We start from the raw sequence: 52,838 nt of genomic DNA on the forward strand, positions 1-52,838 counted from the left end.
GGCCTGGACGATCGCCAGGTCGGCGAATTCAAGCGTCGCCACGGCCTCGACGGTAACCACCAGCGGCACCTTGGCCGCTGCGCGCAGGCAGGCCAATGCGGAGCCGCCATAGGCGCGGACCAGCCCGCCGGTGCCGAGGAGCACGCCGCCGAACCAGCGCGTGACGACCACCGCGACATTGTCGAGCGCCTGGCCGTCGAGCGCCTGCAGGATCGGCTTGCCCGCCGTGCCACTCGGCTCGCCGTCATCGCTGAAGCGGTATGCCTGCCCGACGCGCCAGGCCCAGCAATTGTGGTTCGCGCCTGCATCCGAATGGGCCGAGATGAACGCCTTGGCCGTGGCCTCGTCGGCCACGGGACCGGCGACGGCCAGGAAGCGGCTCTTCTTGACGTCCTGGGCGAAACTTTCGATCTGCGCGAGGGTGAACATGTCAGCCGCGTTAGACAATGCGCGGCGATGATCGTCAATTGCGCCGGCATCGGCATCACGGTGGCGCCAGCCCGCCCGGCACTGCGTGCCGCAGTTGCATTTGCCGGCGTCCGTGCTTGTCGCGCGATTTGCCACTTCCCCCGTTGAAGCCAGCCGCCGCATCGGTTATGAACGCGCGTCGTCCGGTGCGCCGGATGGTGGTCCGCGGTCAGCCTGCGGACGAGCACCCGTAGCTCAGCTGGATAGAGCGCTGCCCTCCGAAGGCAGAGGTCACAGGTTCGAATCCTGTCGGGTGCGCCAATCTTTTCAACAACTTAGGTCAGATTTGGGAAGCGCTGAAAATCTCAGTGTCACCAAATAGTCACCATGAGGCTGTTGAAGGATGACCGCGAACACACCTCGCCTGCGAATGACCGACAAGCGCCGGCAGCACATCTTCTCGGAGAACTGCACCGGCCACAACGTCGCGCCCTGCTGCATCTGCGGGAAGCCCATCCACCGCCATAACGACCGCTGGATCGTCGAGCATAAGCGCGCCTTGGCATTGCTCGGACCAGACACCAATACCAACTGCGGCCCGGCGCACTACGACTGCGCCCAGGTGAAGACCCACACCGAAGACTTGCCCCGTATCAGGAAAGCGAAGCGCCAGCAGGCGCGGCACGAAGGGACGCATAAACCATCCCGAGGCTTCAAGCGGCCGGACGGGCTAGTCTACGATTGGCAGAAGCGCCGGTACGTGCGAGAAAATGCCCCCAGCGAATGAGGGCGCGCGATGCCAATAAAAGCCGAAGACGGGGAAACCCGTGAGTTCTTGGTGATACCGCCAGCGGGCGCATGGTTTGACACAAGACGACGCGAGATCGCCATAGAGCTCGAACGCCGGTTCCCAGACATGAAATTCACGGTGACCGTGGAGTCAAGCGAACAGGACGAAAGGGCCTTCAAGCTCATCCCCATACTGGGCGCGGCGGACGGCAACACGCCAATGCTGAAATGGCCGTCCATGGACGTCATCGAGGACGTGTTGAATTGCCTGGCGGGGTTCATTGTGCAGTCGGAGACGAAGCCTCTCCTTCATTGAACAGGAAGAGATGCGACTATGTCGAGCACCGGACACGTCCTACCCGAACGGAAAATGCCGAAGCTGATCGTCGTCGCCGCCTTCAACCGCGACGAGGAAGGCGACTTGAAGCCAGCGTTTGATCCACGCCAGATGCAGAGCGAGGATGCTGCCATCCGCCTGGCCAAGATGATCGAAAGCGAACATGCCGGCGTGATCGCGTGGAGCCGAGAGGCAAACCCGGCCATTGGCGAATATGGCGAGCCGACGATCCTCTACCAGGCTGGCGAAGTCCCCGACATGGAATGATGGGACGACGTCATTGTGGGTCCCATTTCACCCGTGGGTTCTTCCGATCCTCTAGGATCGTCTGGTCTATCCAAGACCGACCCTTGTCTATGGTGGGGAAGAGGCCCCTGTAGTTGCAACCGTTGGGGTTGGTGACAAACGCTATGTAGGGACCAACCGGCATATCGGTTTTGTAGCAGGACCAAGCATAGCCATCCGTTTCTTGGCCGCGCACTTCCTCGGACTGTGCCATGCTGATTTCCTTGCTCTCCGCCTGCCCACATTCAAGCACCTGCTAGACCCCAAGAAAAGCCCCGTGATCCGAAACGAATAAGCCCGCCGTATTGCTACGACGGGCTCAAGCCTCTGGGGGCGTGCTGAGGGAAGCTCAAGGGGGATCTGTCATTTCCCTCACCACCCGATCAGACTGATGCACCAGCCATTAACAAGAAGTTAACGCCTAGGGCGGCGTTCGGCTCTGCTTGTCGTTGACGATTGATTGCAGCGTGGCGGTCAAGGCGGCCACGGTGTTCGACAGGCCGACGATACTGTCCTGCACCCGGTCAAGGCGCGTCAGCGTGGCGCTCTGGAACTTCTCGCTCGATGCCGCATCCTGCACCTGCTTCGTCTCGACGGCGATCAGCCGATCCGAGAGCTTCAGCGCAAGTTGCGAAGCCTCTTGCGCCGAATGCTGCGTCTGGTTGATCTGCGTTTGCAGCATCTCTAGCTGCGCGTCCTGCCAACTCGAATAGAGCCACAGGAGCAGCCCGAGGGTCGGCAGCGCCAAGGCCATGGAGAGTCTTGCCACTGCCAGCAGCAGCACGTTGCTTGCGATCCGTTCCGATGTCGTCATGCTTTCCATCCGCACCAAAGTTGGCCCTTGAAGTTATGGCCGTTGATCTCGTCCAGTTCGGCGCGCGGCGTCTCTGGCGTTGCGTCACGGCGCGGCGAGTTATGGTCGCACCAGACTTCTCGGGGATCTGCGACGGGCTGCACGGAGGCGCAGCCGGTCAGCAGCAGGATCAGGATTAGCGCTTTGCCCACCGCATCGCCTCCTTGGTGGCCTCGGCGTCCGAGAGGTCGCGCGCTCGTCGGTCGGCGTCGGTCGCCTCACGGTCCATCTCAAGACGATCCTCGGCAGCGACCAGTTTTTCAGCCGCCTGCTTTCGCTCTTGAAGGCGGGCGCCGCGGCTGTTGCCAGTGATGAACGCAATCAGCGCGGCCACCACGCCGCCCATGATCGCCAGCAGCGTCGGGTTGCCGATGAGGAAGCCGAGGACGCTCATAGGTCTGGCTCCCGGCGACGGCGCAGGTACTCGGTCATCAGCCCATTGGCCACCAGCAGCCAAGGGAACCACTCGGACGGGATGACCGGCTGGAGGACCGACGGATCAACGAAGGTGACGGTCACAGCGACCGCGCCGGCCACCGCCTGAAGGCGAGCCCAGAAGATGGTTTCGCTGTCCTTGAAGAAGCGTTTAATACGGCACCACATGGTCAGTGTTCCTTTCGGGAGAAGAGCGCGGCGAGCGCCTTGGCGATGAGTTGGAGGACGAAGCGGAAGCCTTTGGCGGGTTCGCCAGGGGCGGTGCCCGGAGGCGGTGCAATCGGCTCGGAAGGCTTGGGGTTGCTGGGTTTAGGGGCGGTGCTCGGTTCGGGTGGGATCACCAGGGGCGGCGCCTTGACGCCGATGTACGCGGCCGCGCGGAGGGCATTGGCGAAGGCCACGGCATAGCCGGCCACCGTGTCGCCGTTTGCTTCGACGTCACCATTGATGATCGCGCGGGCGCCGCGGTAATTCGGCTGGTCGCCGTTGAGAAAGTCGGCCAGCTTCTTTCCGGTGAACAGGCCACCCTTCATGCCGAGGATCAGGATACGGGCCGAGATGCCGGGCTGAAGGGCAAGGTCAGGGTTGCCGAGCAGATCGAGCCCAAGCAGCTTGCCGAAGCGCTCGTAGTTCTCCCGGCCTGTCGTCTGTGGGTAGCCGCGCCCCCTATAGGTCCAGCCGTCGTTCGGGCCGACATTGCCCATGCGACCGCCATAGACCTTGTTGGCGAGCCCTTGCGGGTTGCGGACGTAGGGCAGCGCATCGCCGAGCCGAGGGAAGCGCTGCGGCCAGACAGCCTTGATGCGCTCGGCCGACGAATAGGTCAGGTTCTCGACCTTCGGCGCCATGGCCGACCCCACCTCATGATAGGGCGTGGCCAGCACATAGGCCGCATGCCGAAGCGGCAGGCCGGCTGACTGGATCTCGTCAAGGATCGCTTCGAGGTTGGCGACCTGGCTTGTGGTGAGCGACGTTCCGAACACGCCAGACGAGCGCGCGCGCAAGGCCGCGTAGAACTTGCTACGGTCCATGGGACTTCCTCAGATTGTGGTCGGGATTTTCGTCCGGCGAGTTGCCGGCTTCACTTATGAGGCGGCGAGGATTTCGCGCGCGCGCGCCGCCCCGAAGAGGCCAGTCGCAACATTTTCCAGAAGCGGCCAAAGCTCGTGGTCGTTCCGGTACGACGACGCTGACCTGAAAATGTTCTGGACCCGCACCGGCTGCGTTGCCATGGCGGCTTCCACTTGGTCAGCTTCGGCATTCGTCAGGCGCGACCAGAGGTCAACCGGGTACAGGACGATTACAGGCGCGGGCGCCGGCCCCCATCGGTCGCCTAGCCAAGGCTGCGTAGCGCTCTCCGGGGCGGTGGGCACTTCTATCGACCCAGAGGGCGGGGCTGCTCCTTCGAAGCCGCCGATGTAAACGCCCTGCGCATTGACGTAGTACTTTGTCATAGTCCTGCCCTCACTCCAAAGTTCCAGCTCGCCGCAACAAGATTGCCGAAAGCTCCGGTGGTCTTGCTGTAGTAGCCGTATGATGCGGTGGTGTTTTCGAACCGGATATTGAGGTTCGTTGCATCCGGTACGATGACGAACCGGGCTGGGTTCATCGGAATGATGTCGCCAACCGCGTAGCCTTGGGACGCCGTCACGCAGATGAAGTACGGGAAGATGAAAGTCGGGATATCGCCCAGGCCATGCGCTAGGGTGAGCGTTCCGCCGGCGGTGATTACGCTAAGCCCGCTCTCGTACATAGGCTTGGCAAAGGTCGGCGTTGCCCATTGGGGGGCGGTGGCGCCAGGGTTCATAATCAGCGATTGGAGCCCCGTACCCTTCGCCAACCTGGCCAACGTCCGAGCAGCGGTGGCGTAGAAGATATCGCCTGCGGCCACCGATGCAGGGAGCCTAGGGAACACACTCGGGGCGGCACCGTCGCCGATCACGAGGGCTTCCGTGGTGGTATCAAGCTGGATGTCGCCGGACGCAGTTGGCGCGGCCGCCGCGCTCTGCTTAAGCGTGAGTGTCGGGGTGGTGACCGTCGGACTGGTCAGCGTCTTGTTGGTGAGCGTCATCGCGGCAGATGCAATGCCCGCCTTAATGCTGGCCCAAGACACCTTCGACAGAGCCCATGACCACTCACTGTCCGCTATGCCGAACTCGTCAGCATCCACCAGGGTGGTCTTAGTGCCGGATCCGTGTATCCACCCAGCCACGGTGTTGGTCAGGTTCGTCCAGATAGCCAGAGACTTGCGATACCAGTGGAAGGCCGAGAAGAGCCCGGGAGTGACCTCGACGTCCTCCGGGTTCGTCGCCCATTTCTGAGCGTTCGTCTCGGCCAATTGCGCTGCGGTCACATTTGCAGGGATGCCGGGGATGTCAGGGGCGAGCCCGGCAACCGTCGCTATTTCATCAGCGATCCCCGCGACCGCAACGAAGTTCGGGTCTGCAAGCACAGCCTGCGCCGCATCTGCTGCCGCCTGAGCTGCCGCCGCATTGCTGCCGCTGTCACTGGAAAGCGTCTCGCTGATCGTGATCGCGTCCGTGCCGACGATGATGGGATTGACCCCGATCACCCGATAGTCACGACCGCCGTTGGCCGTACCGTCTGTGACAGTGACCCGCGTGCCGTTCGCAATATCACGCTTGCTGTCGAAGTCTCGCGCTCGCTGCCAGGCGCCAGAATTCGCGATCCAGATGCCGTTCTCCGAAGGAGCGGTCTGGTTCTTCACAAGCACCCGGTCGTCGGCGACAAGCACAACGCTATCGACTGTCAGTAACCCTGACAGAGCGATGTTGGCGGTGGTGGCTACACGGCACGGCGCCTTGTATGCTACCGTTTCGCCTGAACCAGTAATCTGGTCGGTAAAGACTGTTGCCACGGGTGGGGCCTCCATGGGGAAAAGTGCGGGGAAAGTTGAATTGGCCTGGCTGCATCTCAAGGATGCCGCGCCGTGGGGCTGGATTTTCTTTGGCGCGTTTATGTGTGTTCTGGTCTTGGTGCTGCTTGCGGGCGCAACAGGCGTGATCCCGACAAAGTTTGGGCCTGGCGGAGACTGTGGTCCGCGCGGGATGACCCTGGCGGATACCTGCGACTAGTCCACCATCTCCTTCAAGGTAGGCTCTACGCCCTTGAAACCGCTCCAGTCTTCGACGAAGCCGCCTCCTTCTATGATCCACCGCCAATAGGGCAGTGTCGCAAACGGCAACATCTGCGACATGCGGTTGATATCGGCCGATGCGAGGTCGAGATCCCCAGAAATCCCACGTGCGGGAATGCCGAGCAGTTGTGCGGCATCGGTTCCGAGTTGGAACGAAGGTCCGAGCACCGACCCGAAGGCATCCCTGTTCGCATACCGCGAGGCGGGTTGCCGCGCATCCGCGTCGGGATTGACCAGGCGACCGCCTGATGAGGCAAGGGCGAAGAAACCCGGCCCGCCCAGCTTCTCCCAGATATTGTTGATCTCCATGCCGACCGAGAGAATGCCCGAGCGTTCAAAGCCTTCAGCGATCCACGTTCCGGGGTTGTTGGAGACCGGGCGATTGGACTCCATCTGCTTGAACCAGTAGGCGGCCATGCCGAGGGCCGACATGCCAATCGTGCCCGTGACGAACGAGCCGGGACCTTCCTGCAATCCGCGCATCAGCACGCGCTGGTTGGACGCGATGGCGAAGCTCTTGAACTGCAGCAGTGCGCGCCCGGGCGGCGTGTGGGCGAACAGGGGCACGTCAGCCACGCTCTTGGTGACGATGACGCTGTCGACGTCCTTGTTGAGCCCGCCGGCAAAGGCTCGGCGCGCGCCCTCATCATCCCAGCGCTCGATACCCGGAATATGGACGTTGCCTTCCACCTGGCCGAACTGGTCGAACTGCCTGGCGATCCGCTCGGCCATGAACTCGTCGATGCCGAGGAAGCCCATGTAGCGGCGCTCATCATCCGCCATCTTGGCATAGTCACCGGCCTTCACGTTCTTCAGGATGCGATTTTGCACCAGCACAGAGGCAACCGCCTTGTGCATGTCGTTCCAGAACGGCAGCAGCGTCATGCGCGAGAACGTGGCGCCCATGTTGTCGATCAGCCGCTCGAAAGGCGAGTTCATCGCATAGGGGTCTGCAAGCTCGGCCATGGTGGCGATGCGCGACTGAAGGGTGCGCTCCGTCACGGCGCCCATCAATTTGGCATCGGCGACCGACAGCTTGATTGCATCGAGATTGGTGATCAGCGGGGCGATGCCTTCGCCCATGTATCGGCCCAGGCCGTGAACCATTGCCGGGCGCACAGCATCCGTCAGCGACGAAATCAGAACGCCGCCGAGCTGCCGCATGAAGTTGAAGGTGCCGGCCGTGCGGAGGACACGGGCAAAGTTCGTGTGCTGGCTGTCGAGCTTGTATTGACCGCGGAGCAGATCGCGGACGCCAGCCAGGTCTTCAACGTCGCTTCGTTCCTGCTTGGTGAGCCGGTCGAGCGCCTTGGTCTTGCCGGCCTCGTCCAGATCGGACGCATGCACCTGTTCGCGCAGGAGGCGGTAATCCTCTTCCAGCCGGCTCAACTGGCCTTGCAGAGTGGGCTTGCCCGGCCCGCCGAGGCGCTTGTCCATGCGCGTCAGTTCTACATCGGCCGCCATGACGCGGGCATAGCGCCGGCCGATCAGTTCGATGTCGTGTTCGAGGAAGTCTTCCACGAGATGGTCGGGAATGTTGAAGGTGCGTTCCTTCAGCGGCCCACGCGCCGACATGGTCATGTCATAGGACGGCATGCCCTGATTGGCGCGGCCTGTCAGCTGCGAGAAGATGTCATCGACAATCCCCTTCACATAGTCGGCCCGATCCTCAGGCGACAGGAATTCAGGTATCTCCTGCTTGACCGTCGGCACCATCGGTTCGAGCTTGTCGGCTTTCACCTTCAGCCCGGCGATGCTGGCCTGCATGCGGTCGAGATCCACCGACTTGGCAGCGAGTTCGGCACGGATGCTGTCATTCGCCTTGCCTTCTGCCTCCATGCGTTTCAGCGCATCGACACGCTTGCGCAGGGAGCGTTCGGAGAGCTTCGCCTTGAATAGGTCGCGCTTGGTACTGGCATAGTCGACGACCAGGCTGACACGAGGTGAGGCGTTGGCGAGGTCGCGAACGCCGTCGAGTTCAAGCTCCAGTTTGGTCAGGCCCTCGCTGAGCGTGCGGGCGTCCATAGCCGAGATGTCGCGCTCGTTGATGATCTTGTCGCTGGCCGTGTCAAATTCGCCCAACTCACGTTCGAGCCGCGAAATCCGACTGTCCAGCCCTTCGAGGTTGCCCTCGGCGCCCATGACACGGTCGATGAAGTCGCGAACCTCCTTGACCGATACATTCGGCGACAGGCCCACGTCTTCCAGCCACTTCGCTGCCGTCTTGTCGAGATTGTCGAGCAGTTCGGCCGCAGCCTCTTCGTCCGCCGTGCGCAGCGGTGCGCCGCCGAGTTCATCGCGGATCGCCTCGATGATCGCGCGCGGGTCCACGTAGTCGGAGCCATCGCCAGGCAGGCGGGCAAACATGGCGTCTTCGGCCTGAACGAAGTTGTCGACATCACCGATACCGCCGTCCTTCTTGAATAGGCCGGGATGCGTCTTCGGCGTGATGTCCATGGCGCGCAATTCGCCGTCGAGCTTCGAACCAACGCGAACGCCGCCCTTGCTACGGATCAGTGCCAGTACCGGGAAGCGCTCGGCATAAGACAGCTTGCGGCCCGCAGAGCGTTCGGCCTTGCGGACCTCTTTCACGGCGTCGACCATGACGGCGTTTTCGTCCATGTTCCGAAGGCGCTTCACCAGATCGGCCGGCGCGCGGGTCTTCATCACATCGAGGCGCGTCTTGCGCAGCCCTTCCAGGGAAGCGTTCTTGCGGTCGCGGATACCCCGGCGCTCATTCAGTCGATCTTCGAAGCCGTCGAGCCTGTCGGTTGCCTTGGTCAGGGCCTCGCGCTGCTTATCGGCATCGACAATCTTGTTGCCGATCCTGATCTCGTCGGCCTTGAATTCGAGGTGCGCAAGCTGCTCGTCGATCCACGGCTTCACTATGGCCTTGAACCGGGCTTCGCCGGCATTCAGCCGCGGCGCGTTCCAAAGGCGTGTCAGGTATGACGTTGCCGTCTTGACGTTCACGTCGGGCGGCAGGAGCCCGGCCGCGATAGCCTGCTCCTTCAGTGGATCAAACAGCGATGAGCGCCAGGAAACCGCGGCCTTCGACACGGCGTCGTTTTCGCCCACGTCGCCCCGACGCATGGCCTTGCTGACAGCGGTCCTGAATTCCTCGGCGGTCATGTTGAAATCAGGCGTCTTGCGCGCTTCCTCGTAGATGCCGCGCATTTCGGTCAGGCCCTTGGTGAGGGCGCCACGGTCCCAATATTTGACGGCGCTTTCGACGGCGAGATTGCCTTCGCCGCGCACGTTCTTTTCGAGATAGAAGCCGGTTTCCGCCATGTCGGCCATGATCGATCGATGCACGGCAGACGGGCTATGAGCGGCACGCAGCAGCGGGTTGAGCCGAGCCGTAGCCAGGCCGACACCCTTGGCGCCACTGGCAATGTCGTAATCTTCCAGCACAGGGCGTTCCACGGCAGCGGCACCCGCGCTCTGACCTTCAGCCAGGCCAGATCGGAACTCGGCCATTGCCTCGCCGCTGTCGTCACTGCCGGCCATGGCACGGTCGACGGTAGCGAACGCGGCCTTGCGCTCAACAGCCGAGAACAGCACGCCGGCACCAGAACCGAGTAATGCACCGAGCACTGCGCCTGCACCCAACGACAGAGCGCTTTCCGCCAGCGGGCGGGTTTCCTGCGTGGCCTGCAATGCTATCTCGGACACGCCCGCGCCGAGCGCGCCGGCAATGCCCGTCGAGACCGCAGAACGTGCGATGGTCGCGCCGGTCGTGGCACCACGCACCAGCGCACCGCCAGGCAAGAACGATGGAAGGTCGATTGCCTGTGCGCCGAACTGCGCAAATACCGAAGTGAGGCCGCCCGCGTCGAGAATGCGGCGGTCCTCCTGCTCCATGTCGATCTGGCTTTTCAGGGCATTAAAGGCCTTGCGATTGAAGACGTCCGCGAAACGCTGCCAATGCGGCTCGTAGCGCGTCCCCTGAATTTCACCCCAGAGCACATCGCCGGAGAAGCCATCCTCTCGCGTTGCCCGGTCTACGCCCGCCATCTTGTTGTTGAGCGCCGAGCCGATGGTGTTGTCCTGGCGAAAAGCCGCTCCGATCACCGACATGGTGTCCGGGTCGAGTTCGGGCTCATCCGTCTGCGAATAGTCGAGCGGACGAAAGGCGCCCAGCGCAGGGCGTTCACCGGGATACTCAATTTGCGGCATCATCACCCCACACGGCATTGTTGATCGTGCGCTTGCGCGCCATGCCCGGGCTGTCGGGCAGTGTCATCGGATCGATGGTCGCTTCCGGTTCGGCTGGCTTCTCGTCGGACTGGCGGCGGATCGTGGCCGCCTCAGAGCGGCCAAGCTCGCGGGCTCCTTCAGCCGCACGCGCTTTCATCCAGTCAGGGCCGACGGTCTCTTCGAGCGCACGGTTAGCAGCAGCCTCGCCACTGCGTTCGGCAGTGTTGGCCGCGTCATTGCGCCCACGCTCTGCAAGGAAGCGTTCCCTGGCCGCGCCAGAGGCCTTTGCGCTTCGATCCTTGATGGAGGCATCATCGACACCCCAAGGAGCGCCGAACACCTCGCCAACCTTCATCTGATCGCCGTCCCGGTACTGGTAGAACAGCCGATAGCGCGGGCGCCGGCCCGCCTCGATGTCGGCGCGGGTTTTGTCGGTCGCCAGGATCGCCACGTTCTCCACCTTGCGGTCGAGCTTTGCGGCGAAGTCGCCGGCCGTCTTCATGGCATCTTCGCGCAGATAGTCGAAGTTGCCACCGATCGCGGGGTAATGAAGTTCTGGGGGCGAGCGCATGAGGTTCGGCGCGCCTGATAGGTTGCTGACGTTCCAACGGACCTTGAGGTCAGCCAGCGCCGCAGCCTTGGCCGCACCGGCATCGCCGCCCTTCTCGTAGAATTTGTCTTCGGCAATCTCTCGGTATTCGGCCAGCAGCCCATTGGCATGCTCAGGGATGACACCAGCACCAGGCTCAGATGCGAACATGCTGGGGTCAAAGGCATCGGTGACTTCCGACAAGGTCAGAGCCTTAGCGAATTTGTCCGCTTCCGGCTTCAACACCTGCTTGTTGGCCTTCACGGTCGGGTCAGTCATGCGCAGGATGCGCGCCGCAGCGTCTTCGCCACCCATGCCCAGGTCGTTGACCATGTGCCGGAACATCGCGAGCTTGTCGCGCGCGCCGGCTCCACCTTCGAAGGCGCCGAACGAGACCGGGGCAAGCGCTTCCAGTAGATCAGCCTGAGACATTGCCGCGGCGAACTGGGCCGGATCGGTCGACGCCACACCCTGGCGCACCTGAGCTTGAACACTCTTGGGAATGTAGCCGGTGGACCGAACAAAGGTCTCGGTGATGACCTGTACGGTTTCAGGCGTGGAGGCCTTCATCATGGCGTCATAGGCCTTGTCGCCGTTCTTGCGCTCATCAGCATCGAAGCCGTTCACGGCCGCGCTAGGGTCTTGGGAAACCACCTTCGAAACGAGGTCGCGGACATCGCCGTCCTCTTTCGTCTTGGTCCGAAGCGCCTTCAGCAGCGTGGCCTTGTCGCCGTCGTCGATGCCAGCCATGAGGATCTGTTGATCGCTGACCACTTCGCCGGTCTCGATACCGAGCGAGAGCGCTTCCTTGAAGGCGGTGCGCTGCGCCGTGACCTGAACTGCAGCGTCCCGATCCGCGACCTCTTCGGCCTTGACCGCCTTGTCGTACAGGACGGCGCGGTCTTCAAAGGACAGGTCGGCGTATTGCGGGGCAACCTCGGGCACATACTCGCCGCCAAGCAGCGCCGCCGCCTTCTTCTTGTGGCCTTCCATCTGGTAGGCGACCTTGTCAGCAACCGTGCCAGGTGCACCGCCTGCCTTCATGTCCGACCGATCATAGAGACCGACATGACCGGCGTTGATCGCCGAATAGACATCCAGCAGGCCCATACCCGGCCTGACGCCGGCATCCTTGAGATATTGGCCCACGGCGCGCATCTGGTCAGCCACCGGCATTCCCTGCGTCACGCCATACTTGCGGCGCTGCGGCTCACCCCACTGGATCAGGCCGCGGTGCTGACCATGCTTGGTGGTCGGCCCCTTCTTCCACGGATCGAATGTGCCGCCGGTCTCGTACGAAATGACGGTAGCCAGGATTGCGGGATCTATGCCGATCTCGGCCGCAGTGGTCTGGATTGCGCCGGCCATTCCCTTGACGTCGACCGGAGCGCCGACGCCGAGCTTGTAGCGAGCTTCCGGCCCGTTTTGGCGCTCGTCAATCGTCCACAGCGCTTCAGCGCGGCGCTTACGCCACTCACGCTTTGAGATATCGACATCGATGGCAGAGCGCCCCGACGAGGCGGCGAGCGCGTCAGCTTCGGCGTCGGCCTCCTTCCACCCATCAGGGTTTTCGTTGAGCCGGCCAAGGATGACGTTCTGGCCATCGTCGACCTTGACCTTGGCAACGCGGTCCCTCTCGGCAACGGAGAAATCCTTCGCCTTGCTCGTGATCGCGCTTTCGAGACCGAAAAGACGCTGGTCGTATTCCGGGCGCAGGGCCTCCGGCACAGTGCCAATGAAGTCCTTGGCCGCCTTGAAGTAGCTCTCGCCTGCCGAGGTCTCGAAACCGTCGGCGCCCACCGGTGCCTTGATGACGGCATCGGCGAAAGCCTTCTTCTGGGCATCCTCGAACTGCAAAAAGCGGCTGTGCGTCTCGAACTTCTGCTGGTCGTCGACTTCGGCCTTGCGCTTTTTCTCGCCGGCCCGCATGCCGGCCGCCATGGACTGCATGCCCTGGCCGAGCTGAGCAACACCCCGACCGATGGACGAGGTGTCATAGGATGCAATGGGGCGGCCAGAACGACCGCTGGGCGCCGCGCCGAGTTCTTCAGCGCCCGGAAGCTTCAGAGCCATCAGTAATATCCCCCGGCATTCGCCTGTGCCCAAGAGCCGCTATATCGGCCCCGGTATTTCGTGGTGGCACCAGCGCCCCAATCCTTGGAGAATGAGCCCACGCCATCCATGAGCGTGCCGGCCGCGCCGAACATGGCGCCCGTCATCGCGGCTTTGCCTTCCATGCGTGATGTCGCTGCCTGCGCACGGCGACCCTTGGCCCGCTCATCGCCGCCATAGCGGATCATGCCCTCCTGATAGGCGCCCTCTTGGACAACGTCGCCAGCCAGGTCGAGGACGGTCTCATCCAGCGCGCCGAGATTGGACGACGAGGCGACGGCCTGCTGTCGTGACAAGATGAAGTCGCGCTCCTTCTTGACCTTTGCGGCCTCACGCTGCGATGCAGCCTTTTCTTCTGCCGCCTGCTGCTCAAGCTGCTGGGCTTGGTATTCGGAAGCGGTCTTCTGCGCCGCGCCCGCTGCAAGTGTGCCAACCGCCGAAACAGCAGTGCCGACCATGCCGAGGATCGCGCTTAGGCCGAGATCTGCCATGACCAGATGTCTCCTTCTTCATGCTGAAAACCGAGACGGCGGAGCCAGTTCGGGGCTGTGGGTTCGTCAGGATCGCAGCGGGCAATGATGCGCTTATGCTGCTTCTTGGCCGTCTCGATCAGGTCGATGGCCGTCTTGTGCATGGTCTTGCGGAGCGGTCTCGCTTCGTCGCGCAGATTGCAAAAGGCGATGACCTTGCCCTGCGTCAGCCAGAAGCCGGCCACGGCGACCAGCTTGCCGTCGACAAAGCCGGCAATGCCCTTGACGGTCGGCAAATAGCCTTCCTGGCCGTACCAGTCGGCTAGATGCTCATGAGTGAGCGGGACGATTTCCGGGGTCATGCCTTGTCGTGCGTCTCGACGGTGATCACCGCGGCCTGCAGCATGCACGGCTTAGGTGCCGTTGCCCGCATGCAAAGCCGGCTGTCGGGCTTCCACTCACCCGGAAACGGCGTTGCCGGCTCTTCGTAGTCGGTGAAGATTTCGTCCAGGTCGACAGGACGGCCCTGATAGAGCCGTGGCAGCTTGTCCATGTTCACGAAGTCCCGGCCGAACTCGATGCCGTCATTGTGTGCCAGGCCGAGGATCACGCCGACATAGTTGACGCGCTTGATCTGGTTGAGCGCAGTTCCGGCAGCTGCGGCATAGGCCAGCTTGGTCGACTTGTAGAACGCCTGGTATTTGAGCCCGACCATGACATCGGCATTCGTGACCGACGACGTCATCGCTATGCCGCCGCCTGCGACCGTGTATTCGCCGCGGTACTTCCCCGCCGCCCACACCACCACCTGCCTGCCCTCAAGGTGGGACAGGCCAGTGACATCGGTGCCGGTGACGCTGGGGATGATGACGAAGCTGTCGGCCTGCTTGTTCATGGTGCCGCCGACGCAATCCGCCTCCATCGCCATCTTTTCGAGATAGCGCTTGGTCTGGCCATTCACGGTGCGGCGGACGCGATAATAGACTTGGTCCTCATCCTCACCGGGGAGCACCGACACGCTTTCGACAGCGCCGTTGTCCGCCATGCGAATGCGCGACCAGCACGTCACGTCCTCAGTCGGCTCATAGGTCAGGAGCACGACGGTTCCATCATCGAGCCAGACGTGAATGCGAGTGTCCGGCTGGCGCTGGACGGCGATGCCGACCACGTTCGCGCTTCCCGTCAGGTCAGGACAGAGAAGCGTCAGGTCGCGCGGCACGTAGTCGTAGCTGTCTGTGTCAAAGACCAGCTCGAACAGGCGCTTGCCCGATCGCTGAGCGAAGACACCTCGGCTGTCCACCTTCGCCGCATTGGCGCCCTGGCGTGACCCCTGGCTTGAAGGATCTCCGGCTTGAGCGTTCTGCGGCGTCAACGGCTCATCAATGGACGTGGATTTGATCGAGAACTCTGTGCCGGGCGTCCCGACGATCAAGCGGCCGAGCGACAGCATGAAGTTGATGGTGTCCACCGGGCCAGCTCCAAGGGTGCGGTTCACGGGACCGGCATCACCTTCAAAGCTGGGGTCGAAGTTCTCGTAATCGTCTGAGACCGACCCAATGAACCGGGTCTTGCCGGCCCACCAGATGCGGCCCTTGTGGAGGGAAACGGCGCTTGGCCAGCCTTGGCGGTCGGACCAGATGCCTTCTTGCCAGTCGTCGGTGAACTCGCCGACGGCGAAGGGCTGCAAAATCTCGATGTTGGCGCTGGTCGGGGAGCTGTAACCAACCACCCGACAAATCCCATGCGCACCGTCGCCTCGATAGTCAATCGTGACCTCTGCGGCGCCGGACGTGTAGGCACCCGGCTTGAAGCCGACCCGATACCACTGGATGACATTGTCCAAGGTGGCGCCGGGAGCATGGGCGGTCGTGCCATTGGTTGTGAACGTGACACCAGAGACGTCGATAAAGCCTTGGTCGGGACCGTCATAGGATCGCTGAAGGGTAAGCGTGCCCGCCCAAGTCCCAGCCCGGGTGATGCTGAAGTCGTTGTCCGCTCCAACACCGTTCACGCGCCAGGCACCAGTGAAGGCGCTTTCCGCTCCAAGCTTGAACTTCTGGCTCCGGCCGCCATGAAAGAGACGGAACAGAGCCCCGACATGCGAGGGCTTGAAAAACGGGATGTCCGACTGGAGCGTGGTATTGCCGGCGTTCGCACCGGGCTTCAGCCTCACGCGAGCCGAACGACCGATATAGAACGGCCCGCTGGTGGGCTGGTAGAGTACCAGCGACCAGCTATCTGTCGCCCTGCGTTCGATGCGGCGCTGCTGATAGCCCTTGCAGGCGAGGAAGACGACGTCTGCCGACTGATCCCACCGAACATAGGGCAGATCAGCGCTTGCCCACGGCACGTCAAGTTCCATCGTGCCAGCCGACGCGACTTGAATGGACGACACCAAGCGGTCGATGTCGCGGTCGCTCTGGAACTGGATCCAGAAGCTGCCCGAGGGCGTGAACGCGAGGCTGTGCGCCCCGGTGCGCAGGGACGTTTCGGCGATGTAGTCATCGTCGCCAGCGGTCGAGCCGCAACGGAACGTCACGGGGCCACGCGAGACAATGATGTTGAGAGCATGCCGCTTGTTGGCATCGCCGCCCGACACAGAGATCTGTCGCCGGCAGACTGCGAGCCCTCCAATGTTCACCGCATTGAGGACCAGTCCCGAGCCGCCGAAGCCCAGCGTCCCGCCGTTCGTTGATGCGTCGGTCCAGTTGGTCGACGTTGCAAAGCTGCTGTTGGAAATCGTGGTCGCGACAGCCACACGCGAGACCAGAACGTCATTGACGCGGACCCGCATCTTGCCGTTGGCGAACTCGATCAGTGCGGTATCGTCGGTTGCCGCGATGAATGGCACATCAATCGCGAAAGCGTCGTTGCGGCTTGATCCGAGGTAGCTGAAGCCAGGCCGAAGAGCCATCGAGCCGGCAGTCTTCGGCAACCAGTTCTCCATGACTTCGGCGGAAAGCCTGATGCGGTCGACGTCGACGCGGGCAAGCGCCGCTTTCGAGACAATGCCACGGTTCCAGGCAAGCAGGGGGGCGTTGGTTTTAGGCATCAGCGGCGCCCATGTTCACGAGAGCGACCGCCACGGCTGGCGACCAAGCGACCAGTGGGCGGGAACTTGGTCACCGGCTCATTCATCACGTCGCGGTTGGAAGCGGTCTTCCACGCCTCCTTCTTGGCCTTGCTCAGCCGATCCATCTTCTCATTGGAGCCGGTGATTTCCTCGCACGTCGCGACTGCGAGCGATGTCTCGACGTAGGCGACGAAGCTTTCCGGCCAGCGGCCGAGGTCGAGCCCGAAATCAGGATCGCTCGAGATGTAGCGGACGAAGATTGTGTCGATGTCGGCCAGCCAGAAATCGGTGCGGTCATCGTATTCCAGCAGAGGACGCCGGCCGTGCGCGTCAACCGTCATTGCCGCGGTACGCAGCCAGTCGTCGGGCTTATCGAACACGAACTTGAAGCCGATGGTGCTGTCGACGGAAGGACTGGTTTCAGCCTTGCGAAACCGCATTGCGAAGTTCCACAGCCCAGCCTCAAGGCATGCCTTCACTGTCTTCGCATAAGCGAAGTCGAGCGCGCGCCGGCCCTTGCCCTCGTCAGTGAGGGCAGAGAGACGCGGTTGGCCCAGGAGGATCAGGGCGCCGTTGTAGAGGCTGAGCTGGTCGGTCATGGATCAGGCCGCCAGTTTGCTGCGCTCGGCGATCCAGTCGGCCGCCTCGTCCTTGGTCTCAAAGCCGTCCTGCAGCACCTTCTTGTCGGTGATGCGCACCGCCTGCCACTTCGACTTGGGGCCGCCCCAGCGCACTTCATTCTCGGCAGGCTTCTCGATTTCTGCCTGATTGGTCAGGAGCGTGACGCTGATCATCGCCATGCGCGCGCCGCCAAACCCGCCAGCGCCCACTTCGACGACAAGGATTTCCGCGAACCACGAGCGGTCGAACGCCATCACTTCGAGGCGGTCATCGACGCGCAGCTGTTTAGCGACGTGCACCCAATACCTTGGGTCAAGCAGGCTGTCCGGCGTGTCGTCGATGCCGGTGGTGATGCGATAGAGCGTGCGCTTGCTTTCGGCCAGCGCGAGGCCGTTGACGTGAAGGGGCATCGGAAGCTCCAGATTGAAAAGGGAAAGGCGGGAGCCGAAGCCCCCGCCGTCTTGGTCGGACCCGTTAGTCGGTGTCGGTCGCCGTCAGTGCCGTGCCGTCGGCAAGATCCACAGCCGAAGCCGTGGCGGCATTCACGAACGTCAGCGAAGTGGCCGACGTGTCGGTGTCGGTGATGATCACCAGGTCACCGGCACGCATGCCGAGCTTGAAGCCGTCGGTGAAGTAGCCCGAGACACGAGCGTCGGAGAGCGCATCGGCGCTGTCGTATTTCCAGATACGACCGCCAACGATGCCCTGGCCGATCAGCTTGGGAGGGTTCGAGGTTGAATAGGCCACTGGTCAGCCCTCCTTACGAGGCAACGATGGCAGAGCCATCGTGGTTGATGACGCAGACGCCGCCGTTCTGAAGGAGCTCGGAGCCCATGAAGCACGTGGTGCGTGCGTATGAGTAATCCTGCTCTTCGTCGTAGCCGACGACCGAGGCGAGAGTGTCCTTGTCGCACGCATGGCCGATGGCCGAGCGATGGTAGACAAAGCACTTCTCGGCATTGGTGCCGACGCCGGGGACGTCCGGGTGAACCAGCCAGTTGACACCCGCCCAACGCAGAACACGCTTCAGAGGGCCACCGGCGAGCGGGGCCATGTCGACGTAGTCGCGAGAGGTGAAGGTCGTGTCACGCATGAAGTACGTGTACATGGCCGGGGAAATCAGACCCCACATGTTGTCGATTTCCTGCACCGGCACCTTGGCCAGGCCGAGGATGCCGATTGCCTTGGTGACCAGGGTCAGCGAACCGACCGCCGCAGTGCCCGTGTCGTTGGTGCCAGTCGCCAGTTCGGTGATGATGTCCGCGTCGATCTTGCGGTTCATAACCTTCAGCGTCGTGTCCTGCATGATGCGCTTCTGGTCGCCCTGCGAGGCGAACACGTTGAAGCTCGTCTTGCGGACCAGATCATGCCACTCAACCAGCGTTGCAGTCTTCTGGCTGAGGTTGTCGGCACGGGCCGGGATAAGACCGTTGACGCCGCGCGTGGATGCTTCCGCGCCGCCGCTATCGGCGACAAGGAACTCTGCAGTGTTGCCCTTGCGCACAAATTCCGTCGTCACCGACATGCGCAGCGGGCTTTCACCGGACTCGAAGCCGGCGATATATTCCTGTCGGTACTGTTTCTGGAAAGCCGTGTCGGCCATGGTTCCAGTCCTTCAATGTGAGGGATCGGAGCCGTAGGCAGGTTGACCGCTGGTCGACGTCGCGGGTTGTCCGGATTGCTCCGGGCCGCTGTGTCGCCCTTCGGGGCTGATTTCGGGCTTGTGTTGGGAGTGCCTAAGACGGAGCCGCTAAGCGGGTTGGCCGTCGGTTGGCAGGTATCAGGCCTTGAGCTTGTCGCGGGCCGTGATCAGTTGACGATAGCGCTCCTGCGCTGCCGTATCCTTGTGCCAGGCAACGCGGTCGCTGCCCATCCGTTTTTCCATCTGGGTTATTTCCGCCTGTATCGTCTGAAGGCCAGTGCCGCCAGGCGTCAGGACGGTTGCCATGGGGTTCTCAGCGACAGCCTTGGCCGCGAAGAAGCGCAACACAGCAGGGTGATTGCCGATCTTGGAGCCATCGGCCATGCGACCGCCGAAGAGATTGCCGTAAAGCTCAGGGTCGACGCTGTCGAAGTAGGGCCGCATTGCTGCGAAGTTGCCGGCATAGTCGCCGCCCCACTCCGACTTGAGCGTGGTCTCGGCCTCCTTCTTGAAGGCAGTGTCCTGTTCGGCCTGCTGGAACTGAACTTCCTCCTGCATGGCATAGTATTCGTCGACCATGGCCGACATATCGGCCGGCGCCACCCCGCTCTTGATCGCCCGTTCGGCAAAGGCACTGACCACAGGAAGGTCAGCTTCGCCGATCTGGCGTTTGTCGGGCAGGACGATGGCTTTGACGTAATCCTCGACCTTGTCGGGGATATTGTTCTCCTTGCGGAAGGCCGCCCATTCTTCGTCGGTTGCCTTGTCGCCGGGCTTGCCCTTGGGCTTCACGCCTTCGGATATCTTGCGCTGGGCCTCTTCCTGCGCCTGAAGCAGTGCCTCCGGCGATGCGAAGCGCTTCAGACGTTCCAGACGCTTGGCGTCATCCTTGGCCAGCTTCTCGCGCCAATCGTCGCCCCATGGGCCAGCCTGTTCCGTGGGCTTTACCTCAGTCACCGGTGCCACTTCAGAACCAGTGACAGCAGGAGCGGGCTTCCCAGCTTCTACCGTGACGACAGGAGCCGGCTTGGCGACTTCTGTGGTTGCTTGAGCGGGGTTTTCGACCGTAGTCGCGCCCGCTGCGAGCGTGTCTTCCGACATTGCTTATCCTTTCGGGAGGTCAGGTTTGAGATCGGAGATGGAAACATTGACCAGCTTGACCAGCTGAAGCCCGACGTTGCGGCGCCCGGCGAGATAGTCGCTCGCATCGGGAGCGCCAGGCACGAAGGTCTCGTCATACGTGCTGGCTGCTTGGGTGATGATCCAGTTCATGCAGGCCATCTGCTGACTAGGCGTGGCATTGCCAGCAGCGACCGCCTTGACGGCTTCCGCAATGGCCACCGTGTAGACCGCTGGCGCGATGGGGTTGCGCCTCATGCGGCACCTGCCAGCGCCTTGACCATCGGTGCGGCCTTGTTGGCTACTTCGGCGACACCACCAACGTCAGCGGCCATGGAGGCGGCCTGCTGTTCCTGCTGCATTTGCTCGACGGCAGCGGCCAGGCGCTTTTCATCGTTCAGCCAGCTTTCCGGCCAGCCGATCCGGCGCAGCATGTCTTTGACGATTTCCATGGGGTTGGCGAGCTTGGCCACGGTCGGGTCGAAGCTGGCGCCGGCCGATATGATCTCCATGCCTTCCGAGAGCTTTGCCTTGAGCGTGTCGCCTTCCAGATCGGTGATCGGCGACTTGAAGGAGAACTCGACACCGGCACCTTGGAGCGAAGGCGGGATTTCGTTCGCCGGGAATGCACCCAGCGACCGCATCACTGCGAACGTCTCGGAGCATAGCGGCTCTGAATATTCAGCCTCGATCGGTCCGAAGATCGGGATTTGCGAGCGCATCTGCTGCTCGACAATCTTGCGGACCTCATAGGCCGTCTTGCCGCTGGTCTCAGGCAGGCTGATCTTGTCCAGCATGAAGCCAAGGCGCTGGCGCATGGCGAAGCGTTCCGCCATGTCCTGTCCGAACGGGAGGCCAGAGGGGTCGCTGTTGACCGGGCGCAGCGCCTCGCCCAAGCGCTCATCATATTCGGCATCGATCCAAGTGATGCCACCGGCATAGAGCCCGATATCCCCACGCACGGCATCGAGCGTGGCCACCATGGCAGGGTCGACCGCCTTCTCACCGGCTTCGAGCAAGATCCGTTCGATGGTCTGCGACGTGCGGCCATCAGCCAGGACGATGGAGGTGAAGGGCGAGGCACCGTACTGCGTGCCGTCGACAGAGAGACCACGAGGGATGACATAGCCGCGATAGGTCCGTGGGATGTTCTCCAGCACCTCGCCATGATCGGGCATGACCCACAGCGACACATACGGCTGATCGGCGCGCACCTTGTAGCCGACGTCATAGGCGTTGGACGGCACCACCACATGACGCACCTTGGCCGTCGTGTATGGGTTCTTCTCGGCATCCTTGCGGAGGGCTTCGGGCACCTTGTCGCCGAACTTGGCAACCAGATTGCTCAAGGTCGACGTGTCATTGCGGTGAATGTCGGTAACGGCGCCCTTGAAGTCCTGCGACCAGGCGCAATCGCGCAGATGCCAGTTGCGATAGAACAGGTTGCGCCGGTCTGGCGCCGCACAGACCTCGACAACACCCTGGCCGAACGTCACGAAGTCGTGGTCGCCTGCCACCGTTGCCCGGTAAAGCTGTGCTCCCGTCGAGTACATGACACTGCGCTGCAGCTTGGTCGCGTATTCCAGCCAACCACGCGCATCGCCGTCCTTGTTCCTGGCATCGTCCAGCGCCTTGATGCTGAAGAAGTCTTGCGGCCGCATCATCGGCTGGAACAGGTTGCCCATCTCCCGGCGATACAGAGCGCCATCAGACGAGAACGAGCCTGCCGCGTAGTCTGCGCCCATCGTCATGGGAGACGTGAACGAAGCCCGCTCGTAATAGAAGTGCTCGGCCAACTCCTGCCACAGGCAGAGCAGGCCTACTCGCTCCGTGAACAGGCGATTGCCGTTCTCGATGACAGTCTGAATTGCGGGCGAAAGGGTCAACGTCGTAGCGCCTTCATCTCTGTTTCGAAGAGGGCGGGCCATCCTGCTTGCGCAGCCGTCAACGTCAGCGGCTCAAGGCGCAAATCGTCGGCCGCTTCGTCGTAGGCAATGAGAATGACCCGAGGCAGACGCGTGAGCCGACCGTGCGCCTCGACAGCCGCGGGGTATTCCGGCGCGATGAAGATCAGGTCACCCGGCTTGTAGACCCGATCACCGTAGGAGATTGTTCGCTCGCCCATGTCAGGCTCCGAGCTTGCCGGTCGAGCCCATCAGGTTTTCCGACATGATGGTGCTGTCGCGACCGCCACGCTGGCGCTGCTCAGCAATCTTGCGGCGGCGTTCGGCCAGGATTGCGGGGTCTTCAGGATCGGGCATGCGGGTAGCAGCCTCAACCTTGGGCATTTTCGGCTTGAACAGATTGGCCATGACAGGCTCCTTTCAGAACATCAGGGAGAAGAAGGCGACGGCAGTGGTCAGCCACGAGGCAACCGCAAGCGTCCTGGCAGCGGTCTCACCCACCTCGTTGAGTTCGAGGTCGCACAGTTCCTCGCAGACGAAGGCCAGAGCGCAGGTTGCGGCCACCATCATGACTGCGAACGGCTCATTCCAAGCGATGCCGGCAGCGGCCAGGACGAGCATCAGCACTGCACCAGCGGTGTTCTGGTTCATCGTCTTCCAACCTTGTGTTTGGCATAGCCGAGGGTGACTTGAGGCAGGCGGCCGCCCAGCGCTTCGGATTGCATCTTCCTGACCGCGAGCTTGTTGCCCTCCGACCAAGACATGATGACCGCATCGCCCCTGTCGGGTGATCGGCCCAGCCGCTTCTTGATCTCGGCCTTTTCTTCGATCTGCACCTTGTCCTGGCCGACTGGCTTCCAGCGCACAGCAGTCAGGTCAGCGAGCAACAAAGGGTCAGGCGGCAGTGCGATGACCGAGCCGCCTTCCTGCGACGGGTCCAGAGCCTCACGAAAGCGCCAGTGCGCTTCAGCTCGCTTATTTGCGAAGTGGAATTGGCCGTCGGCCGACCGAGCAGTTGAACCGTTCGCTCCGTTGTAGGGAGCCACAGCGACACCGTTGTCCTTCAGGAAGGTGACAGCGCCGCCACCGTAGCCGCCACCCACGTCGATGATGACGCCGGCGCCGTCCCTGCGATGGGAGAAGACCATTGCGCCTATGCTAGGGCCGTCGGGTGTCTCCACACCCTTCTTGACCGCCAGCGGGGCGAACCATGTGCCGTATCGAGCAGCAAGCGTGCTGTCGTCAGCGCCACCCTGTGCCACGTCGACGGCCAGTGCCGTCATCTTGAAGCCCCGGAACCCTTCCGAATTCCACCGGGCTTGAGCCTGCTTGATCCACTCAGCCGGGATCAGCTGCCATTCGTCGTCAGCCCGTCCAGCAAGGAAGTCACCGTAGAGCAGCTGCGAGCGAAGGGGCTCAGGAAGCGACTGGAGCCGGCCGCGATAGCCTGCATCCACATATGGATTGTCATCGAGGCTTGCCGGGATGAACGTCCGCGACATCGCATCGTAGGTTTCGCCGTTGCGCTCGTATGTGCCCGGCCCATCGACCCATTCTGTCACGCTGGCGACGACGATTGCCCATCGCAGTTCGCCGGGCATCGCCCGGTTCGGATAGTTCGGATCGAGCCACGGCGCGAACTCTTCAATCATCCAGAGCCCATCGCCACCGCGTGGCGGGTTTGAGCCCAGAATGACGCGGCAGCGCTGGCCTTCCCTTGTGGTGCGCAGCCAGCCGATGAGCGAGAACACCTGTTCCTTCAGGAACTCGCCAGCCTCGTCAAATGCGAGGTAGTCCCGGGCGTTGCCAGCGTGCTTGCGCCAGTCGTCGGGCTGCTTCAGGCCGGCGAACTTGATCCTGCCGCCATTGTTCAGCCGCCACACGTTGTCATTGCCGCCAACGAACTCGCCATGGCCGGTGAGGATCTGGCGCGAGAACTCTATCAGGCCGTCAAGCTGGGAGGCTTCACGCCGAAGGATGAGCCCCGACATGTGATTGTTGGCAGCACACCCGACTTCCAGAGCCGATTTGCCGCCACCTGCCTGCCCACCATAGAGCAGGATATCGGCCTTGCTTTCGAGCGCTGCTGTTTGAGGGCCGGGATTGGGTCGAAACGGCTTAGCAAGCTCTGCCGCTGCCATCTGGACCAGTTGCCCGCGATCCTCTTCGGAAAGCTTGCTGATCACGGCCTCAAGCGAACGCAGATCGAGCGCCGCTTCAGCCATCGGCCTTCAGGCCCTTGCTTAGGACATAGGCGACTGCCTTGGCCAGTTCTCGGTCGGACGTGTCGGCCAGCGGCGTGCCGTCCGGGTTCTCATGGGACACGCGCTCGCGGAAGGCCTGCACGTCCACGTGCTTGCCGATCAGCTCCACGCGCTTGATGCGGTCGGACAGCCTGATCTTGCGAACGACGCCGACCGGCTCCTTCTTGCCGTCGACCGTTTCGAACTCCGTCAGGGTCTCTATGCCGGCGACGAGGCCCTTGCGCCATATCTTCGGCCATTCCTTCATGGGCTTCAGGTGGCCGTTGTCGTCGTAGAGGTCAGACAGATCGGCCTCAGCCTCTTCAGCCAGGCGCGTCAGCACCCAATCGGCATCGATCTTGGTGCGCTCGGACCGGGCTTTCAGGCCAGCGGCGACAGCTTCGCCCACCTTAGCATTCGCTAGCAGGCGGGCGCCTTCGACAGATGCGCTCTTTTCCGCATACCCAGCCCGGATAGCGGCTTGCGTCGCGTTCAGGTCGAGGACGTATTCCTCAACAAAACGCGCTTGTTTGACAGTAAGCTCAGACATTGGTTCGCTCAGCGCGCTCCGTTAATTGGAAACTCCAAGACCTCAGCGGGCTTGAGGCAGAGGGAAGGGAATTCAGAGATGAGCGAGACGAAGCCAATCGTCGGCTATGCGGTTTACCCGCCAGTGTTGCCCGGTCTGCCGTATCTCGCCGTAACTTTTCTGCCGGACGGCAAGGTTGAGGCGCGGCGGTTCGAGAGTGAAGAGGCGGCAGCGTCCTATGTTGACGAGCTTGCTAAGGGGCACAGACCGCAATCGACCAAGCATTGAAGCGGTCAGACATCGCCGTCCCTGTATTCGAGCAGGCGGTGCTTGAGCCGTTCGTTCGCACCGATCAGCGTTGCGATGTTGATGCCAGGTTCGAACGCCGACTGGGTGCAGCCTTCATTGTCGACGGCTGCAATGGCAATGCCGAGCAGGTCGCCGCGCTCGGCAATCTCCAGCATGTTCTTGAGGGTTTTAATGACGCCGTCACGATGCTCTTGCGTCTTGGGGACGAGGTGGACGACCGGTGGGACTGGCTTGGTTTTCATTTGCGCGATACCTTTGAGGACCAACCAGGGGGAGGCCCGCCATATGGGCGACCGGCGGATGCACGCACCAGGAAAGGGGGCCGCGATGGACTTCACGCAAGCTAAGCGGGAAGTGCTGGCCAGATGGCTGGCATTGCCCGAGCATGAGCGGAAGGCAAAGACCCTCAATGAAGTCGCCAGGTTCGCGATGAAGTTGGGGCAAGAAATGCGTTTCGCCGTAGGTGAAGGCGTAGACCGTGACGAGATCATCAACGGCTGGCTGCAGGCCGAATGGCGTGCAAGTCGGCGCAAATAACCATGCTTTCCCGAAGTGAACCCCTTGGGAGGGGAGACAAATGGCAAACCGCGTGCACTACCGGTACGATCCGAGCAGCGTTCTGACTCAGGTCTTGATCATCTGGCCCCAGAATCGTGCCGAGCATTTCGTCTATTGCCCGCCAGTCGGCGATGAACTCCCATGGATCCAGGAGTTTGCAGACTATGACGAGGCAATAGGTGTCGCATCACAGTTGATAGCGAAGACGGGTCAACGCCATGTTCAGCTCACACGCGACAGCGTCACTTGGTGGCTTACTGGGCTGGAGCGAGCGGACTGAACTCCGGGCGCATTTTCCCGGCGGGCGGGGCGGCGATCTGCCCCGCATTGCTCCGGCGTGTGACTCTCAGGCCCCGCACAGGCGAGCAAATCGCCAACTCATTTCGGCTCCGAAATTAACCTACCTTTCCAAGGATTTCAAGAGGTGCCTTGGTACGAACTTCCCGCCCGAACATCTGCAACATCATGATGACGTGCTCGTCGGTGGATGCCGCGACCTCGCCACGCAAGCCAAACAATGCGCCGTTGACGACCTTGATCGAGGATCCGACCTCGACACGACCATGCACCCGCATCTCGTCGTACTCGCCGGTTTCCTGCTTCTGTCGAATCGCCTGCACCGTCTCGTCAGGAATTGGGACCGGCTCGCCGTTCTCCGAACGCAAGATGATGTCAACGCTTTCGCACCCCAGCACGCGCACCCAATGGTCGGACGCCAGCACGAACAGGTAGCCAGTCAGCAGGGAGAAATACTTCACCGACCATCGCTTGTGCCGAGCGTGCTTATACTCCTTGCGGAACCGCGGAACGTAGACGACCTGGCCAAGGCCGGCGATCTCTTCGGCAGCCTTGAGTTCGAGCGAAGGCCGAGCGCGAACCACATACCAGCGGATCGTATCAGTGGCGTGCTTCATTTGGCTTCCTTCATCGACTGATATGCGGTGGGATCGATACGGCGGACCGGTGAGGCTGGCCCGAATGTTCCAAGCTTGCTCTGCTGGTATTTGTCCCAATCCTTGGAGCGATATCCCCGAAGACCGAGCAGTGATTGCAAGTGCAACAGGGCGGGGAAACAGGGCTTCCCGCGCCTAGGCATTCGCACCTTTCGCCGACCCAGCACTGTCCCGAGATAAAGCGCCTGGCGCTCGGTCTTGAGGTGGTCGACATCGACGCCTTGCTTGGCGAGCCAGTCGCGCAGTCCACCCAACTCGTCCGGCAGAACGTAGTGAGCTTCTGGCTTCATACTCCGTCCTTACTGCCAAGCGTGGCATAGCTGTCAGGGTAGTCACGGAAACGTCGGTCGGCGCCGATGAACTCGAACTTTACTGAGCCTGGCCTGCCGCAGATCGGCTGTCGCCTGATCTTCTTGGAAATGACGAAGGTCGTTTCGCTCTCGTAGTCCCGATAGACAACCAGACCGGCATCGGCCTTGTTGCGCCAGTGGGCACTTCCCGCGAGGTCATAGAGTCCTGGAACCGGGTCCTTGCCGTCCTCGGTGGTTTTCATCTTCGTGGGGTGGATCACCATCCAAACGGCGCACCCATGGTGCTTGGCGAAGCGTTTGCACTTGGAGATCAGCTGCGAAACGAACTCCGTCTCGGTCAGTTTTTCCGGGCGGGATGCCTCTACCTCGTTGTAGGGATCGATGACGATATTGGTGACTCCGTAACGGATCACCGCGGCACGTGCCCGTTCAAGCAACCAGTCGATGGACGGCGTATGCTCGACGGCGCCGAGCAGGAAAATTCGCTCGTTGAGCCAGAGTATTGCCGATGCCAAATCGGCTTCGGTCATTCGCTGGTTAGGGCCGTCGTAGAATGGCTGCCCAGCCCATATCTCGCAGAGATCGGCGACATGGTTGGCCTCGCCTGTCTCGGGAGAGAACATCGCCCATTTTTCGTTTCGCAGCCGCGCGGTTTGAATGGCTATCTGGTCGATGACCCGTGATTTCCCGTGGTTGGGAATACCGGTCACGGCGATGAACTGGCCGGGAATGTATTTGAACGCCTTGTCGAGTTCGGAGAACCCCGTTGAGAGGGGCCGAGGCCCCCGGCCATGATAGAGGTCCATGACATCAACGGCGAAATCCTCGACGTCGTGCAGGCCGTCAATCGGCCACGGCTCAGCTTGGGCCACGCACTCGCGCAGAACCTCTATGCCGTGATCCGTCAGGCACTCGTTGGCATCCTTGCACTGGACGTGACCACCGGCTGGCATCCGCACGCGAAAGCAACGGTCACGTCCGACACGACGGGCGATCTCCTGCGCGAGCATTTCGCCGGGTTCGTCCATGTCGCTGGCGATCAGGATGCGGCGGACTTTGAGCAGATCCTCCCAATGCGTCCCGAACGGCTCATAACGCTTGTCGCTGGCTTCCTCTTTCGATGGGGCCCCGTTGGGCAATGACACGACATGCAGGAACCCGGCAACCGCGAACGACATCACGTCGACCTCGCCTTCGCAGATGATCAGGTCTTCGCCTTCGGCAATGCTGTCTGCGTTGAAGAAGACCGGCTCGGGCTCCTTCTCCTGGCGAAACAGCTTGGTGACAGTCCGGTATTTGACATTGCGAAGCTCGCCCTGCCACTCGTAGGGGAAGGCCAAGCAGTCCTCTTCCGCATTGGTTTGCGGGAACCATTTACGGGTCTTGTAGACGCCAAACTGGTCGACCACAGCGTGCGTGATCGCCCGCTTGGTGAACCATCCGTAGAGCGTTTCAGGACGCTGTGGGTTTTCCACCCGTTCGGGCTTGCGGTAGGTTCGCCGCTCACGGATAGGTCGGTAGCCTTCGCCCCCGGCCCCGCCGCTCCAGCCGCAATGGTGGCAGTTCCAGACCACACGCCCATCGTTCTCGATTGTCACGGACAGGCATTGATCGGTCTTCTTGCGCCGAGCGCTGGAGCAGCTCGGACACGTCGTCTTGTGATTGCCGGTCTTATGGTCCCGCAATCGGATGCCATGCTCGGCAAGGGCAGCACTGGTGTCGGTCAAGTCAACCTCGGCTGAAGAGGAATGCGTTGGTCAGATCGCCGTGCGCGTTTCGCACAGCACGGGCACCGGGCCGCTTCTGGCGGTCCTCAAGGGCTTTGATCACCCAGTTCTGCCAAGTGCCCTTCCAGTCTCGTTTGACACCTTTTTGCCCGGCGACGCCGACCCAGTAGTTGCGGAATTTCACCGCCTCCCGCTTGATCTCGAATTCGGATAGCCCTTGCTCGACCGCCAGATCATCCCAGGCTTTTGGGAGCGTCCAATCTTCCGGAAGGCGAGAGCCCTGCTTTTTGGAAGAAACGTTAGTTTCTTCTTTTTCTTTCTGAGCTTCTGAGCTTGGTTGAACGACCGTTGAACGCTCGTTGAACGGTCGTTCAGGCGCGCCTTTGATTTTATTGCGTTTTCCCGCTGAAGCTTTTCCGGCCTCAGAATTTGTCTTCAGCATTTTTGCGCGGGACTTGAACGCATTTTCGCACCGGTCATTCCACAGACCGCAGGCAAGGCGGATGATTTTCCCCTCGTCGATGAGCATCTGCAGGATGGTCGCAAAGGCGCGCTTATCGATGCCGCAGAGCCGGGCCAGCCGACTTTCCGACAGGTCCAGCGCCTTGCCGCGCGCATACATCTCCATGAGCAGCATCGTGTAGACGCCGATCTCGTGGGCGCGCATGCCACGCACGCCGCCAACGAAGTCGTCTTGGTACCACTGCACGTAGGGCAGGACACAGTCTTCGTAATCAGGCACATAATCTACAGGGATGGGATCGCCGACCATCAGGCAGCGCCCCCGAAGTCGTTATTCCGTCTACGGAATGGAATGATAGTAGCGGGCCGATAAGTTCGGGCGACGTAGGTGTAGAAGAACCGACCGAACGCTTGGCCGGCAGCGTGGGCGTCGGAAGCGGCCTTGGTTTCCGCAGCTTGGAAGGCTAGGCGCTGCCATTCTCTGAAGGCTGCATCCTGTTCAGAATTCATATGATCATCTTTGCCCATCATGCCGCCGACCTCTCTGAGGTTGATCGAACAGGCTTGGACAGGCGAGCCGCAGCCCAGGCGTCGAGGGCTTCGATATGGTAAAGGGGGATGCGGCCGGAATACTGCATTTCTGGCCCGCCACCGATTGTGGCGAGCTTGTTCAACGTTGACAGGGCAATGTCGATGCCATGGGTTGAGGCCAAATAGGCCGGGACGTCTTTACGACGAAGTCGGGGGCGTAGAGTCATCGAAACTCCAGGAACGATTGCGGGCGGAACCAAAGGCGTGGGAGCGCGTTCCTTCTGGTTGATCATCATTTCAACTTTCCTAGTCGGCCAAAGTTCCGCGTTCTCTTACCGGCCATACTGAATTTGCCGTGATGTTCCGGCTGTTTCCCTACGGAAGCCATCATTCAACCTCCCTCAGAAGCCGAGCCATCACTCACCGCCTTTCTTGGGGAGGGCGCGCTCTGCCTCAACAGCAATCTCGCCTAGCAACTCGGCCCCGTACTCAAGAACCGAGCGGATTTGATCGTGGGCAAGATCTCCAGTGGTGCCGGCTAGTTCTCGGCTACCTTCCAGAGCGAGCGCGCAAACGTTCATCAACGTTTCGATACGGAGGATGCCGAGAACGACATCACCTTGCTTGGCGGCGTTCATTGGGCGCCGCCTTTCAGGCCTTCGTGACTTTCGAGGGCGTCATGCATGACGCCGACCAAGTCGCGAGCGAGCTGCATTCCTGCAACGATGGCGCCTGCCAGTTCTTCTGGCGAGTTCTCGCCGTTCTGGATCGCCCAGGCCGCCGCCTCACAAAGGCAAAGCATCGCCGATGCTTCGTAGCTGCATTGGATGATCTGGTCGGCAGTCATGTCGCCGTGGGGGATAAACCGGCTCATAGCTGGCCCCCTTTCGCCGCGACATTACTGTCGTGGATCTTGTCAAAACACCGTTTCAGATCGATCAGCAGACTGTTCGAGTGATAAACCGCGAACACTAGGATTTGCCAATCGACGTTTTTGAAGCCGTTGCTGTCAGCCCTCTCAAGCAGCTCGCAAGCTATGGCCGACATGTTGACCGCGTCGTGCAGTTCGCTTTCGAGGTCGGTGTAGTTTAATGTTTCTGTCACGGCGCTCATTGGGCACCCCCTTTCGGAAGGTTGCCTGTCCAGAGTTGTGCCGCGACCATCGCGAATTGGTTGATCTGTCGGAAAAAACCGACCTCGATGCCGCTGAACTGCCTACTGCCAGCGTTCTTGTGAATGTCGCTCACGATGCAGTTAAGCAGCGTAGCGTGACCCACCGTCGGGTGCTTGCCGATAAACTCAAGGTATTCAGTTGCCAGCTTCGCGCCGATCGCGCAGTCGTTCCCGTATGCCCCAGTTGGTTCAACGCACCAGTAATTGATGCCAGAGCCCTTCGGCGCTCTAACGCGCATAAAGGAAAGAGCCTCTGCAAAGTGTGCCAGGCTGTTCGCGCTTGCCCCATCAGGCAGAGCGGTGTTATGTTCGCTCATCATCTTTCCAATCTCCATTAAGCCGGTAGTTGGTGGGTGACATGGCTCGGAGAGGTTGCCGCCTCTGCCGGGCCTTTTGCTTCCTGCGCACCAAGCGCGCAGTCGAGGTAGTGGACGATCTCAGCATTCATCGACCGTCGATTTGCAGCCGCACGTTGGCGGATGCGGTCGCGCATGCCGTGCGGCAGGCGAACGTTAAGCGGCTGCGACTTTGACTTCATGGGGGCCTCAAATGTCATCTAACTACAGAATGTAGCCATTTACCAAATGATTACACTTTGTAGCCATAGTCAAGAGGGCGTGACTACATTATGTAGTTATCAGGCGGGGCCTTTGGGGGCGACATGATGACGGACGAGCGGAAACCGATGGCAAACATCGCGCCATTCGGGCTGCGAATGCAGCCCGATCTGAAAGCTCGCGTTGAAGACGCTGCCAAGCTCAACAATCGATCATTGAACGCCGAAATTGTGGCTGTTCTAGAAGAGAAGTATCCGGCCCCCATGGATTTTGATCAGGACGCTTTTGTTGCAAAGTGGATAGATCCTATCTTGGCAAACAAAATATCCCCGGGGCTGGAATTTGACTACCAACTTAATCAGCGCCTACTTCATAACGCGGACCAAGCAGCGAAATCGATCAACCCGCATCTGGGCGTGTGGGAAAGGATTATTGGCGACAAATGGGAGGTCGTCTTCGGCATCCGGGACAAGAGTTTGATCCCTGCCGACAAGAGAAGTACCCTAATGCAGAATTTTGCCACCACGACATGGAGGCGAGTTTATGGCTAATCCGGCGCGGCCAGGTTCGCCGGCAGTGGACTATTAAATGAGATCCCGAAATGCTCGAAGTTCGCCGACTAACAGCGGCAGGGATTGGGCCTCAAGGATCGCGAGGTACTCATCTGCCGTCTTAGGCGGGTTTCGGAGGCGCATTCGGCAGTTTCGCGCCGCAATCACGACGGCAGCCTGGTCTAGGCCGAATTGCTGGTACAGGAATTCGTCAGGGTGCAGGATTTCCAGTTCGTATTGCTTCGCCACGGCTGTTGGAAAATCCTTGAGGTTGGCTGTGACGATGGCATCGGCACCGGCATGAACTGCCGCTGCCAGTACGTGACGGTCATCATCGTCCGGCAAATTCATTGACGGGATTAGATCCTCGAAGCCTTCGACTAGGGCGCCGAGTACGCTTTCGTTCATGAGTTGGCGGGTACGAGCAAGTCGCGTTGCGTCGAGGTCCGGTCGGTTCTCCGACAAATTGCGAATCCACTCGTCGTGGATCATATCCGACCACCTTGCACGAAATATCCCGCTCGCCGCGAGTTCCAGCAGGAAGTCTCGCAGCGGAGCGGGGTACAGAACACAAGCGTCGAGGATGACTGTGTAGCCGGCGATCCTAATAGCCCATCCCCATTTCTTGAGCCTCAGCAGCTATCTCATCAAGAGCCTGACGACGGCCTACTTCATGCGTCTCTTTGAATGCCTCCAGGTCAGTAAAATAGATACGTCGATGCGTCCCCACTTTGTGGAAGGGGATCTTCTTTTGATCTAGAAGCTTGACCACATGCGGTCGTGAAACGTTGAGAAAATCCGCTGCTTGCCTGGTCGTTAGTTCGGCGTGCAGCGGGATTAACGTCACAGCATTCCCTTGCGACATTTCTGTAAGCAGATGCGTCAGCAACTTGGCGGCAGCCGTGGGGAGGGTCAATTCTTCTCCGTCGTCCAAGCGGATGCGCAGAGCTGTCTTCGCACGGCGCGACAACATACGGCTTGCCTTAGCTGCTAGCTCGGCATCATCCTTGGTGGGCACAACAGTGCCTGGGCGTTCGAGTAGCATGGTTTTGTTCTCCGTAGTTCACGTCTACAGATATGGGCATATTCGCGAATAAACGCAATAAACGAAACAGATAAACGTTTCGTTCGCGCGCTGATTCAATTCGTCACACCCACTGGGATGCGTTCCAATCACGCCATCGCCGACATTTGCCGCTCCACCTCGCACGCAATCTTGTCCGCTGCGGCAATCAGCACAGTGTCGAGCCGGTGTATGTAGCGGCTGGTAATGCCGCTGCCTGAGTGGCCGAGGCAGGCCCCGATTGTGCTGTCGGAGAAATCCAGGTCCGCGCCGACCGACGCGAAGCTGTGGCGCAGCGTGTGGGCTGTGACGCCGTCAAGCTTGGCCGCCTTCATAATGCGCTCCATCGCGCCCGCCAGGCCACCATAGGGCTTGCTCTCGTCCCGCACGCCGGGCAGCACATAGTCGACACCCTTCTTGCGCTCGATACCCCTGAGAACATCGACCGCTGCTTGGCCGAGGGGACGGATCGAGGCGCCTGTCTTGGAATCGCTCAATCGGAGCGCCTTGCCCTCGATGTCGACCTCACTCCATTTCAGCCCCTCGATCTCGCCGCGGCGGCAACCGGTGAAGGCCAGAAGCTTGACACAGGCGACGGCCTGCCATGGCTCGGAGCCATCCGCCAGGACTTTGCCGAGGGCAGCGTATTCTGCCGCATCTAGGCGGCGTTGGCGCTGCCCGTCATTCGGGCGCTTCACGCCTCGGGCCGGGTTGGCCTCGATGATGCCTTCGGACATCGCAAAGGAAAGAATCCCGCCGAGCAGGCCGGCGGTTCGGCTGGCAGTGCCCGCGCCGCCCTCGACGATGGCCTTGCCCCGCAGCTTCTCGGTCTTCTCAATGGCCGCCGTCTTGCCGGTGGTGACGTCGCGAATGAATTTCGAGATGTCCGATTGCTTGACGTCGATCACCAGCTTGCGGCCGAGCAGCGGCTTGATGTGGCGCTCGATCCTGCCTTTATCCGTGGCGAGGGTAGACGGCTTTTTCGGACGGCGCCCCTTGCCCAGCACAAGCCCCTTCTCGACAGCCGCGATGTAGTCGTCGCAAAGCTCGGAAACGGTGATTGAGCTTCGGCGGGTCTTGCGTTCGAGTGCCGGATCCTCGCCAGCCAGGACGCTGCCAAGCGTGATCCGCGCCAGCTTCCGACCCTCGTCGAGTGTCAGCTTGCCGTACGGGCCGATGGACATGCGCTTCCGCTGACCGTCTGAGTTGTAGTAGTCAGCGTAGAAGGTCTTCTTGCCGGTCGGGAATACCCGGATGCCGAAGCCAGGCAGTTCGCTGCACCAAACGAAGTACGCGCTGTCGCGGGCTGTCGCCCCCTCGATCAAGCTCTTTGTCAGCTTCGCCATCAACCTCTGCCTTCCGATTTGGTGTCACCACAGAGTCACCATAAAATCGGAAACTTGGGAAGAGGGGAGTAAACGCCAGCAATTGACAGAAAGGTGAAATCCCCGTAATTTCATTGTGTTAGAAAGGATTGGCAAGCACAGGTAAATTCGAGGAAATCCTTTACCGCTGCCCTCCGAAGGCAGAGGTCACAGGTTCGAATCCTGTCGGGTGCGCCACTTCCGAACAAAACTGGGCACTCCTGCCGGAGTAGCCCCACCTCCCATGACAAGTCGCTCCAGAACGTCCCTCCGCCCGTGGATGCGGATTTCTGTGTCGTCGACTTCGACCTGGTCGATGACGGAGCGCAGGTAGGCGCGGCGGAAGGGGATCGCGCCGTTGGCGACGTTCTCGCGCATGAGGGCGGCGAAGGCGCTGATTTTCTCTTCGGTGATTCTGGTTTCCGGCTGAAGCTCGGCGAAGGCGCGGTCTTTTGCGGCCTTCGCCTGATCGCGCTCGGCCTTGAGCGATGCGAGTCGGCCTTTCAGCGTCGGGTCGGACGCATCGGCGATGCCGTTTTCGATTGCGTCGTAGAGCCGTGACAGGCGGCCTTCGCACTCTGCGACCTTTTTTTGAAGAGCCGACAGGCGCTGCGCGTGGTCCTCGCTGCGCGAAGCTTGGCGGGACATCAGCCCGCCGAGTATTGCGCGGACCCTTTCGGTCGTGAATAGCGATGCGTTGAGCTGGTCGGTGACGATTTGGTCTAGCTTGTCCATCGGGATGGACCGGCCCGGGCAGGCAGATTTGCCCTGCTGAGCGCAGGTAGCGCAGGTGTAATAGCGGTAACGTCCCGACTTGCCGGTCCGCAGCGTCATGCCGCCGCCGCAGCTGGCGCATGTCGCAAGGCCCGTCAGGAGGATAGGTCCGGTGACAACGCGCGGCGGGGTCTGCTTCGGGTTACGAGATTTCAGACGGGCCTGCACGGCATCGAACAGGGCCGGGTCAATGATAGGGTCGACCGCGACCATGATTTGATCGGCTTCGGGCTTGTCTTCTTTCGTCTTCCAGACTTTGCGGTTGAAGCGGTACTCGCCCTTGTAGGTCGGGCTGGTCAGGAGCGCGTGGAGCGGGCCGATACCCCACCGCGCGCCGCGCCGGGTCCGGTAGCCCCGTTCGTTCAGGTAGCAGGCAAGGGCTTTGACGCCGAGCGGGCCGCTCGTGCCGTTGCCTTCGTGGACAAGGCGGAACATCAGCCGCACCACTTCTGCTTCTACGGCATCTATGGCGAGGCGTTTCTTGGTCTTTGCTCCCCGCTGCTCCGCAGCCACGATGGCATATCCATACGGTGCGGCGGCGCCGTTCCAGAAGCCCTGCCGGGCATTCTCCTGCATGGCGCGGAGGACGTGTTTGGCGTTTTCCTTGGACTGGTATTCGTCGAACAGGGCGAAGACCTGCCGGACCATGACGCTCATCGGGTCATCGCCGAGATCTTGGGTGATGCTGACGAGCTTTACGCCGTTCTTGCGCAGGCGGCGGACGTGGTATTCGAGCGCGAAATGGTCGCGCGCAAAGCGGCTGAAGGAATGCACTACGACGACATCGAATGGGGAGTCGCCGCCCGCCGCAAGGTCGAGCAGGCGCTGCAGCTCAGGACGGCGGTCGTCGGTCCCGCTAAGGCCCGCGTCGACGAACTCAATGACGACCTGCCAGCCTCGCGCCTTGCAAAACTCCTGCGCCTGTCGCCGCTGGTCGGGAATGGAAAGGTCGTTCTCGGCCTGGCGGCCGGTCGATACGCGTAGATAGAGGGCCGCGCGCAGGGTGTCAGTGTTTTTCGCATCCAGAGTCGTGCGATTGAGAAGCTTCATGACAGTGCCCCCTCATTTTCCGGCACTATTGCAGTTGTTTGGGGCCGTTTCGAGTCATCTTGATTGCTGGCGCCTGTTTCCAGCAGGCGCAGTATCTCCGGCATCAGGAATGCTTCGATGGCATCCAGCTCTTCCGCAGTGACGGGGAAAAGCTCAAGATTGTCGGCGATGACGGCAGGACGCGTGCTGTCACTGCCGCCGGCCTTCTCGCCGGTAGCAGGGCGCAGCAGCTCGCGATGGCTGGACTGGCGTCCGCGCATCTCCGCGTCCTCAGGAAAGTGTTCAAGTTAAGAGTCATCGTGTTGACGGCTTAGGCATTGCCGTCCTGGCGCCGGTCTTTCAGGCCGCCGCCGGGGTCGAACGCCTCCGATTCATCGCCACGGCGGGTGTTTTCCTGCAGGAGCTCGAAAGCAGGGCTTTCGACGGCATCCTTGAGGAAGGCGAGGAAGGCCTTGCCGACCGCCTGCGCCTCCGGCGTTACGCGCCGTGCATGGCCCCACGCAAAGGCGTTCTCTTCCATCTGCCGGAAGTAGGTTGGATCATCCATGTCCGGGCCATGATGGCCGGACATGAGGATGGCGAGGAGATTGATTATCTCCTGAAACGCCTGTGTGGTTTGTTCGGGTGTTGTGCCGTCGACATTGAGCCGGCCTAACCCTTCGGCAATAAAGTGCTCAATTGGGTCCGGCATCATGATGGTGGTTTTCGTATTCGACATGGCCGAAACCCTTGAAAAGCGTGGCGTTGAGTACTGACCTTGTAACAGGCCAGTACCTTGTCGTTCCACGCGAAAACCTCGCGCCTGCCGGCTAGCTCATGCGGGGGCCGGTCGTGCGCTGGCGGATGACGCGGTTTACGGCATCGAGGCTCGCAAATATCTCACGCGCTTGCTGCGAATGCGGCGCAGCCAGCGCCATTTCGCGGTGCAGTGTGCCGCGCAGTCTGTGGAGCGCGGACAGGCTCAAGTGCTGAAGGTCTTGAAGGGTGAAGGTGCGGGACATCGTAGTTCCTTTCTCTCGCGGCCCCGCCAATCGGGGCCTTTGAGCCCCACACACAGACAATCGGCAGAAGGACCGATGGCGGGTTGCGAAAGAGAAAGGAGAGATGGACTGCGCTGCGCCCGGAGAGAGGGAGACAGTGGCCTGTTGTGTGCCATGCTCGGCGCGTCGCAAGCCCTCGCGAAGTTTGCTGGCCGCCGCGCGCGCGTGGTAGAATGTCCTTATATTGGGAGAGACTATTTAAGAGATTTACGTGTCTATTATGATTAGCGTACGCGGCCAATTAACGATGGCTCAGTTACGGCAGGCATTATTTGAGGCCCTTGGTGAAATCGAAGAACAATACAACTTGCGCCATGCGCGCAACGTAACTGTCTTCGTAAACCCCACAGACGAATTCGGCGAGAAGGTCATCCTGCGCGACGAGCGCGGGAAGGTGCTTTCGCGCGTGACGAAGAAAGGGCCTTACCGGTCGGCGGCAGAGGAATACAGCCTCTGAACGACGCCCGGAGCGAAGACGGGAAAGGTGGTGCGGCATGAAACTGCCGCCCTGTTACATAGGTCTGGAACAAGCGCGCCAAGTGCTGGCGGAAATTGGGGTGCAGCTGACGCCACGCCAGATGAAGCGCGCCGCCGACCGTGATGCCCACGGTCATCGGAAGTTGCCGTTCTTCGTCGACCCGGTGGAAGGGACACTGAAAATAGAAAAAGGCACGTTGGTCGCAATTTACCAGCAACTTCAAAGTGAAGCCGTGCGGGATTTCGTCGATAAAGATTGACTTCTATGTTCATATTTTGTTCTATGGTTGAAACAACAATAAAAACAATGATTTCCTATGGCAGATATAAGGAAGCGCACGGGCCGTAAGGGGACCACGTATCAGGTCCGTTACCCCAGCAGAACAGCTAAGACCGGTTACGAGTATGCCACCTTCGACACCCTGAAGGAGGCGCGCGCATTCACCGAAAATCTCGGGTCTTTCGAGAGCGTACCCGGCGGACAAGCCATCAGCGTGGTTGACGCCGTCGACCGCTGGCTGTCCATCTGCGAGAAGATTGGGCGGGACGGGCGCGAGAAGGTCGAGAAGCAGACCTACAACGAGTATGCCCGTCGCGCGAAGGTCATAAAAGAATATCGCTGGACCAAGCCGCTCCACGAGCTTGAGCAGCCTGACGTCGTCGCCTTCCGCAAATGGCTTCTTGAAACCAGGACGCGCGATTTGGCGCGCCGCTGCCTGTCCTCTTTTCACTCTGTCATCATAGAGATGAAATCCGAAGGCCTCATCAAAGGCGACCCGGCAGCCGGCATCACCATCAAGTCCGGCGGGCGCTATGAAGAAGAGGATGGCGAGGTTGTCATCCCGACCGACGAGGAAGTGCGCGAAATTTACGCGGCAGCCGACCGCATGGCACAGAAGAACAACTACATGGCGGAGGTATGGGCTCGGTATCGCCCGCTCATCTATCTGGCTGGCTTCACAGGTATGCGCCCGTCCGAGTACCGCGGCCTTTCATGGAAGGGTCTTGCAGGAGGCCAGGTTCGGATCACACAGCGCGCCGACAAAACTGGGGACATTGGACCGGTGAAATCGCGAGCTGGAAGACGCACGTTGTTCATTCCGTCGTTTCTCGTCGAGATGCTTGAAGCGTGGCGCACCGACTGCCCAGCATCCGCGCAAGATCTTGTATTTCCGACCGCCAGCGGAAAGCCGATGGCACTCGTCAATTTCCGAGCAGGTGCTTGGGACCCGTTGATGAAGGAGGCGGGCCTTGTTGATGAGGAAGTGCGTAGAGGGAAGACAGTACTGATCCCGCGTTATACGCCCTACGCGCTTCGGCACTATTTTGCTTCGAAGCTGATCGAGGGCGGTCACGACCTAAAATTCATTCAGAAGGCTATGGGCCACTCAAAGATCGAAATCACGTTCAACATCTACGGCCACCTGATCCGTGGGCGCGACGAGCACTACCGTGAATCGGCAGAAAAGCTTGCCGCTCAGATACTTGGCGAGCGGCCATGTGGCGAGTTTGTGGCGAATACGCTGGAAGCCGCAGAATAGCTGGGTTTCTAGCAGCCTTCCAAGCTGGCTATGAGGGTTCGATTCCCTTCACCCGCTCCACCTGCAAGATCAATCACTTAGATGTATATTCTTTTCGATAATGAGCCATTTTTGCTCATTTTTGCCACAAGACACGAGTCCGCTGAAACCCGCAGAAATCCTCGATTGTCCGGCGTAGCCCGTTTGAGCTTGTGGCAAGTTTGTGGCGAATCCTGCCTCGCATCGAGCTTCGTTACCGGCTCCTTGGCTGCGTAATACGTCAAATCATCAACACTGCTCACCCCTGCTGTTTCACCTTCCTTGCTCGCCCTGACAGGCCACGCAGCCTCCGCAACAGCCGCCCGCTCCATTCGGCTGAAGCCTCCCGTGTTGGCTGTTTCCCTCCGGTGCGGACGCCGCTTGGCAGCCTGTCCTTTCCTCGCTTCTGAAACAGCAAGAGGAGGAGATATCTCAATGACGAAAGAAGATTATCGAAACCGCGTATTCCAGGGTGACTGCATCGATGTCATGCAAGGCCTGCCATCAAATTCCGTGGACTTCGTCCTGACGGACCCGCCCTACCTGATGAACTACCGCCCGCGCAGCGGACAGACCGTCTTGAACGACCATCAGGCGGACTGGCTCGTTCCCTCGGCGGTGGAAATATACCGCCTCCTGCGGCGCGATAGCCTGTGCGTCAGCTTCTATGGATGGCAGGCTGCTGACCTGTTCATTGATGCGTGGCGCAAAGCGGGATTTCGCATCGTCGGGCACCTCGTTTTCAACAAGCCCTATGCAGCCAGCGCCCGGTTCGTCGAGTACCGTCATGAATGCGCCTATGTGCTGGCGAAGGGCAGCCCCGCATTACCGGCAACGCCACCGGCTGACGTCATCGATTGGGCCTACACAGGCAACCGGCTGCATCCTACGCAAAAGCCGGTTTCGGTTCTGGCGCCCCTGATTGAAGCATTCTGTCCCCAAGGCGGGATTGTGCTGGACCCGTTCTGTGGTTCCGGCTCCACGCTCGTGGCTGCCCGCCAGACCGGCCGGGACTTCATAGGCGTTGAACTGGCGACCCAGCATCACCGGGTCGCCATCGACCGGCTTGCCGCATAATGGCGGCATAGCCCTAATGCCGTGGCGTACTGGCATCGCGCCTTGCTATCCGCAACGCCGTCACGATGGTCTCTTCGAGGTCGCACGTATAGGACGACCGCCCCACGACATTCTCCACCAGCCATTCGGCCAGCTCGGCGTCGATGCTGATCGTCACTTTGTGCTGGCGGTGCAGATAGCCCTTCGAGTCGCCGGGCCAGAGCGCCTTGCGCCGCGCAGAGTGCTTTTTCCAGTCCTGGTATTTCATGGCCAAACCTTTCTCTGTCACCGGGTTGCATTCTTCCTGGATGACAGCGGCGGCGGGGCCCTTGCGGCACGCATGACCGCCCCAACGGCGGATTTCCTCAACCATTGACGCTGAGTTCTGGCCGGGCGCGCCGTCCGGTCAAACCCCGCCCGCACCACTCCCGCCTTCAAGGGGCGGGACCGTGTTAGGGCCTGACACGCCGGCTCATTCGCCCGTCCTTCCTTGCCCGCGTCTTGAGGAAAACCCGCAACGCAAGGAGCAAGGTCATGACGACCACTAACGAAACCCCGCGGCAGGATGTCTACAGCCGCATCACCAACCAGATTATCGAAGCGCTTGAGCAGGGCGTGAAGCCCTGGACCCAGCCCTGGAACGCCGCCCACGCGGCGGGGCACGTCTCCCGGCCGCTGCGCCATAATGGCCAGCCCTATGCCGGCATCAACGTCCTCACGCTCTGGGCGTCGGCGATGACGGGGCACTACGCGGCGCCCATCTGGATGACCTTTAAGCAGGCCATCGAGCTTGGCGGCCACGTCCGCAAGGGCGAGAAGGGCTCGCCCGTCGTCTACGCCGACACGATGCGCCGCACCGAGACCGATGACGCCACGGGCGATGAGACCGAGCGGGCCATTCCGTTCCTCAAGGCCTACACGGTCTTCAATGTCGAGCAGATCGAGGGCCTGCCCGGGCACTTCCATGCGCTGGCGCACGCCAGTCGGAATCCTGACGAGCGGATTGCCGGGGCTGAGGCCTTCTTCGCCGCGACCCGCGCCGATATCCGGCATGGCGGCGATAGCGCCTATTACAGCCCGGCGCTCGACTACATTCAGATGCCGCCCTTCGAGGCGTTCCGCGACGCGCAGGCCTACTACGCAACGCTCGCCCATGAGGCGACCCACTGGACTCGCCATGCGACTCGTCTTGACCGGGATTTCGGGCGCAAGAAGTTCGGCGATGACGGCTATGCTCGCGAAGAGCTCGTGGCCGAGCTGGGCGCGGCGTTCCTTTGCGCCGACCTGGGCCTGAAGCTCGAAGACCGGGCCGACCATGCGGCCTACATCGGTCACTGGCTGTCCGGCTTGAAGGAGGACAATCGCGCCGTTTTCGCCGCCGCCGCGCACGCGCAGCGCGCCGCCGATTACCTCGGGCGCTTCAGCCGCCCGCTGGAGGCCGCCGCCTGAGCGGCGGCCTTTCTTCCCAGGTACGAGATTGATGGTCATGGCCGTCATCTTTCCCGTTACGCTATTGCGGTTACGCTATTGCGGGATCGAGCCGGACGGCCCGGGCCATTCGTCCTCCGGACGGATCGGCAGCCTTTTGCGGGCATCCGTCAGGCTGTCCATGTACTTGTCGCAGAAGCTCAGCCGGTCGAGGATGGCGCTGGCCCGCCGCTGGCCCATGACCTCAGCCACATCAAAGCGCTGGCCGAGATATTCGAGGACCACGTAGTAGGACTCCCCGTAGTAGCGCGCTACGCGCAGGCCGGGTTTTGTCCTGACCTGGTAGTCGATTTCGTCCTTCTCGGCCTGCGCTTTGTCATGCTGGTACAGCACGAAGCGGTGCTCGTGGGAGCGATCGAACTTCTGCCATTCCTGCTCCGGTTCCCAGGATGGGACCTTCTTGATCTTCTTGAGCCAGATAGCGTTTTCGGTGAACTTCACTGTCGCCGTCACCTGCGCGACGTGCCGGATTTTCTGCTGCATGAAGGGACGGCCGCACAGGCCGCCGAGAAAGAACCCGATTGCGGGAGCCGTCACGGTCATCGCCTCGTAGCTGATCCAGCCCGCAACACCGACAGCGGCAACAGCTAGAAGACTCGCCATATCATCGGCGGACTGCGCGTCGAACGGGCGCAGATGGCGTAGGGCCACATTGATGGTGGTGCGCCCGGCTTCAACGGTGATGTCTGTCCGGGGTTCGCCTTCGAAGACTTTCGCAAGACCGTTCATGACCATCCTCCTTGCGGCAGCGCCTTGTTCGGCGCTGGCCTGCATGAGAATGTGTCACCGGGAGACGCGGTGTTTCCTCGCGCTTTCCTCGCCAGGACGGGCAGGTCTATGGAGTATGCGGACGATATACTCGCAAGGATTCAGGCGGCGCTGATAGATTATCACGCCGCAACCCATACCAATGGCCGCAAGCGGACATGGTCCGCCATCGCCCGTGAATTGCACGAAGCCTCGCTGGACACGCTCGATACTGACGAAGACCTTGAGGATAACGGCGAGCCTCTCCGTGACCCTTACAAACCGCTCGCGGAGGCCTTGCGGCGCTTTGCGGCGGGCACGCAGACACCGAGCAAGGAACGACTTGATGCGCTCTGCGCCTATCTCAAATCCAAATCCTTCCTGACCGATGCCGACCTTCGGCCCGCCGAAGCCTGGAACCCACTCGTCCACGCGCTGTCGGCGTTCTTCGGCGGGCAGGATGACGGCCGGGATTTTGCACCGCTGCAGGGGCGCTTTGCGGCAAGCCGAAAGCTGGCCTCCGGCCGCACGGAGCTGTCCGTCGTCACTGTCCGGGATGGGGGAGTTCATGCTCCGGTCGTCGAGGACAAGCTCTACAGCCTGCCGATTGCGCCGCAGTCGACGAAGCGCGATGCGCTTGCCCGTCTCCTGAAGCGCTCGGGCGGCAGCGAGCAGCGTTTTGATGGCTGGCTCTTCCACCGGAACGGGCAGGCCTGCCTTGTCGTCCAGGACAGTTTGCGAGGCGAGCCGAGCATCTACACGGTACTCGATCGCAAGGTCCAGGCGGGCGTTACGCCTGCAGTCATGCTGCTGGTGAAGTCGCGGGATTTCGGCGCGCCTGCGCCGGGATATGAAAAGGGCCGGATGAGCTTCGTTGCGGAGGACACCAGCACCCGTGACGCTGCCTTCGGCAAGATCAAGGAGCGCATCTGGGAATACCGGCAGGAGGGCGAGCCCGATGGCTAATGGTCCCCGCCAGACAGATGACGCCGAACGCCGGCGACTGCACGCGGCGTTTCTGGAGGCAGTCAATATCGGCGACATCGAGCGCGTGCGGCAGGCGCTCGCCAATGCCGCCATCGACATCAACTATGCCGAACCCGGGACCGGCCTTACGGCGCTCCATATCGCGGCGGGACGCAACGCCGTTGCCATCCTGCGCCTTCTTGTCGGGATCGGGCGCTGTGACCTTGGCATCAGGGATGCACAAGGGCGGACGGCGGCCGTTGTCGCCGTCACCGTGGGGCGAAACCCTGCCGTCGGGCGTTACCTCGCTGACCTTCAGCACGGCGCGGGGATTGCAGTCCCCGCGCAGCGCCGCCGCCCCGACGAGCAGACGGATTCAGGGTGACGCGTACTTCCCGGCGAACACTGGATGCACGGGACTGCTTTCGTCGAAATACTCCACGCGCTGGAGCATGAGCGGATTGTAGCCCGCCCAAACCACCAGCTGGCGTTTGAGTCGGTCGCTGCGTGCGAACTGGCGGCTGACCTCATCCGGCGTCAGCAGGTCGTATTGCTCCAACGATTCCGACCGCCCGGTGATGCCGGTGGCCTTTTGGTCGGTTGCGGCCTCTCCTTCGCGGGTGACTTTCACCACGGTCTTCCCCAGCCGCTTTGAGACGTACTCCGTCGTCATCAAATCGTTGTTGCCGAAGAACTGGAGAATTCCGGCATTGCCGACGAACGTCTCCCAGCGTTCCTTGTAGAGCGCCTTGCCCTGTCCCCAGTCCTGCAGCACCACCCAGAGCTTCACGCCGAACGAGGCAATCTGCCCGGCGGCGTCTTCGAGCTGCTTCATGTGCCCGAGCACCGGGAATTCATCGAGGCAGGCCAAGACCGGGACGGCAGGCTTTGCCTTCTCCCGCTCCATCGCGTCGAGAAGGAGGTTGATGAACACACGCAGCCACCGGCTGCAGCGTGCCATGCGGTTAGCGGGCAGGCACAGGTAGACGGTCATCCCTTGGGGTGCCGTTTTGAGCGCGGAGAGGTCGAAGTCGTGCCCGTTCAGCACCCGTGCCATGGCCCGGAAGTCTAGGAGCTTCGTGTGGCGGCGGGTCGTTGAGAGCACGCCCGCACGTTCGTTGGGTGGCCGCTCGTAGAAATCACGGGCAGCCCCTTCGATGACGTCTCCGACATCGCCGAGGGTATCGCTGCGTTGTAAGCGCGCCGCGTTCTTGAGCATCGCGAGTTCGAGCGCAAACGGGGCGTCCTCACCCTCGCCAGCCGTGACAAACACGGTTCGCAGGAGCGAGCGCAGGGTGACGAGATTGCGCCGTCCCTCGAACGCGGGGTCTGTTGCAATGTGCAGCAACAATCCCTCAATCCAGCTCTGCGCGCTGTCATCCCAATGCGGGTCTTTGCCGCCCGCGATGACCAGCGCGTCTGAAATCAGCCCCGCATCCTCGATGATGGTGTCGCTCTCGGGCACGAGTAGCGACAGGGGGTTGAAGCTGGTGCGGTACGGCTTCAGCCGTTCCGGCGCGATATGAAAGGGGTCGAGGATACAGACCCGTTGACCGAGTGCGGCGCGGCGTTCGGCGGTAATAGCGGCCAGCTCGCCCTTCGGGTCGAGCGCCAGGACGCTGCCGCGATAGAAATGGAGGTTGTTCACGAGCGTCACCGACTTTCCCGTCCGGGAACCGGCAATGGTCATCACATGGCGATTGTCGTCGATGCCGATGAGGTGGCCATCAAGAGCGCCAACCAGAATTTTCGCCCCGGGGGTTGCCGGGTCATACGCCATGTGGCGGCTGCCCATGATCTTCTCGCAGGGCTCCCACCGTGCCTGCGGGACGCTCTGTCGATCGAGAAAGCGCGTCGTCACGCCGCGCGCGATGTCGCTCATGAAGTCTTTTTCAAAGGCGTTCATTGGGGGTCTCCTGCCGACCGGGGTTACTCTGGCCATTTTGGAGTGCCCATCCGGCAGTCTTCCTCGCTGTTTCCTCGCGCTTTATCGCGGATGTGCCAGCGTTCAACCCCCGGGGATGCTGCCCTTATCGTTGTCACCCTTCGAAGCCTGCTTGAACCTGCCTTCCGGCGCCTTGCCGTCAATGACCCGCCCGCACCACTCCCGCGCATCAAGGATGCGGCAGGACCGTGTTGGTCATGACGGCGGCGGCTGATGCCGGCCGGCCTTTCGTTCCGCGTCCCTCGGGACACGCAACAACGAACGAAAGGAGAGCCCCATGGGCCTTGATATGTACGCCTTCGCCATTCCCGAAACCCCGGCAGCGCCGGTCGACTTCGAAGCCGAGACGGGCAGTGAACTGCACTACTGGCGCAAGCATCCGAACCTCCACGGCTGGATGGAGGCGCTATATCGCGCCAAGGGCGGCAGAGATGACGACTTCAACTGCGTCAACCTGCAGCTCACGGCTGAGGACCTCAACCGGCTCGAAGCCGATATCCGCAGCGGCAACCTGCCGCCGACCAGCGGCTTCTTCTTCGGTCAATCTGACGGCACGGAAGTGGCGGACGACCTGGCCTTCATCGAGAAGGCACGGGCGGAAATCGCTGACGGCATGACCGTCTTCTACACCTCGTGGTGGTGAACATTCCGCGGCGGCCCTGCTGGGTCGCCGCGGTTTCATTTTTCTTGCGGGGGACCGGCGCTGGAGCGTCCGCCTCATTATTACCCGTTTCGGGCCATGATGCGGAAGGGACGCCATTGCCGGTGATGCGCAGAAGACAGGCCATCGCTCCCGTCGCACGGATGCGTCTAAGCGGCTGCAGATATTCCCCTACGTTACTTGATAGGCGAGGTTTTCTGCCGGGTGCTGGTGGGCGCGATTGTGCCTTTCCGCTCCGGTATTGCCCCTGAGTTCCCGCTCATTCGCTGACAAGGGATTTCCCTCGACAATAACCGCCCCAGTCCTGAGCGGGCGCGCAGCCGGTTCAAGGCCAAGCCCCTGACGGGTAGCGCGGGGGTTTCCCCATCCTTCGCTCGCTGCGCTCACTGCAGGACGGGTGATACCGCTCCCCCGCGCCAGCCATGAACCGCCCGCTTTTCCGCCCGCTCCTGAATGAGGCGTGTCGAGGAAAACCCATAGCGAAAGGAGCTACATCATGACACGCAACACCAACCAGAAGAGCAAGCCCGCCCGCGAGTACACCCCTCCGGCCTACATCGCCTACCATGTCGATGAACGCGGCGAGAAGAAGTTCTGGAGCCGCATCGGTGCCGCCTGGCGCCACCAGAAGGGCGAAGGCCTGACCCTTCAGCTGGACCTCATCCCGGTCAATGGCGGCCGCATCGTCCTCCGGGCCCCGTCCGAAACAACCGAGGAGGCGGGCGCGTAAGCGCCCCTCCCACCCCGGAAGGAGAAACATCATGAACAACAATGTTCACATCGAAGCCGCTCGCGCGGCGCTGGCTCGCGCTGCCTGGGTCTACGGGCAGGCGCCCGCCTATGGCCAGGAAGCCGTGTCCGACCTGCTCGCTGACCTTCGGCATTTCTGCGCCGTGACCGGTCTCGACTTCGCCGCGTGCCACGCGGCGTCGGACCGCTACTTCATCGAGGAGACAGGGGGCGCGTCATGACGCGCTCCATTGAAACCCACCGCATCCTCTGGCGCGGCATCACCATCGAAATCCGCTATGAAGAACGCTGGCTGGATAGCGACGGTCCGTACAGCACCGCTCATCTGGAGCTGCGTACGCTTGAACCGGAGCGTACTCCTCTGCCGATGACCGAGACCGGTTATCGGTCTCATTTCACCCCGGCCGCGGCTATCGCCGAGGCTGGCGGACCGGTCGCCTTTGTGAAGGAGTGGCTCGACCACGCGGCGGGTTCGAAAGCGTGGAAAGACAAGGAGGCGGCTGCGCGGCAGATGACTTTGTTCTAGCCGCGCTCTGCGGACATGAGAACGGCGCGCCCATGCGGGCGCGCCGTTTTTTTGTGGCTCTCGGATGTCACGTGGTGGGGAGCATCAACACATTGTCCGTGCCGCAGAGCAGCCGGACATCGTGCTTCGCCCAGGCCTTGAGGTCGCAGTCCGGGCAGCAATAGCGCACGCGTTTGCCGCTTTTTGGGGTGGCAGGCTCAGCTGCGCTCTCGCCTGTAGTTGGGTCGAAAACTTCAGGGGCATCCTTCCAGGTAAGGGCGAACCCCTTGCCGAGGAGCTTGCCCGCGGCCACGTCGAAAGGGCCGCCGGGGATGATGTAGTGACCGAGCGTTTCGCCGGTCTCCTTGCCACCCTCCACCCCGGTGTCGGACGGCTGGAGCCCGATGGCTTTCATCTTTTCAGCCCATTCGCGGTTGTGGTAGCGGCCGCGTCCGGGCTGACCCTCATGGCGTTGCCATTGATGGGCCATCTCGTGGACGAGCGTGCCGAGAATGTCCTTCTGGCTGCGGCTCGCGAAGTGCATGGGGTTGAGGGCGATTTCGTCGGCCTGCTGGCCGGCATCGTTCTGGAAGCGCACTCCGGCGAAATACCCGAAAGACCCTTTGCGGCGCTGGAAGGTGATGAGCGCGTTCGGCAGCGTGCCGCCGAACAGCGTCTTGTTGAAATGCTCATGCGCCTGCTGGAGGCGCTCATAGGTTTCCTTGGTCGGTTTGATTGTAAGAGCAGCGGGGTCGACGGGGGAGATTGTGGGAGCGTTCATGGAGGGCCATCCTTGTCCGCCGGTCCCTCATCACTGGAATGCACACTCCAATTTCAGTCAGGACCTGGCTGTGTGAGGCCCTGAATGTCGCTCCTGTTTGAGCCCCGCTTCCTCGTGCTTTCCTCGTTCTTCTGTACTTGAAAAAGCAATGTACGAGCACTCATCCTGTCATTATGCTGCGATGTACATTTCACTTGTGGCCCTGTCTCATGGCATAATTGTAGAGAGGGGCAAATCCGCAGTAAGGCCTTGTACAAGGTGTGCGCGGTACTACCGCGCTCACCTTGCCGGGGGAACTCTCCGGTTCCCCGCGGACCCCCTCAGGGCATCCCTAAAGCCGATGAGTCCGTCCTTGTGACGGCCTATGCGGCAAGGGATGCGGTCAGCCGCCGCGGGCATCGAGCCCTTGGCAGCTGAGGCAACGTTTCGGCGTTGCATCCCGACCGAGGGAGACTGCCGCTCTCCCTGGACCCATCGCGCAAAGGGGCTGGCCGCGCCCCCTTGCAACCCGCTCCCAGGGCTTTCGCGCCCTGGACCACGACCGGTGTGTCGGCACCGGCTTCGAGCAAAAGGGAGACTTCGGCTCTCCCTTTGCAAACCCATCGACCGGGGAATGGCGCTCCCCGGAACCCTCGCAGACGATCGCGCGGGCGATGGCGGCGGCAGCGTCCCGATCACGACTATGCGCGCGCGTGGAAAGCGCGCGGATCGGGGCGGACTTACGGCGCTATCGATGATGCATGACGGAGAAGATACGCGAAGCCCCGATCTCTTACCGGCCCCCTCATGAACTGCGGGAGCAGTTCCGGGCGCGGGTCGAGGAGTCGGGGCTCTCCGTCAATGCCTTCATCACCGCTGCCGTGTTCGGCGAAGGCTCGCCGAAACCCGCCCGCCGGACATCCGCGTCGCGCGCGGATGTAGCCCGCCTGCTGGCCGAGACCGCGCTGCTGAACGAGCGCCTGAAAGGTCTCGCGGGCGACGCCGACCCGTCTCTGCTGGAAGATGCCGTGCGGGATCTCCGTGAAATCCGTGCCGCCTGCCTTCGGGCGCTTGGACGCTCGCCATGATACCCAAGGCGAGCCAGCGCGGCGGCGGCAAAGACCTCGCCACCCATCTGCTGAACGCGTTCGACAACGAGTATGTCGAGGTGGCCGAGGTCTCGGGCGCGATTGCGCCGGATTTGCACGGGGCCTTTGCCGAGTGGGAGGCCATCGCCACCGGTCTCACCAAGTGCCGCAACTATCTCTACAGCCTCTCGGTCAATCCGGACCTCGGGCAGGGTCAGCTGTCGCGGGCACAGTACATGGATTATGTCGACCGGGTGGAGAAGGCGCTAGGCCTTTCCGGCCAGCCGCGGGCCATCGTCTACCACATCAAGGACGGCCGGGAGCATTGCCATGTCGTCTGGTCGCGCATCGACTCCCAGACCGAAAAAGCCGTCCATCTCGCCTTCGACCGCGAGAAGCTGATGATGGTAACGCGGCAGTTCGCGCGCGAGCACGGGCTGGAGCTGCCGGAGGGATATGGGCCCGGGCGCTTTGACGAGCGGCGGCAGAAGGTCTCGCTCTATGAGCGCGCGCAGGAGCGCGCGACCGGCCTGTCGAAGGAGGAGCGACAGCTTCAGGTCACGCAGGCCTGGCGGCAGAGTGACAGCCCAAAGGCCTTCGTGCGGGCGCTGGAAGATCTTGGCTACATTCTTGCGACGGGCAACCGGCCGTACGTGCTGATCGATATCTATGGGGGGATGAACGCCCTCCCCAAGCTCATCGACGATCGCAGCGTGCGCACGAAGGATATCCGCGCCTTCCTGGAGAAGGAGTTTCCACCGGAGTCGTTGCCGACAGTCGACGAGGCCAAGGCGCTGGTGGCGCAGCATCGCAAGGAGCGCGAGCAGTTCGCGAAGGCGCGGGGTGATGGCGCGGAATTGGAGAAGCTCGCGCGGGCGCAGGCCGCGCGGCGGACGCCGGTTGAGGCGGCGCGCGCCGAAATGCTCGTGCGGCAGGAGCGGGAGCGCGAGGCACAGTTGCGGGAACATCTGGCCGCGCGGCAAGCGCTCCGGACGGGGTATCTCGCGGAGGTCGCCCGGGTGCGGCAGCAGCGTGAGGAATTCCGGCCGACGGGGCTGGCTGCGTTCCTCGGGCGCGTAACCGGTGTGTCGGCGATTATCCACCGGGTGCAACGGTACAAGGATGCAAAGCGCTATCTTGCGTTCCGGGAGAGCAAGCAGCAGCTCGTGGCAGGGCAGCGCACGGAAGCGGGTTTGCTGCAGCGGCGTCACGAGCTGCAGGCGCTCGACATGAACCGGCAACTGAAAGCGCTGACGGCGGTGGAGGCGAGGGAGCGCAAGGCGCTTGAGGAGAAGAGAGTTCGAGAACAGCGCCTGAAGGACCGGGCTGGCCATGAGCATATGCCGGCCCTCGCCCTTGATTTGAAACCACGCGGGCGCAGCGCTTCGGTGCGGCGGGCAAAGGACCGGTATCGTGACCGGACAGGGCGCGACCATGCGCGCGATGAAGATCGCGCGATGCGGGCGCGGATGGCAGAGGAGGAGAAAAGGCAGGAGCCGGAAACGCCTGATATCGATCTTAAGGATGCGCACCGCGAGGCGCTGGAGCGGCAGGAGCCGTGGGGCAAGGAGGTTGATCTGCCGGGCGATTTTGCGCGGGCTGCCGGTAGCGATGAAGGCGGTGGCGATGGCGGGGATGACGGGACGGAGGAGCCGGTGCGGATATCGCGAGCGGAGAGGAAGAGTGAGCGGCAGCGGTCGCGGCGGCGTGGGAGGGATGATTTTGAGCGGGAAAGGTAGTTCGCCGTGCTTGTCGACACGGGTGAAGGGCGGAAAGGCCCGATGCTCATGCCCCCTTCACATCAAAGCCAAGATACCGCAGAGCCTTGGCCATCCTGCCATTCATTGGAGGGCAGATATCAGGGAACACGGTACCGAAAAGCTCGAGTGCGCAGAAGCGCCCGAACAAGGCGAGCTTTCTGGAGGGGTCGTATAGTATGTCGTGTAGACGCTTTATGAAGTCATCAGGACCATGAAGAAGATGGGCCAGCCCGGACTTCACACGGGCCAGGTCGTCGTTGTTGCGATTCCAGAACTCGGCTGGCAGGTTCTTCGCGCCTCCCTTGACGAAGCGTAGCTGCTCCAGAAACGCGTGAAGAGACATCAGCGCCGCTGTTATCTGCTCTTTCGTAGCGCCGTTGATGGCGTCCTTGGTCCCAAAGGTTTGTCGGACGGTAACGAGCCATGTGGCGTAGTCCTCCGGGACCTTGCTATCGTCGGCGGTTGCCCATTCCTCGCCCAGATTGGAAATCAGCGACCTCCGATCAGCAGGGGAGCGCAGAGGGGCGGTCTGCCAGGCCTCATCGCCGAAGACGTGCGACAGGCGAACATAGTTCAGGAAGCGGTTTGTTTCGTTCGCGATGCCGACAGACGAAAGTTCCGGGCGCCGGTAATTATGCTCGGCAAGTATGGCAGTGACTTCGTTGAATGCGGGACGGTACTGTTCGTAAACAAGCTGCCGCAAGCCTTCGAGGAAGACGCGCTCCTTCGATTTTTCATGGCTTTTCACATTGATATTGGGCGGCTCGGCCCTGCCGATCGCGTCCTCAATGTCCCTATCCGGATCACCTGCGCGCTTGCGGGCTGCTGCGTGGGCCTTGGCGAAGCTCTCAAGCTTTTCTTTGGTTAGAACCTGACCAGCGTCCCAGAGCTCCACAAAAAGAGCGCGGATTTCTTCGATGGCGTCAGTGTCCTCGGGGCGATCGAGGCAGATAACCGCTTCGCGGTTCGAGTAAAGGCCGCCATCCGTCAAATTCGATGAGCCGAGCAACGCCGTTTCGCCGAAGATGTAAATCTTGGCGTGGAAACGGCTTGTCAGATAGCGAACGGCCAACCCCGGTACTTCATGAACCTGACGCAACGCCTCGGGAGACGTCGCCGCATTCAGGCCAACAAGCAACTGTATCGTCTTGCCCTTCTTGACCGCCTGCAACAGCGGGGCTGCCATCGTGAAATAAGGCGCGGCGAGGAAGAGCTGCGACGTGCCCGCAATGAGCTTTTCGAAGGGGGCGATCACAAAACTTCCGGGACCGTTGGAAAATATTCTGGTCATGCAGATGTATTCCCTCTCTCGGGCTCAAGGCCCGGCAAGAAGTTTGAAACGCTGTTCGCTGGCGCACTTTGTGGACTGAGCACTTTCCGAAAGTCGAAGTGCTTCGAATTTGTTGTCATCTCGCCCCCGTGCCCCGGCGCCGGGGCAGTCGCTGCGTCCCCTTGCAGCCAGGATAGTTTACGCAGCCGAGGAAGGTGCCATGCCGGCCTTGACGCTCAACCAGCCAGCCATCGGAGCATTCGGGGCAGGTTGGGAACGAAGCGCCGCAACTACAAATCAGACGGTCCGGCTCAGTCGGACGCTTGGTGGGCAGGCCGCTGCCGCAGACATTGCACGCCTTCAGCATCTGGCCGCAGAGATGGCGGTGCTCGCACGCGAAATACGTCCCGCCGCTCTTTGAGGGCTGCGCCAGCATCCGGCCACCGCAGGATGGGCACCGCCGCTCGGCGCTGGCAGGTTCGCCAATTTCGATGGTCTGATAGTCAGAGCTTTCGATCAGCTCGCGCGCGAAGGATGAGGGCTTGTCACGATCAGCGAGAATAGTGACGGATTGCCGGGCGCGGGTCAGGGCCACGTAGAACAGGCGGCGCTCTTCC

Annotated in this window: 68 protein-coding genes and 2 tRNA genes (2 of these 70 running past the window's edge); 21 read left to right on the forward strand and 49 right to left on the reverse strand. The window is 61.6% G+C overall.

Translation table 11 applies throughout. From position 1 onward, the window contains the following. Positions 1-429: the 5' portion of an IMPACT family protein gene (locus WHT83_RS06160; protein WP_406873278.1), read on the reverse strand. It extends 159 nt beyond the left edge of the window; the window shows 429 of its 588 coding nt (coding positions 1-429); its start codon is at positions 427-429; its stop codon lies beyond the left edge, outside the window. A 223-nt stretch (positions 430-652) separates the two neighbouring features. Between WHT83_RS06160 and WHT83_RS06165 the strand changes: the two genes are divergently transcribed. The 4 genes from WHT83_RS06165 to WHT83_RS06180 all read left to right on the forward strand — a co-directional run bounded on the left by WHT83_RS06165 (position 653) and on the right by WHT83_RS06180 (position 1,801). Continuing rightward, a tRNA-Arg gene (locus WHT83_RS06165) sits at positions 653-729 on the forward strand. An 82-nt stretch (positions 730-811) separates the two neighbouring features. Further along, entirely contained in the window at positions 812-1,195 is a 384-nt protein-coding gene (locus tag WHT83_RS06170) for a hypothetical protein (protein WP_406873279.1), read from the forward strand. A gap of 9 nt (positions 1,196-1,204) precedes the next feature. Then, positions 1,205-1,513, forward strand: a complete 309-nt coding sequence (locus WHT83_RS06175) for a hypothetical protein (RefSeq protein WP_406873280.1) — start codon at positions 1,205-1,207, stop codon at positions 1,511-1,513. 54 nt (positions 1,514-1,567) lie between these two features. Then, the gene (locus WHT83_RS06180; protein WP_406873281.1) at positions 1,568-1,801 is read left to right on the forward strand and encodes a hypothetical protein; all 234 of its coding nucleotides are present in this window, start codon (positions 1,568-1,570) and stop codon (positions 1,799-1,801) included. Positions 1,802-2,240: 439 nt separating this feature from the next. Here the strand turns inward: WHT83_RS06180 and WHT83_RS06185 are convergent, their stop codons facing one another. The 24 genes from WHT83_RS06185 to WHT83_RS06300 form a co-directional block, all read right to left on the reverse strand. After that, positions 2,241-2,642: a hypothetical protein gene (locus tag WHT83_RS06185; RefSeq protein WP_406873282.1), complete on the reverse strand. Its 402-nt coding sequence runs from the start codon at positions 2,640-2,642 to the stop codon at positions 2,241-2,243. Next, positions 2,630-2,824, reverse strand: a complete 195-nt coding sequence (locus WHT83_RS06190) for a hypothetical protein (protein WP_406873283.1) — start codon at positions 2,822-2,824, stop codon at positions 2,630-2,632. Before WHT83_RS06190 ends, WHT83_RS06185 begins: the two co-directional genes overlap by 13 nt. Beyond that, positions 2,809-3,066, reverse strand: a complete 258-nt coding sequence (locus WHT83_RS06195) for a hypothetical protein (RefSeq protein WP_406873284.1) — start codon at positions 3,064-3,066, stop codon at positions 2,809-2,811. The genes WHT83_RS06190 and WHT83_RS06195 overlap by 16 nt, the downstream gene beginning before the upstream one ends. Beyond that, on the reverse strand, positions 3,063-3,275 hold the full coding sequence (locus tag WHT83_RS06200) for a hypothetical protein (protein ID WP_406873285.1): 213 nt from the start codon (positions 3,273-3,275) through the stop codon (positions 3,063-3,065). The genes WHT83_RS06195 and WHT83_RS06200 overlap by 4 nt, the downstream gene beginning before the upstream one ends. 2 nt (positions 3,276-3,277) lie before the next feature. Then, entirely contained in the window at positions 3,278-4,138 is an 861-nt protein-coding gene (locus tag WHT83_RS06205; protein ID WP_406873286.1) for a hypothetical protein, read from the reverse strand. 54 nt (positions 4,139-4,192) lie between these two features. Further along, positions 4,193-4,561, reverse strand: a complete 369-nt coding sequence (locus WHT83_RS06210; protein ID WP_406873287.1) for a hypothetical protein — start codon at positions 4,559-4,561, stop codon at positions 4,193-4,195. Next, positions 4,558-5,985, reverse strand: a complete 1,428-nt coding sequence (locus WHT83_RS06215; protein WP_406873288.1) for a hypothetical protein — start codon at positions 5,983-5,985, stop codon at positions 4,558-4,560. The genes WHT83_RS06210 and WHT83_RS06215 overlap by 4 nt, the downstream gene beginning before the upstream one ends. A 213-nt stretch (positions 5,986-6,198) precedes the next feature. Then, positions 6,199-10,443: a hypothetical protein gene (locus WHT83_RS06220; RefSeq protein WP_406873289.1), complete on the reverse strand. Its 4,245-nt coding sequence runs from the start codon at positions 10,441-10,443 to the stop codon at positions 6,199-6,201. After that, positions 10,430-13,126 (reverse strand): hypothetical protein, encoded by a 2,697-nt coding sequence (locus WHT83_RS06225; protein WP_406873290.1) that lies wholly within the window; start codon positions 13,124-13,126, stop codon positions 10,430-10,432. The genes WHT83_RS06220 and WHT83_RS06225 overlap by 14 nt, the downstream gene beginning before the upstream one ends. Then, complete coding sequence (locus tag WHT83_RS06230) at positions 13,126-13,656, reverse strand: hypothetical protein (RefSeq protein ID WP_406873291.1); 531 nt, start codon at positions 13,654-13,656, stop codon at positions 13,126-13,128. Before WHT83_RS06230 ends, WHT83_RS06225 begins: the two co-directional genes overlap by 1 nt. Continuing rightward, entirely contained in the window at positions 13,638-13,997 is a 360-nt protein-coding gene (locus tag WHT83_RS06235; protein WP_108609392.1) for a hypothetical protein, read from the reverse strand. Before WHT83_RS06235 ends, WHT83_RS06230 begins: the two co-directional genes overlap by 19 nt. Then, on the reverse strand, positions 13,994-16,570 hold the full coding sequence (locus tag WHT83_RS06240; RefSeq protein ID WP_406873292.1) for a hypothetical protein: 2,577 nt from the start codon (positions 16,568-16,570) through the stop codon (positions 13,994-13,996). Before WHT83_RS06240 ends, WHT83_RS06235 begins: the two co-directional genes overlap by 4 nt. 116 nt (positions 16,571-16,686) lie before the next feature. After that, the gene (locus WHT83_RS06245) at positions 16,687-17,307 is read right to left on the reverse strand and encodes a hypothetical protein (RefSeq protein WP_406873293.1); all 621 of its coding nucleotides are present in this window, start codon (positions 17,305-17,307) and stop codon (positions 16,687-16,689) included. A 3-nt stretch (positions 17,308-17,310) separates the two neighbouring features. Then, on the reverse strand, positions 17,311-17,739 hold the full coding sequence (locus tag WHT83_RS06250; RefSeq protein WP_406873294.1) for a hypothetical protein: 429 nt from the start codon (positions 17,737-17,739) through the stop codon (positions 17,311-17,313). Between the two features lie 64 nt (positions 17,740-17,803). Beyond that, the gene (locus tag WHT83_RS06255) at positions 17,804-18,076 is read right to left on the reverse strand and encodes a hypothetical protein (protein WP_108609396.1); all 273 of its coding nucleotides are present in this window, start codon (positions 18,074-18,076) and stop codon (positions 17,804-17,806) included. Positions 18,077-18,089: 13 nt separating this feature from the next. After that, on the reverse strand, positions 18,090-18,932 hold the full coding sequence (locus WHT83_RS06260; RefSeq protein WP_406873295.1) for a phage capsid protein: 843 nt from the start codon (positions 18,930-18,932) through the stop codon (positions 18,090-18,092). A 177-nt stretch (positions 18,933-19,109) separates the two neighbouring features. After that, entirely contained in the window at positions 19,110-20,072 is a 963-nt protein-coding gene (locus tag WHT83_RS06265) for a hypothetical protein (RefSeq protein ID WP_406873296.1), read from the reverse strand. 3 nt (positions 20,073-20,075) lie between these two features. Then, positions 20,076-20,348, reverse strand: a complete 273-nt coding sequence (locus WHT83_RS06270) for a hypothetical protein (protein ID WP_406873297.1) — start codon at positions 20,346-20,348, stop codon at positions 20,076-20,078. Further along, positions 20,345-21,976: a portal protein gene (locus WHT83_RS06275; protein ID WP_406873298.1), complete on the reverse strand. Its 1,632-nt coding sequence runs from the start codon at positions 21,974-21,976 to the stop codon at positions 20,345-20,347. The genes WHT83_RS06270 and WHT83_RS06275 overlap by 4 nt, the downstream gene beginning before the upstream one ends. Then, positions 21,973-22,215, reverse strand: coding sequence for a hypothetical protein (locus WHT83_RS06280; protein ID WP_406873299.1), 243 nt, complete (start codon positions 22,213-22,215; stop codon positions 21,973-21,975). Before WHT83_RS06280 ends, WHT83_RS06275 begins: the two co-directional genes overlap by 4 nt. Position 22,216: 1 nt before the next feature. Further along, a complete protein-coding gene (locus WHT83_RS06285; protein ID WP_108606079.1) occupies positions 22,217-22,402 on the reverse strand; it encodes a hypothetical protein in 186 nt (61 codons plus the stop codon). Positions 22,403-22,414: 12 nt separating this feature from the next. Further along, entirely contained in the window at positions 22,415-22,645 is a 231-nt protein-coding gene (locus WHT83_RS06290; protein WP_406873300.1) for a hypothetical protein, read from the reverse strand. Continuing rightward, a complete protein-coding gene (locus WHT83_RS06295) occupies positions 22,642-24,219 on the reverse strand; it encodes a terminase large subunit domain-containing protein (protein ID WP_406873301.1) in 1,578 nt (525 codons plus the stop codon). The genes WHT83_RS06290 and WHT83_RS06295 overlap by 4 nt, the downstream gene beginning before the upstream one ends. Continuing rightward, positions 24,212-24,787: a terminase small subunit gene (locus tag WHT83_RS06300; RefSeq protein WP_406873302.1), complete on the reverse strand. Its 576-nt coding sequence runs from the start codon at positions 24,785-24,787 to the stop codon at positions 24,212-24,214. Before WHT83_RS06300 ends, WHT83_RS06295 begins: the two co-directional genes overlap by 8 nt. A gap of 78 nt (positions 24,788-24,865) precedes the next feature. On the opposite strand from WHT83_RS06300, the gene WHT83_RS06305 reads away from it, so the two are divergent. Beyond that, positions 24,866-25,054 carry a hypothetical protein gene (locus WHT83_RS06305; RefSeq protein WP_406873303.1) on the forward strand — a complete coding sequence of 63 codons (189 nt, stop codon included), beginning with the start codon at positions 24,866-24,868 and terminating at the stop codon, positions 25,052-25,054. A 5-nt stretch (positions 25,055-25,059) separates the two neighbouring features. Here WHT83_RS06305 and WHT83_RS06310 read toward each other — a convergent pair whose 3' ends face one another. Next, entirely contained in the window at positions 25,060-25,317 is a 258-nt protein-coding gene (locus WHT83_RS06310) for a hypothetical protein (RefSeq protein WP_406873304.1), read from the reverse strand. A gap of 43 nt (positions 25,318-25,360) precedes the next feature. Between WHT83_RS06310 and WHT83_RS06315 the strand changes: the two genes are divergently transcribed. Then, a complete protein-coding gene (locus tag WHT83_RS06315) occupies positions 25,361-25,612 on the forward strand; it encodes a hypothetical protein (RefSeq protein ID WP_406873305.1) in 252 nt (83 codons plus the stop codon). Between the two features lie 416 nt (positions 25,613-26,028). Here the strand turns inward: WHT83_RS06315 and WHT83_RS06320 are convergent, their stop codons facing one another. The 10 genes from WHT83_RS06320 to WHT83_RS06365 all read right to left on the reverse strand — a co-directional run bounded on the left by WHT83_RS06320 (position 26,029) and on the right by WHT83_RS06365 (position 31,328). Continuing rightward, a complete protein-coding gene (locus WHT83_RS06320; RefSeq protein ID WP_406873306.1) occupies positions 26,029-26,547 on the reverse strand; it encodes a transcription termination/antitermination protein NusG in 519 nt (172 codons plus the stop codon). Then, entirely contained in the window at positions 26,544-26,876 is a 333-nt protein-coding gene (locus WHT83_RS06325) for a hypothetical protein (RefSeq protein WP_406873307.1), read from the reverse strand. The genes WHT83_RS06320 and WHT83_RS06325 overlap by 4 nt, the downstream gene beginning before the upstream one ends. Further along, the gene (locus WHT83_RS06330; protein ID WP_406873308.1) at positions 26,873-28,624 is read right to left on the reverse strand and encodes a DnaB-like helicase C-terminal domain-containing protein; all 1,752 of its coding nucleotides are present in this window, start codon (positions 28,622-28,624) and stop codon (positions 26,873-26,875) included. The genes WHT83_RS06325 and WHT83_RS06330 overlap by 4 nt, the downstream gene beginning before the upstream one ends. Before the next feature lies 1 nt (position 28,625). Further along, on the reverse strand, positions 28,626-29,396 hold the full coding sequence (locus WHT83_RS06335) for a YdaU family protein (RefSeq protein ID WP_406873309.1): 771 nt from the start codon (positions 29,394-29,396) through the stop codon (positions 28,626-28,628). Positions 29,397-29,613: 217 nt separating this feature from the next. Further along, the gene (locus WHT83_RS06340) at positions 29,614-29,913 is read right to left on the reverse strand and encodes a hypothetical protein (RefSeq protein WP_406873310.1); all 300 of its coding nucleotides are present in this window, start codon (positions 29,911-29,913) and stop codon (positions 29,614-29,616) included. A 120-nt stretch (positions 29,914-30,033) separates the two neighbouring features. Continuing rightward, entirely contained in the window at positions 30,034-30,255 is a 222-nt protein-coding gene (locus WHT83_RS06345) for a hypothetical protein (RefSeq protein WP_406873311.1), read from the reverse strand. Continuing rightward, positions 30,252-30,464 carry a hypothetical protein gene (locus WHT83_RS06350; RefSeq protein ID WP_406873312.1) on the reverse strand — a complete coding sequence of 71 codons (213 nt, stop codon included), beginning with the start codon at positions 30,462-30,464 and terminating at the stop codon, positions 30,252-30,254. Before WHT83_RS06350 ends, WHT83_RS06345 begins: the two co-directional genes overlap by 4 nt. Positions 30,465-30,487: 23 nt before the next feature. Then, a complete protein-coding gene (locus WHT83_RS06355; protein WP_406873313.1) occupies positions 30,488-30,730 on the reverse strand; it encodes a hypothetical protein in 243 nt (80 codons plus the stop codon). Further along, positions 30,727-31,110 carry a hypothetical protein gene (locus tag WHT83_RS06360; protein WP_406873314.1) on the reverse strand — a complete coding sequence of 128 codons (384 nt, stop codon included), beginning with the start codon at positions 31,108-31,110 and terminating at the stop codon, positions 30,727-30,729. The genes WHT83_RS06355 and WHT83_RS06360 overlap by 4 nt, the downstream gene beginning before the upstream one ends. Before the next feature lie 14 nt (positions 31,111-31,124). Continuing rightward, complete coding sequence (locus WHT83_RS06365; RefSeq protein WP_406873315.1) at positions 31,125-31,328, reverse strand: Arc family DNA-binding protein; 204 nt, start codon at positions 31,326-31,328, stop codon at positions 31,125-31,127. Positions 31,329-31,451: 123 nt separating this feature from the next. On the opposite strand from WHT83_RS06365, the gene WHT83_RS06370 reads away from it, so the two are divergent. Then, the gene (locus WHT83_RS06370) at positions 31,452-31,898 is read left to right on the forward strand and encodes a hypothetical protein (protein WP_406873316.1); all 447 of its coding nucleotides are present in this window, start codon (positions 31,452-31,454) and stop codon (positions 31,896-31,898) included. A 33-nt stretch (positions 31,899-31,931) separates the two neighbouring features. On the opposite strand, the gene WHT83_RS06375 is transcribed toward WHT83_RS06370, so the two are convergent. The 3 genes from WHT83_RS06375 to WHT83_RS06385 all read right to left on the reverse strand — a co-directional run bounded on the left by WHT83_RS06375 (position 31,932) and on the right by WHT83_RS06385 (position 34,307). Beyond that, positions 31,932-32,537: a PIN domain-containing protein gene (locus tag WHT83_RS06375; protein ID WP_406873939.1), complete on the reverse strand. Its 606-nt coding sequence runs from the start codon at positions 32,535-32,537 to the stop codon at positions 31,932-31,934. Beyond that, on the reverse strand, positions 32,503-32,943 hold the full coding sequence (locus tag WHT83_RS06380) for a helix-turn-helix domain-containing protein (protein ID WP_406873317.1): 441 nt from the start codon (positions 32,941-32,943) through the stop codon (positions 32,503-32,505). The genes WHT83_RS06375 and WHT83_RS06380 overlap by 35 nt, the downstream gene beginning before the upstream one ends. Positions 32,944-33,071: 128 nt before the next feature. Next, a complete protein-coding gene (locus WHT83_RS06385) occupies positions 33,072-34,307 on the reverse strand; it encodes a tyrosine-type recombinase/integrase (protein WP_406873318.1) in 1,236 nt (411 codons plus the stop codon). 135 nt (positions 34,308-34,442) lie between these two features. Here WHT83_RS06385 and WHT83_RS06390 point away from each other — a divergent pair. Further along, positions 34,443-34,523, forward strand: a tRNA-Arg gene (locus WHT83_RS06390). On the opposite strand, the gene WHT83_RS06395 is transcribed toward WHT83_RS06390, so the two are convergent. From WHT83_RS06395 to WHT83_RS06410, 4 genes are all read right to left on the reverse strand, one after another. After that, positions 34,494-36,149 carry a recombinase family protein gene (locus WHT83_RS06395; protein ID WP_406873319.1) on the reverse strand — a complete coding sequence of 552 codons (1,656 nt, stop codon included), beginning with the start codon at positions 36,147-36,149 and terminating at the stop codon, positions 34,494-34,496. The genes WHT83_RS06390 and WHT83_RS06395 overlap by 30 nt on opposite strands. Further along, a complete protein-coding gene (locus WHT83_RS06400) occupies positions 36,146-36,409 on the reverse strand; it encodes a hypothetical protein (protein ID WP_406873320.1) in 264 nt (87 codons plus the stop codon). Before WHT83_RS06400 ends, WHT83_RS06395 begins: the two co-directional genes overlap by 4 nt. 50 nt (positions 36,410-36,459) lie before the next feature. Further along, on the reverse strand, positions 36,460-36,867 hold the full coding sequence (locus WHT83_RS06405) for a hypothetical protein (RefSeq protein ID WP_406873321.1): 408 nt from the start codon (positions 36,865-36,867) through the stop codon (positions 36,460-36,462). 91 nt (positions 36,868-36,958) lie between these two features. Continuing rightward, a complete protein-coding gene (locus WHT83_RS06410; RefSeq protein ID WP_406873322.1) occupies positions 36,959-37,150 on the reverse strand; it encodes a hypothetical protein in 192 nt (63 codons plus the stop codon). Positions 37,151-37,409: 259 nt separating this feature from the next. On the opposite strand from WHT83_RS06410, the gene WHT83_RS06415 reads away from it, so the two are divergent. The 4 genes from WHT83_RS06415 to WHT83_RS06430 all read left to right on the forward strand — a co-directional run bounded on the left by WHT83_RS06415 (position 37,410) and on the right by WHT83_RS06430 (position 40,302). Continuing rightward, positions 37,410-37,646 carry a hypothetical protein gene (locus tag WHT83_RS06415; protein ID WP_406873940.1) on the forward strand — a complete coding sequence of 79 codons (237 nt, stop codon included), beginning with the start codon at positions 37,410-37,412 and terminating at the stop codon, positions 37,644-37,646. Between the two features lie 37 nt (positions 37,647-37,683). Beyond that, the gene (locus tag WHT83_RS06420) at positions 37,684-37,926 is read left to right on the forward strand and encodes a hypothetical protein (RefSeq protein ID WP_406873323.1); all 243 of its coding nucleotides are present in this window, start codon (positions 37,684-37,686) and stop codon (positions 37,924-37,926) included. A 57-nt stretch (positions 37,927-37,983) separates the two neighbouring features. Next, positions 37,984-39,207: a tyrosine-type recombinase/integrase gene (locus WHT83_RS06425; protein WP_406873324.1), complete on the forward strand. Its 1,224-nt coding sequence runs from the start codon at positions 37,984-37,986 to the stop codon at positions 39,205-39,207. Positions 39,208-39,660: 453 nt separating this feature from the next. Beyond that, on the forward strand, positions 39,661-40,302 hold the full coding sequence (locus WHT83_RS06430; RefSeq protein ID WP_406873325.1) for a DNA methyltransferase: 642 nt from the start codon (positions 39,661-39,663) through the stop codon (positions 40,300-40,302). A 13-nt stretch (positions 40,303-40,315) separates the two neighbouring features. Here the strand turns inward: WHT83_RS06430 and WHT83_RS06435 are convergent, their stop codons facing one another. Then, positions 40,316-40,654, reverse strand: coding sequence for a hypothetical protein (locus WHT83_RS06435; RefSeq protein WP_406873326.1), 339 nt, complete (start codon positions 40,652-40,654; stop codon positions 40,316-40,318). 161 nt (positions 40,655-40,815) lie between these two features. On the opposite strand from WHT83_RS06435, the gene WHT83_RS06440 reads away from it, so the two are divergent. Further along, entirely contained in the window at positions 40,816-41,730 is a 915-nt protein-coding gene (locus tag WHT83_RS06440) for an ArdC family protein (protein ID WP_406873327.1), read from the forward strand. 75 nt (positions 41,731-41,805) lie between these two features. On the opposite strand, the gene WHT83_RS06445 is transcribed toward WHT83_RS06440, so the two are convergent. Continuing rightward, on the reverse strand, positions 41,806-42,498 hold the full coding sequence (locus tag WHT83_RS06445) for a hypothetical protein (RefSeq protein WP_406873328.1): 693 nt from the start codon (positions 42,496-42,498) through the stop codon (positions 41,806-41,808). 108 nt (positions 42,499-42,606) lie between these two features. Here WHT83_RS06445 and WHT83_RS06450 point away from each other — a divergent pair, with 108 nt between their 5' ends. Together WHT83_RS06450 and WHT83_RS06455 are read left to right on the forward strand one after the other, a co-directional pair. Next, a complete protein-coding gene (locus WHT83_RS06450; protein ID WP_406873329.1) occupies positions 42,607-43,482 on the forward strand; it encodes a hypothetical protein in 876 nt (291 codons plus the stop codon). Then, entirely contained in the window at positions 43,475-43,867 is a 393-nt protein-coding gene (locus tag WHT83_RS06455) for an ankyrin repeat domain-containing protein (protein ID WP_406873330.1), read from the forward strand. Before WHT83_RS06450 ends, WHT83_RS06455 begins: the two co-directional genes overlap by 8 nt. On the opposite strand, the gene WHT83_RS06460 is transcribed toward WHT83_RS06455, so the two are convergent. Beyond that, positions 43,859-45,388, reverse strand: coding sequence for a type IV secretory system conjugative DNA transfer family protein (locus tag WHT83_RS06460; RefSeq protein ID WP_406873331.1), 1,530 nt, complete (start codon positions 45,386-45,388; stop codon positions 43,859-43,861). The genes WHT83_RS06455 and WHT83_RS06460 overlap by 9 nt on opposite strands. Before the next feature lie 316 nt (positions 45,389-45,704). Between WHT83_RS06460 and WHT83_RS06465 the strand changes: the two genes are divergently transcribed. The 4 genes from WHT83_RS06465 (at position 45,705) to WHT83_RS06480 (ending at position 47,364) form a co-directional block, all read left to right on the forward strand. After that, positions 45,705-46,070, forward strand: a complete 366-nt coding sequence (locus WHT83_RS06465) for a phosphoglycerate kinase (RefSeq protein ID WP_406873332.1) — start codon at positions 45,705-45,707, stop codon at positions 46,068-46,070. 514 nt (positions 46,071-46,584) lie between these two features. Beyond that, complete coding sequence (locus tag WHT83_RS06470; protein WP_406873333.1) at positions 46,585-46,818, forward strand: hypothetical protein; 234 nt, start codon at positions 46,585-46,587, stop codon at positions 46,816-46,818. Between the two features lie 31 nt (positions 46,819-46,849). Next, the gene (locus WHT83_RS06475; protein ID WP_406873334.1) at positions 46,850-47,059 is read left to right on the forward strand and encodes a hypothetical protein; all 210 of its coding nucleotides are present in this window, start codon (positions 46,850-46,852) and stop codon (positions 47,057-47,059) included. Then, complete coding sequence (locus WHT83_RS06480; protein WP_406873335.1) at positions 47,056-47,364, forward strand: hypothetical protein; 309 nt, start codon at positions 47,056-47,058, stop codon at positions 47,362-47,364. The genes WHT83_RS06475 and WHT83_RS06480 overlap by 4 nt, the downstream gene beginning before the upstream one ends. Positions 47,365-47,431: 67 nt before the next feature. On the opposite strand, the gene WHT83_RS06485 is transcribed toward WHT83_RS06480, so the two are convergent. Continuing rightward, positions 47,432-48,124, reverse strand: coding sequence for a SprT-like domain-containing protein (locus WHT83_RS06485; protein WP_406873336.1), 693 nt, complete (start codon positions 48,122-48,124; stop codon positions 47,432-47,434). 740 nt (positions 48,125-48,864) lie between these two features. On the opposite strand from WHT83_RS06485, the gene WHT83_RS06490 reads away from it, so the two are divergent. Further along, entirely contained in the window at positions 48,865-49,191 is a 327-nt protein-coding gene (locus tag WHT83_RS06490; RefSeq protein WP_406873337.1) for a hypothetical protein, read from the forward strand. Beyond that, the gene (locus WHT83_RS06495) at positions 49,188-50,930 is read left to right on the forward strand and encodes a relaxase/mobilization nuclease domain-containing protein (RefSeq protein WP_406873338.1); all 1,743 of its coding nucleotides are present in this window, start codon (positions 49,188-49,190) and stop codon (positions 50,928-50,930) included. The genes WHT83_RS06490 and WHT83_RS06495 overlap by 4 nt, the downstream gene beginning before the upstream one ends. Positions 50,931-50,976: 46 nt before the next feature. Here the strand turns inward: WHT83_RS06495 and WHT83_RS06500 are convergent, their stop codons facing one another. After that, positions 50,977-52,242, reverse strand: a complete 1,266-nt coding sequence (locus tag WHT83_RS06500; RefSeq protein WP_406873339.1) for a phospholipase D-like domain-containing protein — start codon at positions 52,240-52,242, stop codon at positions 50,977-50,979. 115 nt (positions 52,243-52,357) lie between these two features. Further along, positions 52,358-52,838: the 3' end of a UvrD-helicase domain-containing protein gene (locus WHT83_RS06505; RefSeq protein WP_406873340.1), read on the reverse strand. It continues 2,444 nt past the right edge of the window; only the last 481 of its 2,925 coding nucleotides appear in the window; its start codon lies beyond the right edge, outside the window; its stop codon occupies positions 52,358-52,360.

The sequence above is a fragment of the Aminobacter sp. P9b genome (genome assembly GCF_045345995.1).
Classification (GTDB): Bacteria; Pseudomonadota; Alphaproteobacteria; order Rhizobiales; family Rhizobiaceae; genus Aminobacter; species Aminobacter niigataensis.

Coding starts and splice junctions, on each gene's coding strand:
- WHT83_RS06280 (WP_406873299.1), bottom strand. CDS start 22,215: ATGGGCGAGCGAACAATCTCCTACGGTGATCGGGTCTACAAGCCGGGT.
- WHT83_RS06415 (WP_406873940.1), top strand. CDS start 37,410: ATGATTAGCGTACGCGGCCAATTAACGATGGCTCAGTTACGGCAGGCA.
- WHT83_RS06500 (WP_406873339.1), bottom strand. CDS start 52,242: ATGACCAGAATATTTTCCAACGGTCCCGGAAGTTTTGTGATCGCCCCC.
- WHT83_RS06395 (WP_406873319.1), bottom strand. CDS start 36,149: ATGAAGCTTCTCAATCGCACGACTCTGGATGCGAAAAACACTGACACC.
- WHT83_RS06445 (WP_406873328.1), bottom strand. CDS start 42,498: ATGAACGGTCTTGCGAAAGTCTTCGAAGGCGAACCCCGGACAGACATC.
- WHT83_RS06300 (WP_406873302.1), bottom strand. CDS start 24,787: ATGTCTGAGCTTACTGTCAAACAAGCGCGTTTTGTTGAGGAATACGTC.
- WHT83_RS06495 (WP_406873338.1), top strand. CDS start 49,188: ATGATACCCAAGGCGAGCCAGCGCGGCGGCGGCAAAGACCTCGCCACC.
- WHT83_RS06365 (WP_406873315.1), bottom strand. CDS start 31,328: ATGAAGTCAAAGTCGCAGCCGCTTAACGTTCGCCTGCCGCACGGCATG.
- WHT83_RS06265 (WP_406873296.1), bottom strand. CDS start 20,072: ATGTCGGAAGACACGCTCGCAGCGGGCGCGACTACGGTCGAAAACCCC.
- WHT83_RS06355 (WP_406873313.1), bottom strand. CDS start 30,730: ATGAGCGCCGTGACAGAAACATTAAACTACACCGACCTCGAAAGCGAA.
- WHT83_RS06245 (WP_406873293.1), bottom strand. CDS start 17,307: ATGACCGACCAGCTCAGCCTCTACAACGGCGCCCTGATCCTCCTGGGC.
- WHT83_RS06450 (WP_406873329.1), top strand. CDS start 42,607: ATGGAGTATGCGGACGATATACTCGCAAGGATTCAGGCGGCGCTGATA.
- WHT83_RS06230 (WP_406873291.1), bottom strand. CDS start 13,656: ATGGCAGATCTCGGCCTAAGCGCGATCCTCGGCATGGTCGGCACTGCT.
- WHT83_RS06220 (WP_406873289.1), bottom strand. CDS start 10,443: ATGCCGCAAATTGAGTATCCCGGTGAACGCCCTGCGCTGGGCGCCTTT.
- WHT83_RS06320 (WP_406873306.1), bottom strand. CDS start 26,547: ATGAAGCACGCCACTGATACGATCCGCTGGTATGTGGTTCGCGCTCGG.
- WHT83_RS06335 (WP_406873309.1), bottom strand. CDS start 29,396: ATGGTCGGCGATCCCATCCCTGTAGATTATGTGCCTGATTACGAAGAC.
- WHT83_RS06270 (WP_406873297.1), bottom strand. CDS start 20,348: ATGAGGCGCAACCCCATCGCGCCAGCGGTCTACACGGTGGCCATTGCG.
- WHT83_RS06340 (WP_406873310.1), bottom strand. CDS start 29,913: ATGATGATCAACCAGAAGGAACGCGCTCCCACGCCTTTGGTTCCGCCC.
- WHT83_RS06185 (WP_406873282.1), bottom strand. CDS start 2,642: ATGGAAAGCATGACGACATCGGAACGGATCGCAAGCAACGTGCTGCTG.
- WHT83_RS06420 (WP_406873323.1), top strand. CDS start 37,684: ATGAAACTGCCGCCCTGTTACATAGGTCTGGAACAAGCGCGCCAAGTG.
- WHT83_RS06465 (WP_406873332.1), top strand. CDS start 45,705: ATGGGCCTTGATATGTACGCCTTCGCCATTCCCGAAACCCCGGCAGCG.
- WHT83_RS06345 (WP_406873311.1), bottom strand. CDS start 30,255: ATGAACGCCGCCAAGCAAGGTGATGTCGTTCTCGGCATCCTCCGTATC.
- WHT83_RS06305 (WP_406873303.1), top strand. CDS start 24,866: ATGAGCGAGACGAAGCCAATCGTCGGCTATGCGGTTTACCCGCCAGTG.
- WHT83_RS06250 (WP_406873294.1), bottom strand. CDS start 17,739: ATGCCCCTTCACGTCAACGGCCTCGCGCTGGCCGAAAGCAAGCGCACG.
- WHT83_RS06480 (WP_406873335.1), top strand. CDS start 47,056: ATGACGCGCTCCATTGAAACCCACCGCATCCTCTGGCGCGGCATCACC.
- WHT83_RS06475 (WP_406873334.1), top strand. CDS start 46,850: ATGAACAACAATGTTCACATCGAAGCCGCTCGCGCGGCGCTGGCTCGC.
- WHT83_RS06490 (WP_406873337.1), top strand. CDS start 48,865: ATGACGGAGAAGATACGCGAAGCCCCGATCTCTTACCGGCCCCCTCAT.
- WHT83_RS06455 (WP_406873330.1), top strand. CDS start 43,475: ATGGCTAATGGTCCCCGCCAGACAGATGACGCCGAACGCCGGCGACTG.
- WHT83_RS06400 (WP_406873320.1), bottom strand. CDS start 36,409: ATGCGCGGACGCCAGTCCAGCCATCGCGAGCTGCTGCGCCCTGCTACC.
- WHT83_RS06380 (WP_406873317.1), bottom strand. CDS start 32,943: ATGCTACTCGAACGCCCAGGCACTGTTGTGCCCACCAAGGATGATGCC.
- WHT83_RS06285 (WP_108606079.1), bottom strand. CDS start 22,402: ATGGCCAATCTGTTCAAGCCGAAAATGCCCAAGGTTGAGGCTGCTACC.
- WHT83_RS06325 (WP_406873307.1), bottom strand. CDS start 26,876: ATGAAGCCAGAAGCTCACTACGTTCTGCCGGACGAGTTGGGTGGACTG.
- WHT83_RS06440 (WP_406873327.1), top strand. CDS start 40,816: ATGACGACCACTAACGAAACCCCGCGGCAGGATGTCTACAGCCGCATC.
- WHT83_RS06405 (WP_406873321.1), bottom strand. CDS start 36,867: ATGTCGAATACGAAAACCACCATCATGATGCCGGACCCAATTGAGCAC.
- WHT83_RS06210 (WP_406873287.1), bottom strand. CDS start 4,561: ATGACAAAGTACTACGTCAATGCGCAGGGCGTTTACATCGGCGGCTTC.
- WHT83_RS06460 (WP_406873331.1), bottom strand. CDS start 45,388: ATGAACGCCTTTGAAAAAGACTTCATGAGCGACATCGCGCGCGGCGTG.
- WHT83_RS06205 (WP_406873286.1), bottom strand. CDS start 4,138: ATGGACCGTAGCAAGTTCTACGCGGCCTTGCGCGCGCGCTCGTCTGGC.
- WHT83_RS06430 (WP_406873325.1), top strand. CDS start 39,661: ATGACGAAAGAAGATTATCGAAACCGCGTATTCCAGGGTGACTGCATC.
- WHT83_RS06360 (WP_406873314.1), bottom strand. CDS start 31,110: ATGATGAGCGAACATAACACCGCTCTGCCTGATGGGGCAAGCGCGAAC.
- WHT83_RS06235 (WP_108609392.1), bottom strand. CDS start 13,997: ATGACCCCGGAAATCGTCCCGCTCACTCATGAGCATCTAGCCGACTGG.
- WHT83_RS06315 (WP_406873305.1), top strand. CDS start 25,361: ATGGGCGACCGGCGGATGCACGCACCAGGAAAGGGGGCCGCGATGGAC.
- WHT83_RS06425 (WP_406873324.1), top strand. CDS start 37,984: ATGGCAGATATAAGGAAGCGCACGGGCCGTAAGGGGACCACGTATCAG.
- WHT83_RS06180 (WP_406873281.1), top strand. CDS start 1,568: ATGCCGAAGCTGATCGTCGTCGCCGCCTTCAACCGCGACGAGGAAGGC.
- WHT83_RS06310 (WP_406873304.1), bottom strand. CDS start 25,317: ATGAAAACCAAGCCAGTCCCACCGGTCGTCCACCTCGTCCCCAAGACG.
- WHT83_RS06170 (WP_406873279.1), top strand. CDS start 812: ATGACCGCGAACACACCTCGCCTGCGAATGACCGACAAGCGCCGGCAG.
- WHT83_RS06370 (WP_406873316.1), top strand. CDS start 31,452: ATGATGACGGACGAGCGGAAACCGATGGCAAACATCGCGCCATTCGGG.
- WHT83_RS06350 (WP_406873312.1), bottom strand. CDS start 30,464: ATGACTGCCGACCAGATCATCCAATGCAGCTACGAAGCATCGGCGATG.
- WHT83_RS06485 (WP_406873336.1), bottom strand. CDS start 48,124: ATGAACGCTCCCACAATCTCCCCCGTCGACCCCGCTGCTCTTACAATC.
- WHT83_RS06200 (WP_406873285.1), bottom strand. CDS start 3,275: ATGTGGTGCCGTATTAAACGCTTCTTCAAGGACAGCGAAACCATCTTC.
- WHT83_RS06175 (WP_406873280.1), top strand. CDS start 1,205: ATGCCAATAAAAGCCGAAGACGGGGAAACCCGTGAGTTCTTGGTGATA.
- WHT83_RS06225 (WP_406873290.1), bottom strand. CDS start 13,126: ATGGCTCTGAAGCTTCCGGGCGCTGAAGAACTCGGCGCGGCGCCCAGC.
- WHT83_RS06410 (WP_406873322.1), bottom strand. CDS start 37,150: ATGTCCCGCACCTTCACCCTTCAAGACCTTCAGCACTTGAGCCTGTCC.
- WHT83_RS06385 (WP_406873318.1), bottom strand. CDS start 34,307: ATGGCGAAGCTGACAAAGAGCTTGATCGAGGGGGCGACAGCCCGCGAC.
- WHT83_RS06260 (WP_406873295.1), bottom strand. CDS start 18,932: ATGGCCGACACGGCTTTCCAGAAACAGTACCGACAGGAATATATCGCC.
- WHT83_RS06195 (WP_406873284.1), bottom strand. CDS start 3,066: ATGAGCGTCCTCGGCTTCCTCATCGGCAACCCGACGCTGCTGGCGATC.
- WHT83_RS06470 (WP_406873333.1), top strand. CDS start 46,585: ATGACACGCAACACCAACCAGAAGAGCAAGCCCGCCCGCGAGTACACC.
- WHT83_RS06295 (WP_406873301.1), bottom strand. CDS start 24,219: ATGGCTGAAGCGGCGCTCGATCTGCGTTCGCTTGAGGCCGTGATCAGC.
- WHT83_RS06435 (WP_406873326.1), bottom strand. CDS start 40,654: ATGGTTGAGGAAATCCGCCGTTGGGGCGGTCATGCGTGCCGCAAGGGC.
- WHT83_RS06290 (WP_406873300.1), bottom strand. CDS start 22,645: ATGAACCAGAACACCGCTGGTGCAGTGCTGATGCTCGTCCTGGCCGCT.